Source organism: Streptomyces sp. NPDC048288, from assembly GCF_043201555.1.
GTDB lineage: Bacteria > Actinomycetota > Actinomycetes > Streptomycetales > Streptomycetaceae > Streptomyces.
In genome coordinates this window covers 502,589-558,347 of the sequence record NZ_JBICZD010000005.1, presented here as the reverse complement: position 1 = coordinate 558,347, position 55,759 = coordinate 502,589, and the positions used below count along the sequence as shown (strand labels likewise).

Below are 55,759 nucleotides of genomic sequence, written 5' to 3'. Positions count from 1 at the left end.
CCCTGGCCCGGTCCACCCCCTCCCGCTCCTCCTCGGGCGGCAGGCTGCTGAAGTAGGCCATCGAGTCGTCGCCCTCGCCCCAGGTGAAGGCGGCGCGGTCGGGGGCCTTCGTCGCGTGCGCGTCGAGGAAGCCACGCACCTCGGCGGCGAAGTCCTGCATGTCTTGGTCCATGGGGGGGCTCCGGTCAGGTGGAGAGGATCGTCACCGCCGACACGCCCGGCGCGCCGTACAGGTGGGTGTAGCCGACTCGGGGGGTGCCGGGGATCTGCCGGGATCCGGCGGTGCCGCGCAGCTGGAGGACGACCTCGTGGATCTGGCGCAGGCCGGACGCGCCGATGGGTTCGCCGTTGCCGAGCAGGCCGCCGTCGGTGTTGACCGGGAGCCGGCCGCCGATCTCGGTGGCGCCCTCGGCGATCAGGCGTTCCTGCTCGCCGTCCTTGCAGAGCCCGTTCTCGGCCATGTGGATGATCTCCGACCCGGCGTCGGTGTCCTGGAGCTGGGCGACGTCGACGTCCTCCGGGCCGATGCCCGCGCGTTCGTACGCCTCCCGGGAGGCGTCCACGGTCGGGCTCCGGACGACGTCCCCGAGCGGGAAGGAGGGGCTCTGCACCTCGAAGGCGCCGAGCCGGCGGCTGCGCAGGGCGGTGGCGCGGATCCGTACCGGCGTCGAGGTGTACTTGTGGGCCTGGTCGGCGCGGCACAGGACGACGGCCGCCGCACCCTCGTCCGGGCCGCAGTACATGTACTGCCGGAGCGGGTGGTTGAGCACCGGCGAGGCGAGGATCTCCTCCTCCGACAGGGGGGTGCGGCGCCACGCCTTGTCGTTGGCGGCGGCGTTGCGGAAGTTCTTCGCGGCCACCCGGGCGAGCGTGCGCTCGCCGATGCCGTGGTCGTGCAGGTAGCGGTTGATCTTCATGCCGAAGAAGTGGGTGGTGAGGAAGAGCCCGGTCTGCCCGTACCAGGCGGGGATGCCGGCCACGGACGGGTCGGCGGCGAACGCGCCGCGCGGGTGCTTGTCCATGCCGACGGCGATGGTCAGGTCGTGTTCGCCGGTCTCGATGGCCCGGGCGGCCAGTGCCACCGCCGTACCGGCCGTGGCGCAGCCGTTGAACACCCCGCGCAGCGGCAGGCCGGTCAGGCCGAGGCGGGCCACGATCGCGTCGGGGTTGGCCACCTCGTAGCTGCCGATGTAGCCGCCCTGGATCTGCGGCCAGGTCACGCCCGCGTCGGCGAGCGCGAGGCGGACCGCGTCGGCGCCCATGTCCATGGCGGGCTTCCCGGGGAACCTGCCGAACGGGTGGAGTCCCACCCCGATGACGACGGCCTCGGTCACGATGTCTCCTCCTCGTCCGGGGCGAACGCGAACGTGACGACCTCGGTGCCGTCCTCGCGCACGGTGTACGGCACGAGGGTCAGCCGCATGGCCTGCCCGATCCTGAGCCGTGCCGGGTCGGGCTCGGTGAGGCGGGCCTCGACGAGCAGTTCGCCGGGCAGCTCGACGTATCCGACGGTGTACGGCTCGAACTCCTCGGGCCCGTCGTAGGGCGGGGAGGGCGGCCGGAAGTTCTGGGTGGTGTACGTCCACAGGGTGCCGTGGTCGGCGAGGAGCCGTTCCTTCGTGTCGGTGCCGGCGCAGCGCACGCAGTCCGGGGCGGCGGGGAAGCTCACCAGTCCGCAGGAGGAGCACTCGGATCCGATCAGGCGCGGGGAGTCGCCCGCCGTGAACAGGCCTTCGGTGACCGGGATCTGTCCGGCCGTCATGTCGGGCATCTCAGGCGCCCTTCCGGTTGCCGAGCGCGTCCGCGTTGGGGGCCGCCTTGGCCACCAGGTTGGGGACGGCGGAGGTCAGCTCGTCCTGGGTCCAGCGGGATTCGGCGCTCGCGGTGGGACCGCCCACCCAGCCCTCCAGGACCGTGACACGGTTGCCGACGACGCCGAAGACGCGGCCGGTGACCTCGCGGGAGGCGGCGGAGCCGAGCCACACCACCAGCGGGGAGATGGCCTCGGGGGTGAGGTCCTGGCTCGTCGCGGCCTCCCGCATCATGTCGATGTCCTCGGTCAGCCGGGTGAGCGCGGTCGGCGCGATGGCGTTCACCGTCACGCCGTAGCGGGCGAGTTCGGCCGCCGCGATGACGGTCAGGCTCGCGATGCCCGCTTTGGCCGAGCCGTAGTTGGACTGGCCGGGGTTGCCGAAGACACCGGAGGGTGACGTCGTGTTGATCACGCGGGCGTCGTTGCTCCGGCCGGCCTTGGCCCGCTCGCGCCAGTGGGCCGCGGCGTGGTGCAGGGTGGCGAAGCTGCCCTTGAGATGGACGGCGATCACGCTGTCCCAGTCCCGTTCGGTCATCGACACGATCATCCGGTCGCGGAGGATGCCGGCGTTGTTGACCAGCACGTCCAGGCCGCCGTAGGTGTCCACGGCCTGCCGGACGAGGCGGCCCGCCCCCTCCCAGGACGCGATGTCGTCCGTGTTGGCGACCGCCTCGCCGCCGGCGGCGACGATCTCGTCCACCACGGCCTGCGCGGGCCCCGCCGAGGCGCCCGCCCCGTCCCGGCCCCCGCCGAGGTCGTTGACCACGACCCTGGCTCCCTGCGCGGCGAAGGCCAGGGCGTGCGCCCGGCCGATGCCGTTCCCGGCGCCGGTGACGACCACCACCCGGCCGTCGACCACTGCTTCGGACATCCTCAACTCCTCGGTGACGAAGACGAATCGGCCTCGGCGAGCAGCACCCGCGGGTCCTCGCTGCCACATGCGCAGCGACCGCTTGCCACACGACCCCTGATGCCGAGCGGGGTCTCGGGCAGCGGCGAGGTGCGCAACTCCCCCGCGGCCACGTGCAGTTCCCCGTCCCGTTCGCCTACGTGCCACTCGGCGGCGTTGACGTGCGCGCCGGCGCGCTCGGGGCACTCCAGGGCGAGGGCCGGTCCGACGGCGGCCAGCACACACGCGGGCACCCCCGCACCACGCAGCACCGGTACGGCGGCGGGCCGGGCCAGCACGACCCGCGTCGGGCGGAACATCTCTCCGATGTCGGCGGTGCCGGACAGCCCTTCCAGCGTCTCCGCGGACAGGCCGACCACCGCGTCGGGGTGGAGTTCGCGGTGGAAGACCGTGGTGCGGCGGTGGTCCCAGCCCATGGCCTCGGCGATGCCGTAGGTCACCCGCAGGGTGCACAGGGCGCCGATCACCGCCTGGCCCCAGAAGCCCTCGAAGCCCGACGCGGTCAGCAGGGCCCGTTGCCCGGGCGCCAGGCCGTGCCCGCGCAGCCGTTCGGTGGCCCAGGCCGTGTCACGGGCGAGTTCCGCCCAGGTGAGGCCGGTCTCCCGCATCCCGGCGGGGGTGGGGAAGCGGACGAGGTAGGCGAGTTCGGGCCGTTCCAGTTCCCGGGCGTGGGCGAGGGTGTCGGCGCGGGCCATCAGCTCTTCACCACCCGGGGGAACTTGGCGACGCTGGTCATGGTCTGCAGCAACTCCTCTTCGGTGCGCAGGTCGAGCACCGGTTTGACCCCGGTCCGCTCCCGCACGGCCTCGATCAGCCGTCCGGCCAGCGCGTCGGGATCGCCGGTGAGGTGGGGGTCGTAGCCGACCCGGAGCCGCAGTTCGTCGACCTCGCGGCCCTGCCGGACGATCTGGAACACCCCGGCGACCGTCTCCGGCTGGTCCTCCACCGCCTGCCAGATGTCCCGCAGTACGACGGCCCGGCCGCGCACCACGGTCTCGTCGCCGCGGCGGCCTGCCACCCACATCCGGGCGTGGGTGCGTCCGCAGCCGCAGGTGTCGCGGGCGAGGCGGACCAGGTCCTCACTGCGGTAGCGGATGAGGGGTGCGGCGCGGTTGTCGAGGTCGGTGGCGACGAGTTCTCCGAGGTCGCCCTCGGCGGCGTCGTGCCAGCCGTCCTCCGTGACCTCGACGCACTCGGGGAAGACGGTGTCCTCCCACAGGTGGAAGCCGTCGTGCTCGCGGCACTCCCAGGCCGTGCCGGTGTCGGCGGCGCTGGTGTACTCGTAGACGTCGATGCCCCAGTCGTCGCGGATCCGGGCGCGCATCCTGCGGCTGAGCGGCTGGCCGGCGCAGGAGGCGCCCTTGAGGGACGAGAACGCCTCCCGCAGGTCCGTGCTCTCGGCCAGCCGTTCCAACTCCACCATCTGCGGATACATCATCTGGAGGTAGGCGGGCCGGTAGGTGCGCAGGGCGTCGACGACCTCCTGCATCCTGCCCATCCAGGTGTCCACCTCGATGACCACGGCGCCCAGCGCCTGGTAGCCGGCGTCCATGAGGTTGCGGAAGGTGCCGGGCGGGCTGAGCACCCGGTCCCCCGGCCGGAGGCCCAGCTCCCACAGGTCCCGCACCTGCGCGGTGACCAGGGGCGGGGCGCCCTGCCAGATCTCGGCGAAGAACTCCGGGTCGCCGGTGGTGCCCGAGCTGGAGGAGACGGAGGTCAGTTCCTCGACGGGGACGCAGAGCAGCCCCCCGAAGGGGTCGCCGGTGCGGGCCCGGTGGGCGCGGACCATGTCCTTGGTGATGAACGGCACCCGGTCCCGGAAGTCCTCCAGGCAGCGGATGTCGCGGGGGTGCACCCCGTGTCCGTCCCACAGCTCGCGGTAGAAGGCGGAGCGGCCGTAGGCGTACTCGACGAGCTCCAGGACCTGTTCCTCCTGCCGCGCCTCCAGGCGGTCGCGCGGCATGGTCTCCACCAGCGGCTCGAAGTACCTGTCAGCGGTGTCCCGATCACCGGCCATGGCGCCTCCTCGCGGCTCAGCTGCCCAGATCTTCCAGCTATCAGCGCAATCAGTCAACCAATTCGACTGATTAAGCGATCGGGCATGATCTCGACCCCGTTCACGTCTTCCCTCCACACGCTCCCCCACCTAAAATAGCTAACTGATTGCATCCATTCAGTCGAAGGAGCGCCATGACCAAGCTCTGGGTCAACTCAGGGGACTCCCATGTGATGGAACCCGCCGACCTGTGGACCGAGGCGCTGCCGCCCCGGTTGGCCGCCCGGGCGCCGCGCAGTGAGCGCGGCGAGAAGTACGAGGTGCTCTACATCGACGACCAGCGCGTCGACCGCCAGCTCGGCGACTTCATGGACGCCATGCGACCGCCGGGCGCCTGGGACCTCAAGGTCCGGCTCAAGGACCTCGACCAGGAGGGCGTGTGGGGCCAGCTGGCCTTCCCCTCCATGGGGTTCTGGCTCGTCTCCATCACCGACCGCGAGCTCGCCCGGGAGACCGTGCGCGCCTGGAACGACTGGGCCTACGACGAGGTCCTGTGCAGGAACAAGCGCGTCATCACCCCCGCCTGCGTGTCGACCGCGAACATCGAGGACGCGGTCAAGGAGGTCGAGCGGGTCGCCGAACTCGGCTTCCAGGCGGTGTTCCTGCCCTGCTCGACCCGGCCCGGCGAGGAGTACGCGCTCGACCGCTGGGAGCCGCTGTGGACGGCGGTGGAGCGGGCCGGCCTGGTGCTCGGCTTCCACATCGGCACCGGCGCCGAGACCGTCGTCTTCCGCGGTCCGGGCGGCGCGGTCGTCAACTACATGGAGACCACCTATCCGGGCATGCGGGTGATCTCCCACATGGTCGCGGGCGGCGCCCTGGACCGGCATCCCGATCTGCGGATGCTCATCGCGGAGGGCGGCGCGGGCTGGGTGCCGGCCATCGGCGACCGCATGGACGAGGCCTACCGCCAGCACGGCATGTTCGTCCGCCCGAAGCTGAGCCGGCTGCCCAGCGAGATCATCAGGCAGCAGGTCTACGCCTCCTTCCAGCACGACAAGAGCTCGGTGGAGATCGTCGAGTCCACCGGCTACCGGAACGTGATGTGGGGCGACGACTACCCTCACCTGGAGGGCACCTACGGCCACACCCAGTCCACGCTCCACGACCTGTTCGACGGGGTGCCGGACGACATCCGCGACCGGGTCACCCGCGGCACCTTCAACGAGCTGTTCCGCCTGCCGGAGCAGACTCCCCAGGAGGCGGCCGTCTGAGCGGCACCACCCCCGGCACCGCTCCCCCCTACCCCGAGGACCTGGAGCGGCCGGGACTCGTGCGGACGGGCCGGTCGACGTTCGTCCGGCCGGTCCGGCCCGAGGACGCCGACCGGCTGGTCGCCTTCGTCGCCGGGCTGTCCCGGCAGACCCTCGCCTACCGCTCCCTCGGGCCCGTGGTCCGGGTGCGCGACGACGTCATCCGGCGCGGCGCGCACGTGGACTACCTCGACGAACTGGCGCTGGTCGCCCTGGCGGGGGACGACATCGCGGGACTCGTACGCTACGTCCGCGACCCTCGGGAACCGGAGCACGCCGAGGTCACGTTCACCATCCGGGACGACCACCAGAGCGAGGGCTTCGGCCGGCTGCTCCTGGAGCACATCGCGGCGGCGGCCCGGGCCCGTGGCATCCGGGTCCTGGAGGCCGACGTCCTCGCGGACAACACCCGGATGATCAACGTGTTCCTCGGCTCCGGCTTCCGGGTCGAGGCCGGGCCGCCCGGCCAGATCATCCACTTCGAGATCGCCGTCGACCCGCAGGCCCAGGCCCTGGCCCGGGCCGAACGCCGCGAGCAGACCGCGGTACGGCGCTCCCTGCGGCCCCTGCTCGAACCGCGGTCGGTCGCGGTGATCGGCGCCAACCGCGAGCCGCTGACGATCGGCCACGAGATCGTGGCCAACCTGCGGCGCGGCGGCTTCACCGGCGGCGTGTTCCCGGTCAACCCGCACGCCGGACAGGTCGCAGGGGCACGGGCGTACGCGGATGTCCGCGACCTGCCCGAGGCACCGGACCTGGCCCTGGTCGCCGTCCGGGCCGAGGCCGTGCCCGAGGTCGTAAGGGACTGCGCCGAGGCCGGGGTCAAGGCGGTGGTCGTCGTCTCCAGCGGCTTCGGCGAGACCGGTCCCGCAGGCCGGGCCGCGGAGCGTGAACTGGCCCGGTTCGCGCGGGCGTCCGGGATGCGGCTGGTGGGCCCGAACTGCATGGGCGTCGTCAACACGACGCCGGCCGCGCGGCTCGCCGCGACCTTCTCCCCCGCCCTGCCGGCGCCCGGCCGGGTGGCCATGTCCAGCCAGTCGGGGCCGCTCGGGCTCGCCGTGCTCGACCATGCCCGCAGGCTCGGGCTCGGCTTCTCCGGCTTCGTGTCGGTCGGCCACGCCGTGGACGTGTCCACCAACGACCTGCTCAGGTGGTGGGAGGAGGACCCGGCCACCTCCGTGATCCTGCTGCACGTCGAGACGTTCGGAAATCCGCGCCGCTTCGCCCGCATCGCCCGCCGCATCGCGCCCCGCAAGCCGATCATCGCCGTCCACCCGGGCGGCCCGGCAGACTCGGCGGTGAGTTCCTTGTTCGCGCAGTCCGGGGTGATCCGCACCCGCGGTCTGCAGGAACTGTTCGACGTGGCCCTGCTCCTCTCCCACCAGCCCCCGCCGCCCGGCGACCGCGTCGCGGTGATCACCAACGCGGGCGGCCCCGCGGCGCTGACGGTCGGCGCCTGCACGGCGAACGGCCTGCGCGTGCCCCCGCTCGGCGAGCGCACCCGGCAGCGACTGGGCCGCGTTCTCGCGCCCGGCGCCGAGATCGGCAACCCCGTCGACCTCACCCCGACGGCGACCGCCGCCCACTACCGGCAGGCCCTGGACGCGGCCCTCGCCGACGACGGCATCGACGCCGCGATCGTCCTGTTCATGCCGCCGCTCGCGGACCAGCCCGACGAGGTGGCGTCGGCCATCCTCGACGCCGCCGCCGCGGCACCCGAGAAGCCGGTCGTGACCAGCTTCCTGGGCAGCGCGGGCATCACCGGCCCCCTGCGCCGGGACGGGCTGGCCGTACCGTCGTACACCTTCCCGGAGGCGGCTGCCGCCTCGCTCGGGCATGCGGCGGCCTACCAGGCCTGGCGCTCCACCGCCGCGGGCGTCGTCCCCGACCTGCCGGGGATCGACGTGGACCGGGCGCGTTCCCTGCTCACCGGAGCCGGCCAAGGCACCGGCACAGCCGCCGAACTGCTCGCCGCCTACGGCATCCGCGTCCACGACCCCGGCCAGGGTCAGGGCCTGGACGCGTTCCTGTCCGTCGGCTCCGACCCGGTCTTCGGCCCGGTCATCTCCTTCGGCCTCACCGGCGGATACGCCGACCTGATGGCGGACGTCGCCCACCGGGTCACCCCGCTGAGCGACCGCGACGCCCGGGAGATGGTCCGCTCGCTGCGGGCGGCTCCGCTGCTGGAGGGCAGGGCGGGCGCACCCGGCGTGGATCTGGCCGCCCTGGAGGAGACGGTGCTGCGGCTGTCGGCGATGGTCGAGGACCTCCCCGAGATAGCGGCCCTCGACCTGCGTCCCGTACGACTGCTGCCGCCCGGCGCCGGGATCGCGGTGACCCGCGCGACGGTCCGCCTGACGCACGACACCCCTGGAGGTTCCCGGTGAAGGTGGGCATCTACTTCGACCTGCGCAATCCCCCGCCCTGGCGACAGAACTGGTCCCGGCTGTACGGCTTCGCGCTGGAGATGTGCGAGGAGGCGGACCGGCTCGGCCTGGACTCGGTGTGGTTCTCCGAGCACCACGGCTTCGAGGACGGCTACCTGCCCCAGCCCCTCACCATGGCCGCCGCTGCCGCCGCCCGCACCCGGCGGCTGCGCCTGGGCACCGCCGTCGTGGCCGCGCCGCTGCACGCGGCCCCCGAGATCGCCGAACAGGCCGCCCTCGTGGACATCCTGAGCGACGGCCGCCTGGACCTCGGGCTCGGCACCGGCTACCGGGTCCCGGAGTACCGGCTGTACGGCGCGGACCTCGCCAAGCGCTACACCACGACCGATCAACGCGTTCGTGAGATACGGGAGTTGTGGGCCTCGGGCCGGGTCACCCCCGGCCCGGTCCAGGACCCGCTGCCGATCTGGCTCGGCTACCAGGGCCCGCAGGGTGCCCGGCGGGCCGGGCGGCTCGGCACGGGTCTGCTCTCGCTCGACCCGGCGCTCCTCGCGCCGTACCGCGAGGGGCTGGCCGAGAGCGGGTACGACGGCGCGGCGGCCCGGATGCAGGGCTCGTTCACCACCTTCGTCACCGAGGACCCGGAGGCCGACTGGCCCGTGGTGCGCAGACACCTCTCGTACCAGTGGGACAGCTACCGCCGTTACATGGTGGAGGGCACCGACCAGCCCGTGCCCCGCCCCATCGACCCCGACAGGTGGCGGGAGACGGGGCTCGCCGCGACCGGCGTCGGCCAGTTCCTGTACGGCACGCCGGAGACCGTCGCCGAGGCCGTCAGGTCGTACGTGAAGGGCCTGCCGGCCGAGGGGGTCTTTCTGTGGGCGTCCCTGGCCGGGATGCCGGAGGACATGGTGGCCCGCCAGGTCCGGCTGATCGCGGGAACGCTGCGGCCGTTGCTGGCCGATGTCTGACGTTCCTGAGCTGTGACGTTCCGGTGTGTTCCGGCGTTCTGATGTGTTGCGGCGTTCTGATACGAGGAGTTGGGCGATGTCGACAAGATCCGGTGCCACGGAGGCGGCGGCCTCGGAGTTCCAGGAGCCGCCGCGCACGCCGGGCGGTGTCGCCCTGTGCGGTGCCTGTCGCGGCGCCGGCTCCTGCCACCTGGGGGTGGAGCGGGAGCGGCTCGACGAGGACGGGGTGGCCTGGTTCGACCTCAGCTGCCCACCGGACCAGGAGGGCGGCCCGAACGTCGCGCACGGCGGCTGGACGGCGGCCGTGCTGGACGACTGCCTCGGCCATCTTCCGCTGCTGCACCGGGTGTTGAGTGTCACGGCCGAGCTGACCGTGAGCTTCGTCAAGCCGGTTCCGGTGCGGCACCCGCTGCGCGTGCGGGCCTGGGTCGAGCGGCGGGAGGGCTCCCGCTGGTACCTCGCGGGTGAGTTGGTGCTGCTGCCGACGCAAGCCGTACTGGCCCGGGCCTCCGGGATCTGGGTGACCCGGGACCAGGGCCATTTCGCACGGCACGAGCGCTGGCTCGCGGAGCAGGCGGAGGCTCAGTAGCCGCGCAGGCCCATGGAGCGGGCGATGCCGTTGCGCTGGATCTGGCTGGTGCCGCCGGAGATGGTGGCGACGATCGACTCCCGGTAGCGGAAGCTCATCACGCTCTCCGTGGAGAAGCCGTGCCCCGCGCACACCTGCATGCCGAGCCGGGCGGCGGCCACGTAGGTCTCCGACCCCTTCAGCTTGGCCATCGAGCCCTCCCGGGTGCAGGGTCTGCCCTGGGCGAGCAGCCAGGCCGCGCGGTAGGCCAGCAGCCTGGCCGAGTCGATCTCGGTCTGCAGGTCGGCCATGGCGTGGGCGAGGACCTGGAAGTTGCCGATCGGACGTCCGAAGGCGTGCCGGGTGCGGGCGTACTCCAGCATCTCGTCCAAGGTGGCCTGGGCGGCGCCGAGATACCCGCCGCTGATGATCACCTTCTCCAGTTCGATGTTGGAGAGCATCACCTTCCAGCCCTCGTCACGGGGGCCGACGAGGTTCTCCTTGGGCACCCGGACGTCGTTGAGGAACACCTCGTTGGTGCCCAGGATGTGCCGGGCCAGGGTCGGCGTCCGGCACACCTCGACGCCCTCCGTGGTCGGGTCGACGAGGAGGAGGCTGATCCCGCCGTGCTTGGGTTCCCGGGGCCCGGTGCGGACATAGGCCGCGATGGTGGTGTGGGGCAGCCCGGCCCCGGTGCACCAGGCCTTCTGGCCGCGCACCAGGAAGTGGTCGCCGTGGTCCTCGGCGCTGGTGCGCAGCGCCGCCGCGTCGGACCCGCTGTCCGGCTCGCTGAGGCCGACGGCCAGCCGGTGGCGCCCGGTCATCACCTGCTCGCGGATGAAGCGGCGCTGCTCCTCGTCCCCCCAGCGGAACACGGTGATGCCGGGGATGAGCACCCCGATGTAGCACATGGCCACGTCGAAACTGGCCCGCCCGAGTTCCTCGGCTATGAGGATGAGCTCCAGCGGCCCACCGCCGTCACCCCCCTCCTCCTCGCCGAACGGCAGCGAGAACCAGCCGAGGTCGGCCATGCCCCGGAACAGCTCGGGCGGTACGACGCCTTGCTCGTCCCACTCCTTGGCCTTCTCCGCGGGGCACACGTCGGCGACGAACTGCCGTGCCGTCGCGCGCAACAGATCCTGCTCGTCGGTCAGTCCGAAGTCCACGGCCACCCCTGAGAACGATCAGCGAATTCATCTATCTAATTTCACTATGTTAGTTGATTCGCGTCGGCCCACATAGAGGTCATGTCCAGGAGTGACGAGGGACGCCTGTGTCAGATGCGGTCGCGCAGCCGCCTCTCGCGGCCGTAGAGGCCGACGACGAGGAGGATCAGCCCGCCGGTGATCATGTCCTGGGACGCCGAGGAGAGCTGGTTGGCGCTGAGCAGCAGGGCGACCACCGACAGCACCAGCGCGCCGAGCACCGTACGCCAGTAGTCGCCGCGACCGCCGAACATGGTGCCGCCGACGATGACCGCCGCCAGGGACTGGAAGAGGTAGGGGTCGCCGATGGTGACGTTGCCCGAGCCCGAGTAGCCCGCGAGCAGGATGCCCACGCAGGTGGCCAGCACCGCGCTGGCAACGTAGGCGTAGATCCAGGTGCGGTTGACCCGTACCAGGGCGAGCCGGGCGGCGGGCTGGTTGACGCCGGTCAGGTAGAGGTTCCGTCCGGCGCGGGTGCGGGTGAGCACCAGGCCGATGACGATCGCCACCACCGCCCAGATGACGACCACCGGCGGGATGCCGATGCCGAAGGTGGTGCCGTTGGCGGCCGTCAGCTTGCCCAGCCATGCCGGGGCGACCCCGGTGGCGGAGCCGTTGATCCACTTGAGCACCAGACCGGACAGCAGCGCGCTGACGCCCAGCGTCACGATGAGCGGCTCGACCTTGAAGCGGTACGACAGCACTCCGTTGAGGAGACCGCCCAGCACGCCGACGGCCAGCGCGACCGCCACCGCGGCCCCGGTGGACCAGTGGTCGGTGCCGCACAGTTCGGCGATGATGACGTTGCCGGCCGAGATGAACGCGGCGATCGAGAAGTCGATGCCGCCCACCAGGACGACGATGGTCTGTCCGGCGCCGGCCAGGCCCAGCAGCGAGGCGTTGACGAGGATGGCGTAGAGCACGCGCTGCGAGCCGAAGCCTTCGATGGTGCTCAGGCCGTAGACGTACAGCGCCGCCAGGGCGAGCAGTTGGAACAGGGGGAACCGGCGCTGCCACTCGGTGAGGGTGTGCAGCAGGGGCATCCCGCCCGCTCCCGTCGCCGGGTCCGCGACCGCGGTGTCTGTGGTCATGCGACGGCCCTCCTGCGGGCGTTGGTCAACACGGCGCCCACGACCACGGCGAACAGCAGCATCGCGCCGTAGATCGCGGTGGACCACAGAGTGGACACCTTCACCACGTTGAGCAGGTTGTTGATCAGGTAGATGCTCGCCGCGCCGAGCAGCGAGCCGAACAGGGAGCCCCGGCCGCCGGCCAGCGAGGTGCCGCCGAGGGCCACCGCGGCGATGGCGAGCAGGGTGTACTGCGCCGACATGCTGGCCGCGCCCTCGCTGATGAGGGACATCAGGGCGATTCCGGCGATGCCCGCGTAGAGGCCGCCGAGGGAGTACGCGGCGATGCGGACCTTCGGCACGTTCACTCCGGCGGAGAAGGCGGTGGCGTCGTCGCCGCCGACCGCGTACAGCGCCTTGACGAACGGCGTCCGGGACAGGCCCCACCAGATCAGCAGCGGGGCGCCGATGGTCAGCAGGGCGCCGGGGACCGGGCCGAAGGAACCGGCCAGGTCCTTGGTCCACGAGGTGCTGCCGGAGGGCACGGTGTCGCCCTGCACCTGGGTGGCCAGGCCGCCGATGACGATGTTGGCGCAGAGCGTGGCCACCACCGGCTGGAAGCGCAGTACGGCCACCAGGACGCCGTTGACCGCGCCGATGGCCGCGCCGATCGCCAGGCAGACGGGGATCACGACGAAGGGCGAGGTCAGGCCGTTGGGCAGCAGGTTCGCCACGATGACGATGTCGATCAGGGTCAGCAGCGGGCCGATCGAGATGTCGATGCCGCCGCCGCCCGAGAGGATCGCCGGGGTGCTGGCCATCGCCGCCACGGCCAGCGGTGCGAAGGACGCGAGCACCGCCGCCCAGTTGTCGTAGGCCAGGAACGCCGGCTGCAGGGCGGTGTTGACCACGAGCAGGAGCAGCGCGAGGAGTCCGGCGAACGCGTACGGGCGCTTGCCGAGCTGGCCCCGCAGGAAGTCGAGGGCATTCATGCGTCACCATCCGGGGAGGCGGAGCCGGCGACCGATGAGGTGACCGTGCGGCCGAAGAACGCGGCGACCAGGGACTGACGGGTCAGGGACGGGCGGTCGAGGGTCGTGGAGTGCGAGCCCTCGCGGAAGACGAGAACGCGGTCCATGAGCTCGATGTGCTCGTCGACCTCCGTCGAGAGCATGACGACCGCGACACCGCGCGCCGTCAGCTCGTCCAGGAGCGCGTAGATGTCGCGCTTGGCGCCGATGTCCACGCCCCGGGTGGGGTCGTTGAGCAGGAGGACGTCCGGGCGGCGGGCGAGCCAGCGGGCGATGACGATCTTCTGCTGGTTGCCGCCGGACAGCGTGGTGATGGGGTCGGACTCGCGGCCCATCCGGACCTTGAGGCCGGACCGGTACTCCGCGAAGCGGCCCAGCGCGGAGGCCCGTGACAGCAGCCCGAAGCGGGTGTCCCTGTCCTGGGTGGCGGCCGAGAAGTTCTCCCGGATGGAGAGCGTCCCGAACAGGGCCTCGCCGCGCCGGTCGCGCGGTACGTAGCCGATGCCGGCCGCAGCCGCCCGCTGCTCGGAGCGGATCCGGGTCTCGTCGCCCACCTCCACGCGCGCGACGGACCCGTCACCCGAAGGACCGTGCCACAGCGCCTTGATGAAGGCGTCCTGACCGTGGCCCTCAAGCCCGGCCAGGCCGACCATCTCGCCGGCCCGCAGCTCGAAGTCGACCGGTTCGGCGTCCGGCCGGAGCCTGACCCCGCGTACCCGCAGCAGTACCGGCGCGTCGGCGGCGGGGCCGCTGCGGTGGGCGAGCGTGCCGCCCTCGGGGATGTCGGTGAGGTGTTCGGCGCCGGTCATCAGGCGCACCAGCTCGGCCGTGGTGGCTTCGTCGGCGTCGAGGGTGGCCACCGACTCGCCCGAGCGCAGCACGGACACCCGGTCGGAGATCGCGTCGACCTCGTCCATGCGGTGGGAGACGAACAGCACGGCCATGCCGGCCGCCTTGCGCCGGGCGATGGCCTCGAAGAGCCGGTCGCGGGTGGCCACGTCGAGCGCGCTGGTGGCCTCGTCCAGGATCAGCACCCTGGGCTCGCGGACCAGCGCGCGGGCGATGCCGCAGGCCTGCCGGTCGCTCAGCGAGAGCTGTTCGACCGGGGTGTCCAGGTCGGGCGCCGCGCCGAGCAGTTCGCCCAGGACGGCGCCGGCCCTGGCCCGCTTGTCCGCCTCGGAGATCCGCCGCCGGAAGACGCCGTCGGCGCCGAGCCAGACGTTCTCCAGCACGGAGCGCGGGCCGACCACCAGAACCTCCTGGTAGACGGCCATCACCCCGGCGGCGATCGCGGCCGCCGGGCCGCCGAGGCGGACCGCACGGCCGCCGACCTGGTAGCCGCCGGAGTCCGGGGCGTGCACCCCGGTGAGAATCTTGACCAGGGTGCTCTTCCCGGACCCGTTCTCGCCCATCAGGGCATGGACCTCGCCGGCCAGAAGCCGGAGCGAACAGGACCGCAAGGCCCTGGTCGCTCCGAACGACTTGGCGAGACCGGTGACTTCGAGGGCCACCTGGCTCTGCTCGCTCAACGTACTTGCTCCCTACGAGCCGAAGAAGCCGTCGATGTAGCTCGTCTCCGCGAATGTCTGGCCGACATCGCCCACCGTGATGGTGGAGGCGTCGCCGGTCTTGAAACTCGACTTCGAGAACTTCGACAGGTTGTCGCTCGTGACGAGCGGCGGGTTGATGACGATGTCCGAGGCCTTGACCCCGTCACCGTCGAGCATGTGCTTGGCCACCTGGACGACGGCCTTGGCCAGGCCGTCGGCCGGGTTGTACAGGCCGACGCCCTTGTAGCTGCTCTCGTTGGCCGCCCAGTACGCCACGCCGCCCTTGGTGAGGCCGTTGTCGGCGACCGGCGCCACGGTGACGTTGGACTTCTGGAAGGCCGAGATGATGCCGGTGGTCATCGGGCCGCCCTCCAGGACGCCGCCGATGGTCTTGGTCGGGTTCGCCGCCAGGTACTGCTGGACCTTGGTCTGCGCCGTGGTGGGCGAGAAGTCGGTGTAGATCGAGTCGTCCAGCGTGATCCCGGAGCACTTCGCCAGCGCGGCCTTGGCGCCCTTGAAGGTGTCGGTGTCGATCGGCACGCCCTTGATGCCGTGCACGCCGAGGATCGTGCCCTTCCCGCCCATCGACTTCGCCAGGGCGGCGGCCTGCGCCTCGCCCGCCGCGAAGGCGTTGGGCACGACGTTGACGGTGTTGGCGTCGGCCACGTTGTTCAGCACCGAGATCGACGGGATGCCGGCCTTGGCGGCCTTGTCCACGACCGACTCGAAACCGGCGGCCAGCGGCTGGTAGATGATCAGGTCGACCTTGTCGGTGATCAGCTGGTTGAACTGCGAGATCTGGTTGGTGACCTCGTTGGTGGACACCAGGTCGATGACCTTGTAGCCCTGTGCCTTGAGGTACTTCTGCAGCGCGGTGTTGATCAGCGTCTGGTAGGGGTTCACCAGCTGGGACTCGGAGATGCCGACGGTGATCGTGCCGGACTTCTTGCCCTCCCAGTTCGCCCACGCGCTCTTCTGCACGGTGCCGGAGTAGCCGCTGTACGCCGCTTCGTACTCCGAGCCCAGGGCCTTGATCAGACCGGCCGAGTCGTTGAACTTCGCCGCCGGGACGGTTCCGCAGGACGAGGACGAGGAGTCGGAACCGGCACTCGTGCTGTCGGAACTCTTCTTGCTGCAGCCCGCCGCGGTGACGGTGAGCAGGACCGCGGCACAGAGAGCGCCCGAGATCCGGACTGTGCGGTTGCGGTGCGTCGTGGCGGTGGCCGCGGTCGCTGGTCTTGCGGTCATCGTGGGGACTCTCCTTTGAGCCTGTGCGAGTCGGCGCCGGGGTCACGGAGCGAAACGGCCCGACTAAATTGCACGGCAGCGTAAGAAGTGCCCGAAACGACGTACAAGGTCCGCAGTCATCGAGCCTGGGGATGGGAGGTATACCGGCCCGGTGCACACCCCCCGTCCGGCGCGGGCCGAACCCGTCGTCCCGCACCACGGAGAACACCGGTTTCGTTGCGATCGCGAACGCCGGCGTCGACGTCTGTGAGGCTCCTTCGCTACTCCTGGGATCGGCCGCGGAGCGTCGCGAGGGCCAGCAGTGCCGAGAACAGTGCGGCCGACCCGCAGACGACGAAGCCGACCGAGTATCCGTGGCCGAGGGCTTCCAGGGCGAGCGGGTGCAGTTCGGCCAGTTTCGGTGACGCCGCCGAGGCACCGTTCACCGCGAGTGGGCCGCCCTCTTCCAGTACGGCCGTGCCCGCGCCCTTCAGCGCCTGCGGCAGCGCGGAGTCGTGCAGGGAGTCGGAGAAGCCGCTGGCCGCCCGGCTCAGGGCCACCGCGCCGATGACGGCCGGGCCGAGGGTGAAGCCGAAGTCCCGCAGCAGGTTGGTGGTGGCGCTCGCCATGCCGGCCAGGTGCACCGGCACGGTGTTGACGGCCGTCGCCGTGATCGACGTGACGGTGATCGCGAAGCCGAGGCCGACCAGACCGAGCGGCAGGATCAGCGAGGTGAAGGCGGTGTCGGTGATCGGCAGCGTGGCCGCCCGGTAGTCGCCCGCCGCGATCAGCAGCAGCCCCGTGCCCAGCAGCAGTCCCGGCGCGACGGTTCTCAGCAGCCGTTCCGTCAGCGGCAGCATCACCAGGGTGATGCCGTTGAGCAGGACGAAGGCCATGGCCGTCCGCATCGGGGCCTGGTCCTGCACCGGGCCGAGCCGGATGCTCACCGAGTAGGCGGTGCCCAGGAAGGCGAACATCCCCACCACGGCCACGACCGAGGCCACCGCGAAGGCGCGGTTGCGGAACAGGTCGAGGCGCAGGAGCGGGGACTTGGCGCGCTTCTCGGCGAGGACGAAGGCGGCGAGGAACGCTGCCGCCAGGACGAAGGCGGTGACGATCGTGGGCGAGCCCCAACCGTCCGTGGGGCCTTGGATGATGGCGTAGAGCAGGGAGAACAGGCCCAGACCGATGGTCAGTTGGCCCGCGAGGTCAAGTGACCGCCCTTCAGGAGCACTGGAGTCGACGGCGAAGAGGGAGCTGACGACGGCGCTGGCCGCGGCCACGGCGAAGACCACGACGAAGGACCACCGCCACGAGCCGTAGGTGGCGGTGACACCCCCGAGCAGCGGGGCGAGGAACCCGCCGGTGGAGAGCAGGGCGGCCCACAGGGCGATGACCCGGGCCCGTTGCGCGGGCGAAGTGGTGCCGGCGGCCAGGATGGCCAGCGAGGTCGGGAACAGGCACGCGGCACCCAGACCCGCCAGGGCCTGTCCGGCCCAGAGCTGGTGGACGCCGGAGGCGGTGGCGCTGACCAGTTCGCCCACGGCCAGCAGCGCGGCGCCGCCGATCAGCAGCCGTTTGCGGCCGAAGAGGTCGCCGAGCAGGCCGAAGGTCAGCTCCAGCACGGCGACCGGCAGCAGGAAGGCGTCGGAGATCCAGGTGAGCTGCGAGCCGACCGGGTGCAGGTCGGACTGGAACAGGCCGTTGAGAGTGGCCGGTATGGCCAGACCGATCTGGGCGAGGCAGACGGCGAGGAGACCGGCGACCAGCGTGCCGGTGGTCAGACCGCGGCCGACGGCCGCCGTTCTTGCGGAAGGTTCGGTCGTCATGGACACAGCGCCTCCTGAGGTGTGCGAGCCGGGGATGTGAGGTGAGGTGAGGTGAAGGTGGATCGGAATCAGCGGGTACCGGTGAGCCGGCCCGGCCGGTAATCCGTGAAGGCGGCGCCGCCGAGGTCCAGTCGCTCCGCGCTGTGCTGGAGTTCGGCGCTGGTGGCGGAGTTGTCCCAGTGACCGGTGTCCAGCCGGTGTTCCACGGCGTGCAGCCCGGCGACGACTTCGGCGGTGGTGAAGTTGCAGTGGCTCTGGCGTGCCACATAGGCCTGTCGCAGCCGCGCGGAGTCTCCGGCCCCGCGCACCCGGCCGGCGAAGGCCGACTCCTGCTCGACGGGCACGAGTTGGTCGGCGATGGTGTGGATGTCGAGCAGCGGCACGGCCAGTCCCTGTCCGGCCGTGGAGGTCCGCTTCAGATGAGCCACCGCGGCCGGGTCGGCCGAGATGTCCGCACCGCGGGTGAGCCGGTTCAGGTCCGTGCGCAGGTCGAGCCCGGCGTCGCGGTAGAGCGCCCTGACCTGCTTGGCATGGCTGGACTTGTGCAGCAGGCCGGCGTAGTCGACGCCCTTGTTCCAGGACGTGTTGCCGCCGGCGGACTGCTCCACCGACCAGCGCGCCGGGACGATGAAGCCGAGCAGGCCCTGGGCCAGCCATGCGTACTGCTGCTGCTCCTGGCCCGCGAAGTCGTCGGGAGCGGGCGGCTGTTGGCCCGGAGCCCAGTCGGTCAGGTTGAGGAAGGCGGCGGCCAGGGCGATGCGGGCGCGTCCGGTGGGGGTCTGCTGTGCCGTCTCCACGGCCTGGGTGAGCCGGTCGGCCAGCGCGCCGGCGTCGGCCTGGCCCTCCAGGTTCACGAGCCTGTCGGCGTCGGCCGGGTCGAAGAACGTGGCCAGGGTGTACTCGGCGTCCAGCTGGTAGTTGTCCAGGTCCACGCCGCCCGCGACCAGGCCGCACAGGCCGAGTGAGCCGTCGACGCGTCCCGCGCCGTCGCGGGCGATCCGGGCGTTGACGAGGCCGCCCATGGACTGGCCCACCGAGATGACCCGGCTCGGCACGCCGACCTGCCGGCGGAAGGCGGTGAGCGCGGCGAACTGGTCCCGCTCGGCCGAGTCGAGCGCCCACATCGAGCCGTCCGGGTCGTAGGAGGAACCGACGAGGGCGTAGCCGGCGTCCAGCAGGGCCTGGCGCGCCGCGGCCGACGGGGCGTCGGCCGCGGTGGTCGGTCCGAAGCCGTGGCTGAAGAGCAGCAGGGTGCCATTCCACTGTGCGGGTTCGTCCGCGATCCAGGTGGCGCCGTCGGACAGCGTGCCGGAGTAGTGGTCGGGCGTCGCGGCCCGGGCGACGGTGGCCGGTCCGATCAGGGTGGCCGCGAGGGCGGTCGCACAGGCGGCGGCAAAGGTCGAGAAACGGGGTCGGGGCATGACGGCGGCTCCGCGAATCGAGGGGGGATCGGGGGGATCGGGGGGGGACCGAGTGGGAGGCGCGAGCGGAAGAGCGCTGCGAATGTAGGGCTCTTTTTTCATCGCCGTCAATGGAATGCCCAATATTGAGTCGGGCGGTGCCGCGTTCCGGACGCACAGGTTCGCGCGCGGGCGGCCGTTCCCGGCGTCCGGCCAGGCCGCGGAAGACGGTCTCTGCCGCGGGCCGGGGCCACCCAAAGTCCGTTCTGCGGTGAGCCGAAGCCCGCCCGGATCAGCCGGACGCGGTCCCTGCCGTCCATGAGCACCTGGACGGCGTGCGCCGTCAGCCCGAAGTAGGTCTTCCAGCCCTGACGTCGGCGGTCCGGCAGACCCCGTCCGACCATCCGGTTCTAGTCGGGGAGCCGCTCCAGCGTCGCCGAGATGCCCGCCCGGTCGGCCACGTCGATCAGGGCCTGGGCGAGCATGGAGCGGGGTTCGCGGGCCGGGAGGACCAGGCCGATGCGCTCGGTGCGGACGGGCCGGACCAGGGGTACGGCGCGCATGCCTGGGGGGACTCCGAAGACATGCAGCCAGGCGTGCGGTACGACGCTGGCCCAGTGTCCGGCTCTGACCTGTGCGAACAGGGACGCGATGGAGTCGGTCTCGACTCGCGGTGTCACGGTCACTCCCGCGGTTTCGAACACCGCGTCGAGCACTTGGCGGCCCTGCATCATGGGGTGCAGCAGGCACAGGGGGTACTGGGCGGCCTCCTCCCAGGAGATCTCGGCGGGGCCGGAGCCGGGGGCGGGGCGCTGGGTCAGCAGGACATAGCGTTCCTGGTAGAGCGGCAGGAACGTGAAGTCGTCCGCGGCGACGGAGCTGTGGTAGGTGACGGCGGCGTCGAGTTCGTACGTGCGCAGCCGGTTCACGATGTCCGCGGCCTGCAGGTCGGCGAAGACCTGGACGGTCGTGAGCGGGTTGGCCGCGCAGAACGGCTGGGTCAGCAGCGCGACGGCCGTGGACGCGGTCGGAACGGTGCCGATGCGGAGCCGGCCGGTGAGCCCGGCGCGCAGTGCCTGGATCTCGCTCTGCATCGCGTCGCGGTCGGCGAGGATGCGCTGAGCCCACAGGACGACCCGCTCGCCCTCGGGTGTGAGGCCGTCGAATCGGCGCCCTCGCTGGACGAGCGGGATGCCGAGTTCGTCCTCCAGCTTGCGGATGCCCTCGGACAGGGTCGGCTGGGAGACGTAGCAGGCCCGGGCCGCCTTCGCGAAGTGGCGGGCGCGGGCGAGGGCGACGAGGTATTCGAGTTGGCGCAGCAGCACGCCTCAATGATCCCTTGCGGCCCGCCGTGCGGTGCCGGTCACGCGGCCGTGATCGGCGGCGCCTGTCAGCCGATCGGAACTTCCGCTTTGACCTGCCCGGAAGCGCTGCCGAAGAGTGGGCGGGAACAGTGGGCGGGGTGTGCCTGGCCCGCGCGGGTCCAGGGGCGTGGTGTGCGATGCGGGATGTCGGCGAACCGGATGAGGCCGAGCTGTCGGTGACGGCTCCCAAGACGTGGGCGACCGGTGCGCCCGCCGTCGTACACGCCTTGCAGTACGCGCTCGGGCAGACCTCGCCGAAGCGCACCGCGCTGACCTTGCTGAACATCAACCAGACCAAGGGCTTCGACTGCCCGGGCTGTGCCTGGCCGGAGCCCGGGCCGGACCATCGCCACCGCAACGAGTACTGCGAGAACGGTGCCAAGCACATCGGTGACGAGGCCACCTCCCGCCGGGTGACCGCGGACTTCTTCCGGCAGTACTCGGTGGACGAGCTGAGCCGGAAGTCGGACTACTGGCTCAACCAGCAGGGCCGGCTGACCGAACCGATGGTGCTGCGCGAGGGCGCGACTCACTACGAGCCGATCGGCTGGGACGGCGCCCTGGACCTGCTCGCCGACGAACTGCGCGCCCTGGACCACCCGGACGAGGCGCTCTTCTACACCTCCGGCCGGCTGGCGAACGAACCGGCCTTCCTGCTCCAGCTGTTCGCGCGGGCCTTCGGCACCAACAACCTGCCGGACTGCTCCAACATGTGCCACGAGTCCAGTGGTTCGGCGCTGAACGAGACCCTGGGCATCGGCAAGGGCAGCGTCAGCCTGGACGACCTGTACGACTCCGATCTCGTCTTCGTCGTCGGGCAGAACCCCGGCACCAACCACCCGCGCATGCTGTCCGCGCTGGAGGAGACCAAGCGGCGCGGCGGGCGTGTCGTCGCCGTCAATCCGCTGCCCGAGGCGGGACTGCTCCGCTTCAAGCACCCGCAGAAGGCACGCGGGATCATCGGCCGCGGCACGGACATCGCCGACCAGTTCCTGCAGATACGGCCCGGGGGCGACCTCGCCCTGTTCCAGGCGCTGAACCTGCTGCTCCTGGAGGCCGAGGAGAAGGAACCGGGCACCGTCCTGGACCGGGACTTCATCGAGGCGCACACCACCGGCTACGACGCCTTCGCCGAGCGCATCCGGGAGACGTCCTGGGACGCCGTCCTGGAGGCGACCGGCCTGAGCCGGGACGAGATCGAGCAGGTGCACGAGCGGGTGCTGGCCAGCCGTAGTGTCATCGTCTGCTGGGCGATGGGGCTGACCCAGCACAAGCACGGCGTGCCGACCATTCGCGAGGTCGTGAACTTCCTTCTGCTGCGCGGCAACATCGGCCGCCGGGGCGCGGGCGTGTGTCCGGTCCGGGGGCACAGCAACGTGCAGGGCGACCGGACCATGGGCATCTGGGAGCGCATGCCCCAGCCCTTCCTCGACCGGCTGGGACGGGAGTTCCGTTTCACCGCGCCGACCCAGCACGGCCTGGACTCCGTCGACTCCATCCGGGCCATGCTCGACGGCCGTGCCCAGCTGTTCGTCGGAGTCGCGGGCAACTTCGTGCGGGCGTCGCCCGACAGCGAGGCCACCGAGCGGGCGTTGCGCAACTGCCGTCTGACGGCGCACATATCGACGAAGCTCAACCGCTCCCACGCGGTGTGCGGACGCACCGCCCTGATCCTGCCGACGCTGGGGCGCAGCGACCGTGACGTCCAGGCCGGCGGTGAGCAGTTCATGACCGTCGAGGACTCGATGAGCGAGGTCCACGCGACCCGCGGCCGGCTCGCCCCGGCCTCCCCGCACCTGCTCAGCGAGGTGTCGATCATCAGCCGGCTGGCCCGCCGGGTCCTGGGCTCCGGACCGGACATCCCCTGGGCGGACTTCGAGGCCGACTACGACCTCGTCCGCGACCGTATCGCCCGAGTCGTCGACGGCTTCGGGGACTTCAACGAGCGGGTCCGGCGGCCGGGCGGCTTCCGGCTGCCCAACCCGGTCAACGAGAAGGTGTTCCGCACCCCCGCCGGGAAGGCCGTCTTCACCGTCAACGACTTCACGATGCTGCAGGCACCGCCGGGTCACCTGGTGCTGCAGACGCTGCGCTCGCACGACCAGTGGAACACCATCCCGTACGCGATGGACGACCGTTACCGGGGCATCAAGGGCGGCCGGCGTGTCGTCCTCGTCAACCGCGCCGACCTCACGGATCAGGGCCTCGACGACGGCAGTCTCGTCGACCTCGTCAGTGTCTGGACCGACGGCTCCGAGCGCCGCGCCGACGCCTTCCGCGTGGTCGCCTACCCGACGCCCCGGGGCTCCGCGGCCGCCTACTACCCGGAGACCAACGTCCTGGTGCCCCTCGACAGCGTCGCGGACATCAGCAACACGCCCACGTCGAAGAGCGTGATCGTCCGCCTGGAACGAGCCACCGCCCCGACACCGGCCTAGCTCCTGCCCCGCCGACGTCCACCGACGTCCCCTTGCCACGTCGGCACCAATCCCACCCTCTCGGCACTCACGTCCCGCAAGGAGAACAGCGATCTTGCCGAACGCATCGCCGACCTGAACGCCCGTCGGGCACCGACGGTGGCTCCGGGCAGGCCGAGAAGACACGGGGAGTTCGGCGCCTCGCACATGTTCGTCACCGGGCCGGACGTCATCGAGGCGGTGAGCGGCGAGCGCACCAGCGCCGAGGAGCTGGGCGGCGCCCGGGCCGGCAACACCCCCAACGGCAACGCCCACTGCCTCGCCGCCGACGAGGAGGACGCCCTGGAGACCGCACACCACAGGTCGTCCCAGCGCCCGAACTCCTGCGTGACGAGATCCTCGGCGCGTGAGGCGCCGCGACCGCCGCCGGGACGGCCGTAGTGATCGGTGCGGCACTTCACCTTGCTGACTCCGGGGTGCGGGGCCGCCCGAACAGCGTCAGGACGTCTGGGCCTCCGTCGTGGCGGATGTCTGGGCTCGGTAGGCGGCGAGAAGCCGACGGAGAGCGTCGATGCCTTCCTTGGTGCGCGCCGGTCCGTCGGAGGTGACCTGATGGAACACCAGGCCTTCGAGGGCCGCGAAGACGATCTCCGTCATTTCCTCGGGCACGTCGAAGCAGGCCAGCGCCTCGCGGACGGCGTCGCGGTAGGCGTCGTAGAGCATGTCGACGTGGCGGCGCAGTTCCGGGCGCCGGTTCGATTCGAGCTTGAGCTCGTACTGGAAGGCCTGCAGATCGGGGTCGGCCGCGATGAAGTCGGCCAGGGTCGCTGCGAAGTCCTCCAGTCTGCCGCTGGCGGGAACCAGCGAGGAGGTGTCGATGCTGCGCGTGACGCACCACCGCAGGGCCTCTTCGAGCAGGGTGTCACGTGAACCGAAGTGGTGGGCGACCAGCCCGTGCGTGACGCCGGCTTCGGCGGCGACGGACCGGTAGGTCAGTTTGCGCAGGCCGCCCCGGGCCACCACGCTGACGGCCGCGGCCAGCAGCGCGTCGCGTCCTTCGCCGTAGCCGGGCCTGATGTCCCGGCCCGTCTCACCGTCCTGTTCCGACGCGGCGGTCACGTACCCCTCCTGTGCCTGTGTGATCCTCCGACCCCAATCTATCCTATTGACAAGTTATCCAGATGGATAGATTCTCGCTGTGCCGCACGCTCTCTATCCACTGGAGTCCCCATGGCCGTCCCCGAAGGATTGAGCACCACCCCGTTCGCTCCCCGCTACGCCGACCGTGTCGAGGAGTGGATCGACGTCTACGGCAACGCGGTTCCGCTGGCCATCGGCGACCCGGCCGAGGAGTACGAGGCCGTCCGCACCGCCGTCGGCGCCTCGGAGTACTCGATGCTCTACAAGTGGCATGTCGAGGGCGAGCAGGCCGTCGCCACCGTCGACGCCGTCTTCTCACGGAGTGTCAGCGGGCTCGGCGCCGGGCGTATCGCGTACGGGGTCGTGGTCGACGCGGACGGCATGATGCTCGACGACGTGACCGTGGCCGTCCTCGCGCCCGGCCATGTGGTCGTCACCGGCGGCAACCCGACCACCCAGCAGGCGCTGGCCGCGCACGCCCCCGCCGGCACGACGGTCACCGAGCGCCGCGACGAGTACGCCGTCCTCACCCTGCAGGGCCCGCGCAGCCGCGCCGTTCTGCGGCGCCTCACCCACGCCGATGTCTCCAACGAGGCCTTCCCCTACTACACCTTCCTCCAGGACACCCTCGTCGCGGGCATCCCGGCGCAGGTCAGCCGGCTCGGCTTCACGGCCGAACTCGGCTACGAGATCCAGGTCGGGCGGGAGCGCGCGCTGGAGCTCTGGGACGCGGTCCTCGAAGCCGGGGCGGACCTCGGCATCCGGGCCTTCGGCGCGCTCGCCCTGCTGACCTGCCGCACCGAGGCCGGGATGATCATGGGGGAGCTGGAGTACGACCACACGGTCACGCCGTTCGAGTGCCGGATGGGCTGGGCGCTGGACTTCGACAAGGGACCCTTCCAGGGCCGGGACGCGCTGCTGGCCAAGAAGGACAGGGTGACCGGACGTGTCGTCAGTGTCGTCGTGGACGCCGCGCCGGAGGCCGCCGAGGGGGCCCGGCTGGAGCTGGACGGCCGGGACGTCGGCCACGTGACGATGGCGGTGCCTTCCCCGGTTCTCGACGGCGCCACCCTCGGGCTGGCCCGCGTGCACCGCGACGCCGTGAAGTCCGGCACCGCGCTGACCGCCGTCGCCGCCGACGGCTCCCAGGCCGACGCCACGGTCCGGCCCACGCCCGTGTACGACCCCGAGCGCGCCCGCGTACGGGCCTGAACCAGGAGGCCAGAGCCATGCAGCGCTACATCGTGACCGTGAGCTGCCCCGACCAGCCGGGCATCGTGCACGCGCTCTCCGCGGGGATCAACGAGAGCAAGGGAAACATCCTGGAGAGCGCCCAGTTCTCCGATCCCGGCACCGGGACCTTCACCGTACGCGTGCTCCTGGAGACCCCGCGGGCCGATGCCGAAGGCCTGCGGGACGGGCTTGCCCTGCGGCTGGCCCGCTTCGACCCCGTACTGTCCCTGCGGCCCGAGGAGCAGCGCCGGCGGGCGCTGCTGATGGTGTCGAGGTTCGACCACTGCCTCGTCGACCTGCTCTACCGCTGGGACCTGGGCGAACTTCCCGTCGACATCCCGCTCGTCGTGTCCAACCACCCCGACCTGGCCCCCGTCGCGGAGCGGTACGGGATCCCGTTCGTCCACCTCCCCGTCACCCGTGACACCAAGCCGGAGGCGGAGGCCGAGCTGCTGCGGCTGGTGACGGAGCACCGGGTCGACTTCGTGGTGCTGGCCCGGTACATGCAGGTCCTCTCCGACGACCTGTGCCGCAGGCTGTCCGGCCGGGTCATCAACATCCACCACTCCTTCCTGCCCGGCTTCAAGGGCGCCAAGCCCTACCACCAGGCTCACGAACGGGGCGTCAAACTCATCGGCGCCACCGCCCACTTCGTCACCGCCGACCTGGACGAGGGTCCGATCATCGAGCAGGACGTCGTCCGCGTCGGACACCGCCACACCGCGCCGGAGCTCGTCTCGATCGGCCGGGACGTCGAGCGGATCGTCCTGGCCCGGGCGGTTCGGCTGCACGCGGAGGACCGCGTCGTCCTCACCGGCTCCCGCACCGTCGTCTTCTCCTGACGACCGCACCGGGAAGCCCCTACCGAGAGGCCCGTACGACATGACCACCGCGACACTGCTCGACGGCAAGGCCGCGGCAGCCGACATCAAACGTGAACTCGCCGAACGTGTGGCGGCGTTGAAGCTCCGAGGCATCGCCCCCGGCCTGGGCACCGTTCTGGTCGGCGACGATCCCGCCAGCCGTTCCTACGTCGGCGGAAAGCACCGTGACTGCGCCCAGGTCGGCATCGCCTCGATCCGGGTGGAGTTGCCCGCCACCGCCACCCAGGCCGACGTCGAGGCCGCCGTGCTCCGGCTCAACGGCGATCCCGCCTGCACCGGGTTCATCGTCCAACTGCCGCTGCCCGCCCACATCGACACCCACGCCGTACTGGAACTCATCGACCCGGCCAAGGACGCCGACGGGCTCCACCCGGCCAACCTGGGCCGCCTGGTCCTGGGCATTCCGGGGGCGCTGCCCTGTACCCCGCGCGGCATCATCGACCTGCTGCGGCGCCACCGGGTGCCCATCACCGGACGGCAGTTCTGCGTCATCGGCTGCGGTATCACCGTGGGCCGCCCGCTCGGTCTGATGCTGACCCGCAGCACCGAGCACGCGACCGTGACCCTGTGCCACGAGGCAACCCAGGACACCGCGGCCCATGCCCGGGTCGCCGACGTGGTCGTGGCGGCGGCCGGCGTGGCCCATCTGGTCCAGCCGGACTGGATCAAGCCGGGCGCCACGGTCCTGTCCGTGGGCATCACCCGGACCGTGGAGGGCATCCTCGGCGACGTCCACCCGGACGTCGACCAGGTCGCCGGCTCACTCGCCCCGCCGGTCGGCGGGGTGGGGCCGATGACCCGCGCCATGCTGCTGACCAACATCGTCGAGGCCGCTGAACGCGGTTCGTCCTGACGCACGGCTTCGGGCCGGGCCGAACAGGCCCGGCCCGAAGCCGTGTTCCACGCTGTCGCCTCCCGGGCCGACGCGCGACGGCGGCTCTGCTAGGCACGGCCGGCGTAGTGCGCGTAGCACTCCGCCGGGTCCCCTTCGTAACTCCACGGCCAGGGCGCCACCAGCCCGTCGACGGCGGAGAAGACAGGGCCCGCTTCACGCGCGCGGCCCGCCCTGCTCAAGGTGTAGGCGAGCAGCCCCAGATCGGCCACCGCGGCCGCGTGGCGCAGCCGACCAGGGGGCATCCAATGGGCCAGGGCCTGGTCCAGCCATCGCGCGGTGTGCGGTTGCGCCCAGTACTGGCCGATGCCCAGCGTCCGCGTTCCGCCGGCGTCCAGGTCCCGGTGGTACTGCCGGACCGCGGCGGCCAACGGCAGGCATGCCGTCGGCGCGCCCGGCGGCATGACCGCGACGACGTCGTCGAGGAAGTCCCGCAGCGCGGCCTGGCTTCCCTGCTCCTCCGGGGAGAGGTAGCCCAGGATCTGCAGATGCGCCTCTCTGTGCCATGGGTCGCGGGCGTGGATCTCCTTCCAGACGGGGGTGAGTTCAGAGGTCGGCCGTCCCAGGATCCGTACCGCCGCCAGCGCTCCCACCCAGGGGGTCGGATCGCCCGGGCGGATCTCGGCGGCGCGGCGGCAGGTCGCCAGGGCGCCCCACGGATCGGTGGCCAGCTCCGACCAGGCGGCCAGGACCAGCGCGTCGGGATCGCGCGGCCGGTGCTCACGCCAGGCGCGGGCCAGCGCGGGCACCGCGTGCGCGAGAACGCCGACCCGGTGGGAACGGCGGTCCCAGTCGTCTCCCGTGTCCCTCAGCAGCCGCTCCACCTGGGCGACCGCGAGATCCTGCGGACCGATACCGCGCGTGGCGGCGATACCTCTCAGCACCCGGCCCAGCGGAACGTCGTCCAGTTCGGGGGCGAGGCGTGGTTCGTGTTGTCTGCGACTGAAGAGTGCCATAGCTCCGAATATGTTATTTGATTCCAAACGATATGATGGGTGCGGAGCAGTCATCACGTTCACGGGCCCCGAGGCCGGTTCGTGAACCCAGGAAGGAGCCCGCCGTGCGCGCACTCGTCATCCAGCACGACCACGCGACCGACCCCGGCCCTGTCGGGGCCCGGCTCGTGGAGCGCGGATACGACCTGACGGCCATGACGGTGGTGCCCGAGGAGCGCCACCTCACGCCCGACGTGACCTTCGACTTCCCCTCCCCCGACGGCTGGGACCTGGTCGTGTCGCTCGGCGCCCCCTGGTCGGTGTACGACGAGTCGGCGATCGGCACCTGGATCGGCGGCGAACTGGCCCTGCTCCGCAAGGCCCACCACTCGGGCGTCCCGATACTCGGCGTCTGCTTCGGCGCACAGGCCCTGACCTCCGCGCTCGGCGGTTCGGTCGCGGCATCGCCGCGCCCCGAGATCGGCTGGGTCGAGGTCGACACCGACGATCCCGCGATCGTCGGCCCCGGCCCGTGGTTCCAGTGGCACTACGACCGCTGCCTGCCGCCGCCCGGGGCCGAGGAACTGGCCCGGAACTCGGTGTGCACCCAGGCGTTCCGGCTCGGACGCAGCCTGGGCGTGCAGTTCCACCCCGAGATCACGGCCGAGACGGTCCGCCTGTGGCTGGCGCTCGACGGCACGGAGCAGTGCCTGCGCCAGGGCGTGGACCCCGGTGAACTGGTCACCCGGACCCAGGAGTTGGAGGGAACGGCCCGGACGAACGCCCGCCGCCTGGTCGACGGGTTCCTCGACCGGGTGGCGCTCGCGGCGGACTGACGGGCGCGCAAGGCTGACACAGGGAAGTCCTCCGTGGACCGGTGGCAGTCGGGTGTGGCCGACCGGTCCCCGGGGGAGCGGGAACCGGTCGGCCACGCCGGGGGGGGAACGGAACTCTCAGCCCCGGGCCGTTGCCCTGTCGCGCGTCACGCGGGCGGCGACGACGCCGAGGATCAGCACCGCCGGGACCGTGGCCTGGAGCCAGATGGCCGTGGTCCGGTCGCCGCCGATGAGCGTGGTGAAGTTCTCGACGATCAGCCAGATGGCACCCGCGATGCCGAGCGCCCCCAGGACAGGGGCGATCAGCGTGTTCCACGGGCGGGTGTCGGCACCCGAGCGGCGGAAGAAGACGATCACGGACACCGAGGTCAGGAAGTACAGCAGCATGATGCCGAGCACCGCCACACCGCTGAACCAGGAGAAGAGGGTCAGCACCGGGTCCTTGCCCAGGATCGCGAACGGCATCACCAGCAGCACGGAGATCGCGGTCTGTACGATGCCGGCCGCCCAGGGCGAGTGCCGCCGGTTGATCGCGGTCAGGCCGTGCGGCAGCAGCCCTTCGCGGCCGAGGGAGAAGAGATAGCGGTTGGCGGAGTTGTGGAAGGCCAGGATGCCGGCGAAGAGGGAGGTGGCCAGCAGGATCGGCAGCACGTCGTTCGCCCAGCCACCGAAGAGGTCGGCGATCGGCGCGAAGACGAACGAGGTGGCGTCGCCGCTCTGCAGCGCCTTGCCCGCGTCGGCGGTGGCCCGGGACGCACCGTGCGCGGAGATCAGCATCCAGGACACGAAGGCGAAGAAGCCGGTGACCACGGCGACCGACACATAGGTGGCCCGGGGCACGGTCTTGCGGGGCTCGCGAGCCTCCTCGCCGTAGATCGCGGTGGCCTCGAAACCGAACATCGACGCCACGGCGAACATCAGCGCCACCCCCGGAGCGCCCTTGAGCGCGGCGGACGGTGAGAAGCTGTCCGTGAAGCCGAGCCCGGCGGGCCCGCCGCCCTTGACGAGGGTCACGACGGCGAAGGCGATCAGGATGCTGAACTCCGCCAGCACGAAGACCGCGAGGATCCTGGCACCCATTTCGATGCCGGATGCGCCGAGCACCTGGACGATCACCATGGTGACCAGGGTCCAGACCCACCAGGCGATATGAACGTCGCCGTAGTGCTCGACCAGGCCGCTCACCGTGGCGCCGTAGAGCCCGTACATGGCGGCCTGGACCGCGCAGTAGGCGAAGAGGGCGACACCGGCGCTGCCCGAACCGGCCGGGCGGCCGAGCCCCTTGCCGATGTAGGTGTAGAAGGCTCCGGCGTCCACGACATGCCGGCCCATCGCGACGAATCCCACGGAGAAGAGCAGGACGACGAGGCCGGCCGCGAGATAGGCGGCGGGGACCCCGGCACCGTTGCCGATGCCGACGGCGATGGGCACGGCCCCGGCGATACCGGTCAGCGGCGCCTGGGCGGAGAGAACGAAGAAGAGGATGCCCAGGACACCGAGAGAGTCGGGCTTGAGCCTGCCTGCCATGGATGCGTCTTGAGCGGCTTGCGTGGAGACCGCGGTCTGACTGTCCACTCGAATCACCTACCGGGGACGGAGAGGGGCGAAATTTCGTTTTAGGCCAAACGAGTTGCCTCATGCTGGGCGGAAACTATCCGTTTGGCAAGGGGTTTGGCCCACATCGGTTCGGCGATCGCCGATTCCCCTCCGCCGCCGGCGATCGCCGCCCGGCTACCCGTGCACCGTGATGGCCTGCAGCGGGCAGACCTCGGCCGCCTCGTACAGCTCCTCGGCGTTCGCCGCGTCCACGTCGGCCGTGTACACGTCGGTCGCGTGCGCCCGCAGGGACAGGCGTCCGTCGTCGTCCAGCGCGAACAGGTCGGGGGCGGCGTAGACGCACTGGCCGTGGTCCTGGCACCTGTTGAGGTCGACTTCGACCTTCATGGCAGCTCCTGTCTCTCGCGGGGGTGGGGGAAGTCAGCGGAAGCGGACGGGGAGGTGGGTGATGGTGCGCAGGAACTCGGTGTGCGCATAGGCGGGTTCGCCGGCGAGTTCGACACCGGCGAACCGTTCGGTGATCGAGCTGAAGACGACGTCGGCCTCGGCGCGGGCCAGGACCTGGCCGGCGCAACCGTGCATGCCGGAGCCGAAGGCGAGGTGCTGGCTGGCGGCGACCGGGCGGGTGTGGTCGAAGGTGTCGGGGTCGGCGAAGACCTCGGGATCACGGTTGGCGGAGGCGATGAGCAGGGCGAGGGCCTCTCCCGCGGGTACGGTCGTGTCGCCGACGACCGTGTCCTGGGTGGCCAGGCGGACCACCATCGACTCCGGGGTGTCGATGCGCAGGATCTCGTTGATGATGCCGGGCCGCGCCTCGGGCTCGTCGCGGTAGGCGGCGAACAGCTCGGGCTTCTGGGTCATCATCCAGATGCCGTGGTTGATGAGGTGCTTGACGTCGAGGTGGCCGACGGCGAAGAACAGGAAGATCGTGTGGACGACCTCCTCCTCGGTCATCCGCCCCTCGCTCTGCGCGGCGACGAAGGCGTCGATCAGACCCTCGCCCGGGTGGGCACGCTTGACGGCCACGAGTCGGCGGGCATGTTCGGCGAACCAGGCGAGGGCCTCCGCCGTGGCCGTCGCCTCCTCCTCGTTGCCGCCGGGGCCGAGGCTGAGCCCGATCTCGTAGGTCTTGCGCTGAATGGCGAGCATGTCGGTCGGCTCGATACCGAAGATGTGACAGACGGTGTCGAAGGTGCACTTCAGAGCGAGCCCGTCGGCCACGTCCAGGACGCCGTCGCCCTTCTCGACCTCGTCGAGTACGGCCGCCACGGAGGTCCGCATCACCTCCGCCCACCCCTCGACCGCCTTGGGCGTGAACCAGCGGTTGGTGATCCGGCGCAGCCGGGTGTGGTCGGGGGCGTCCTTGCCGAGCATCGTGTCGTGGATCGGGTCGGCGGGCCCGAAGTCGAGCTGCTGCACGCTCAGGGTGGGGTTGCGGATCAGCCGGGCGACATCCTCGTAGCGGGAGATGACGTAGAGGCCGGTCGAGTGCCGGTGGACGGGATGCTGCTTCCGCAGCCGCGCGTAGTACGGGTACGGGTTCGCGCGGAAGCCGGGGTCGCGGAAGGGCAGCAGATCCTCGGTCGCGGACGTGGGTTCGGCGGCGGTGACGGTCATGTCGTGGCACTCCTCGTATGGGATGCGAGGGAGAAGAGGCGAGAAGGGGCGAGAAGGGGCCGCCTCGGAACGGGCGGACGGCAGCCCCACCCCGTGAGAATTATCCACTCGGATAGTTTCGTCAATACTTCGCGCCGCCGCGATCGGCTCTTTACTTGTTCGGAATCAAACGAGCCCCCGCCGCTGAGCGACGAGGACCCGTTCTGACCTGCTATTTCGTACAGCCCAAGGCGAGTGGGACTACGCCCCCTCTTCCCTCTTCCGAGTCAGCAGGGACCGCAGCTCCTTCAGTGCGGCCTCGGTGACCTCCGGCTCGCCGAGGACCAGCTGGTGCAGCACCAGCCCTTCGAGCGCCGCGAAGACCAGCCGGTTCAGGGCAGGGGTGGCTCCCTCGGGCAGGATGCGGGACAACTCCCGCTCCGTGGCCTCGAAGTACTCGTTGTACAGCGCACGGATCTGCGGAAGCAGCTCGGGCCTGCGGCGCGATTCGAGCATGAGCTCGTACTGGAACAGTTGCATGTCCGGCTCACGGGTGACCATGTCCGACAGCCCCGCCGCGAAGTCCGCAACATTGCCCGCACCCGGTTCCAGCGCGCTCGTGCTCGCGCTGGTGCGCACCGCATGGGTGAGGGCGGCCTCGATCAACGCGTCGCGCGAGCCGAAGTGGTGCACCACCAGACCGTGCGTGACGCCCGCCTCCTGCGCGACGGCACGGTAGGTGAGCTTGCGCAGGCCGCCCCGGGCCACCACCCGGACGGCCGCGTCGAGCAACGCCTCACGACCGGTCCCGTAGTCCACCCGCTTACGCGGCCCGGCGGCAGGCACCCTGGAGGAATCGCTCATGGGCGCGACCCTACCCGCACTTCGAACGAGACAAAGCAGCCCGTATGGCCACACCGACCCCACCCCCGACATCGGACGGCGTCCCGGCCGGATCGGTACCGCCCGAACTCGTCGGCCGGTTACGGCGCCAACTCGCCTTGGCGGCCGATGAGATGGAGAACGAGGTCCGACGACAAGTACCCGAGTACGGACACTGCCGGAAGGCGCCCTGGAAGGCCGGCTGCGCACCGGTGCGACGGAGGCCCTGACCTTGGACACGGCTGGCGCTCGTCCTCGCACTGCAGGCCGACCCCACCGACTGAAGCTCCTTCGCGCACCTCCCGATTGTCCGCGCCGCATCCCCAAGGACTCCAGCCGTAGATCGTGATCTTGCACGTGAGCACGTGAGCGCGTCAGCGGGTCGGAGCGGCGTCTTCGAGCGAAGTCAGGCCGGATTCGACGAGCTTGGCCGCGCGGCGGACGTCGGCGGTCACCGCCTCCTGGATCTGTGGCGGCGTGTGGGCGCCGTTCAGATGTCTCCCGAGGCTCTGGAACTGGATCGACCACAGTCCGAGCAGGGCGGTTGCCGCGATCTGCGGTTCCGGGTCGTCCGGACTTCCGTGGGTGCGCCGGGCCAGCACCTCGGCCGCGACGGTGACAAGCCGGTCGGTCATGTCCCGGTGGTAGGCCCTCAGCGAGGGCGCGGACCTGGTCAGCGCGCCGAAGCGCCTGATCATGGCGGTGGCGTGGGCGGGGTCGTCCTGCGCGGCGATCCAGGAGGTCATGGCGCTCAACTCGCCGGAGAGGATCCGCAGTACGGCCTCGACCGGAGTGTGGTCCGGGTCGGCCAGGCCGGCCCGCAGGGCGGCCATCGTGGTCTCGCCCCGGTCCAGGATGAGCGATTCCTTGGTGGGGAAGTAGTTGAAGACCGTCTTCTCCGAGACTCCGCAGGCCTGGGCGATCTCTGCTACGCGGACAGCGTCGAAGCCGCGCTCCAGGAACATGTCGGTCGCGGTGTCGGAGAGGCGTTGCCGCAACTGGCGCTTCTTCTGCTCCCGCAAGCCTTCCGCCCCGGACTCCGCAGCCTCCGGGCGCCATGCCGTCCAGTCCACCGTGCTCATGACGCCAGAGTAGTGCAGCAGCAGAATATTTACCGCTACTATAATTTTTCAGTGACTGTACTTTCTGCTTCTTCGTGACCGCTACAGGAGCACCATGAGCGCCATCCACATCGTCCGCGACTACGCTCACTCCCCCGCCAAGGTCTGGCACGCCGTCACCGACCCCGGGCTCATACCGCTGTGGACCGCGACCGGAGCCGGGGCACACCCGGAGGGTTTCACCACCACCGTCGGCGCCCGGTTCCAGTTCATCGCCAAGCCCAAGCCCGGCTGGAGCGGCATCGTCGACTGCGTCGTCCTCGAAGTGGACGAGCCCCGGCTGCTGCGCTACTCGTGGACCGACCCCGGCGGTGGCGAGACCACCGAGGTCGCCTACCGCATCGAACCCCATGGCGGGGGAACGCGATTCACCTACGACCACACAGGCTTCACGGGTGTGGGCGGGTTTCTGATGACCCAGATCCTGGGTCACGTCCGGAGGAAGATGCTGAGCGTCGGCCTGCCCGCCGTGCTCGACGACCTGGACAAGACCTGACCGGAACAGCCACCGGCCGTCCCTCAACCCGCCGCCCTGAGCAGCGACTCGACGAGCCCGCGCGCCTGCCGTGCGGGCCCGTCGGCGCCGAGTGACTGCACGGAGGCGTAAACCCCCTCCATGACAAGGAAGATCTGGTCCGCGAGGACGTCCGACGGGGCGAGTCCGCCGATCCGCTCGCGGACCCACGCCTTGGTCTCGACGGCCAGCGTGTGCGCTTTCACCGACACGTCCGGCAGTTCGGCCATCGCCATCAGGAAGGGGCAGCCCCGGCAGTATGCGGGTTGCACCTGCTCGATGAGCGCGTCGAACAGGGACAGGATCCGGTCGGCGGGCGAGCCTTCAGCCGTCGCGTCGAGGAACCACTGCCTGTAGAGCCCGCCGGCGCGTTCGACGTACGCAGCGACGAGATCGTCCTTCGACGCGAACAGGCGGTAGAGGGTCGTCGGCGCGACACCGGCCGCCGCGGCGACGGTGTCGACTCCGGTGCCCTTGATGCTGTGCCAGTAGAAGAGGTCGTGCGTCACCGTCAGGATGTGTTCCCGCGTCTCCTGGGCAGTGCGTCTCGTGACTCCTCCCCCGGCTGAAGCCGGGGGCTTCTCGTTACGCCGGGTTGGCGTCGCGACGGACCAGCCCGGCCCGTAGAACGTTGACGGCTCCTACTGTGTCGGCGTGCGCGTGGTGGCCGCACGAGACGCAGTGGAACTTCTCCTGTGTGGGCCGGTTCTCCTTCGCGGTGTGCCCGCATTCGGGGCAGGTGCGGGAGGTGTTGCGGGGGTTCACGGCGATCACTTCCCGTCCGGCGCTTTCAGCCTTGGCGTGCAGGATCGTCAGGAACACCCCCCATCCGGCATCGTTGATCGACTTGTTGAGCCCGGCCTTCGCGGCGGCCCCGTTGGTCAGGAAGGTGCCCGGCCGGTCGGGGTCGGGTTTCGGTGCGGGGGCCTTGCTCATGTTGTCGATCCTGAGGTCTTCGTGCGCGATGAAGTCATGTGCACGCACCAGGCCGAGCGCGGTCTTGTGTGCGTGATCGAGCCGCTGGCGCCGCGCCTTACCGTGCAACTGGGCGACCTTCTCCACCGCGCGCCGGTGGTTGGCGGTTCGGTCCTTCGCCTTGCATCGCGGGAACCGGGACAGGGCCTGCTGGGCCGACTCCAGTTTCGCGGCCGCACGGTGGCCGTGGCGCGGACCGGGCACGAAGCCGCCGTTCGAGTCGGCGAGGAAGTTCGTGATGCCCAGATCGATGCCGACGACAGAGCCGGTCGCGGGCAGCGGTTCAGGCTGGCCCTGCTCGGCGGTCAGCACGACGAACCACTTTCGGCCCTCGCGCTTCACCGACACGGTCTTGACATGGCCGACCACCGGGCGGTGCTGATTGACCCTGACGTGGCCGACGCCCTGGAAGCGGACCCGGGTGACGGCATCGCGCGGGGTGGAGTTCCACCGGCAGCCGTCCCCGTCCTTGGGAAAGTCCACCGTGTCGAACCAGTTCACCCCGCGAAAACGTGGGTAGCCCGGGGCCTCTCCGGACTTGACCCGGCGGAAGAACGCGGCGAACGCCTTGTCGAGACGGCGCAAGGTGGCCTGCTGTGAACTGAACGACCATCGGCCCTGACGCTCCGGGTCGAACGCCCGGATCTCCCTGAGCTGCGCGGACTGCATCCCGTACTTGATGCTGGTCTTCGAGACGTGCCGCCAGGCGCCGCGACGTTCCTGCAACGCCCCGTTGTAGAGGGAGCAGTGATCGCGCAGCATCTCGGCCAGAGCCTGCTCCTGGCGGACGGTAGGCCGGATGAGGAACTTGTACGCACGGATCATCCAACCCATCCCTCCGGCCAAATCCACTCGATCCTACTAGACTTGGCGCATATCACCGCGCTGGGAACCAGATCCCGACATCAGAAGGGGTAACCCACGTCATCTACACCCTCCACACCCGCTTGGTGTTCGTCACCACATACCGGCGTGAGATCTTCAACGACGACATGCTGACGCGCTGCGAAGCGCTCATGCGGGACGCGTGCGAGAGCTTCGGCGCGCAGCTGCTGGAATTCAACGGCGAAGGCGACCACGTCCACCTGCTCGTGCACTACCCCCCGAAAATCGCCCTGTCCAAACTCGTCAACTCCCTCAAGGGCGTCAGCTCCCGGTACCTGCGGGCGGAGTACACCGGCCGCATCAACCGGATCGGGACAGGATCCGTGTTCTGGTTCCCGTCCTACTTCGCCGCATCCTGCGGCAGCGCACCATTGAGCATCGTCAAGGAGTACATCGAGAACCAGAAACGACCGGTCTGACCGTCACCCCGAATACGCAGAGATCTCCGGCGCTGCGCGCCTCCGGGCCGAGAATCGTATTCCCGCCCGGCCTGAAGGCCGGGATTCCCTACGGAGAACAAGGGATGGACCCGTAGCCTACTTGTTAGGGAACCATCCCTAACAAAAGGGGAGTTCGCATGATCGTCGTGACGGGCGCGACCGGGAACGTCGGGCGTGAGGTGGCTCGCCTACTGGTCGACGGGGGTGCGCGGGTAAGGGCCCTGACCAGGGATCCGGCTACGGCGACGGTGCCGCCCGGTGCCGAGGCCGTGGCCGGGGACCTGACCGACCCGTCGTCCCTGGCGCCGGTACTGGCCGGTGCGGAGGCGTTATTCCTGCTGAGCGGCTACGCACCAGAGGTCTTCGCCGAGGCACAGAAGGCCGGCGTGCGTCGCGTCGTCCTGATGTCCGGCGGCTCGGCCGAGACCGGGGACCGGACCAACGCCGTCGCCCGCTACATGATCGACACCGAGGACGCGCTGCGGGCGTCCGGGCTCGCGTGGACCATGGTCCGCCCGCGTATGTTCATGACGAACGCGTTCCAGTGGCTGCCGATGATCAAGGCCGGTGTGGTGCGGGCACCGTGGCCGGATGTTCCCGCCGCCGTCGTCGACCCGGCCGACATCGCCGCCGTCGCCGCGAAAGCGCTGGTCACGGCGGAACACGAGGGCCGCGTGTACCCGGTGACCGGCCCGGAGGCGCTGCGTCCGGGAGACCGGGTCCGTGTCCTCGGCGAGGTGCTCGGCCGCGAGATCCGCTACGAGGCCCAGCCCGACGACGAGGCCCGCGCGGAGATGCTCGCCCAGATGCCCGAGCAGTACGTCGACGCGTTCTTCAGCTTCTACTCCGGCGGAAAGCTGGACGAGGCAACCGTGTTCCCGTCCGTCGAGGAAGTCACCGGTCGGCCACCCCGCACCTTCGCGGACTGGGCCCGGGCCAACGCGGCGCGATTCCGGTGAGCCGGCTTGCCGTCGCGTTCCGCCGGCCCGGCCGTTGGCGCGGTGGTGGGTGGGTCAGTCGGTGACCTGGACGACTGTGGTGGCTCCGGCGCGCACGGTGGGTGTCGCGTAGGTGTAAGTGACGCCGTTGACGGTCTTGGTGCGGGCGTGCTGGGGGACGCCGTTGACGGTGAGCTTCTTGTGGGCGCCGGGGAAGCGGGCCTCCCAGGTGTAGGCGCCGTACCGGGAGTTGTTGGTCAGGGTGGTCTTCGTCGCGCCGTCGTGGCGCACGGTGACCGTGCCGGCCTCGGTGCCGGTGCCGGTGCCGGTGCCGATGGGCACGTCCGCCACCTGGAGCCACTTCATCCCCGAGGGCAGCCGGGACTGGGTGGTCACCTGGCGGTCCGCGGCGTTCGGGGTGATGCCCATCAGGCCCTCGACGGTCTGGCTGACCAGCGTGAAGGACACCTCGGGGTAGTCGCCGTCGGGGCCCTGGCGGGAGTTGACGTGCTGCTGTTCGCGCTCGCCGTAGATCTTCTTCATCCACCACCAGGCGGTGTCGGCGCGGTTGTTGCGGAAGAACATGTCGGGCAGGTACGTCGTGGACTCGATGTTGGGCGAGCCGTCCGGGCCCAGCTCCTGTGCCTGGATGTAGTCGAGGTAGGCGTCGTTGCGCGGGCCCGGGTCGATGATCTGCTTCATCGGCATGAAGACGCTGTTCTCCTTGCCCCAGCCGGTGACCGGGGTGCCGGAGAGGGTGTAGGCACGGACCATGGCGGATCCGCTGCCGGTGCCGCTCCAGGTGTCGTTGAAGTAGGCCTTCAGGTCGGCGGCCTTGCGGTCGTACTTCTTCGCCAGCGCGGTGTCGCCCTTGCCGCGCGCGAGCACGGCCATCGCCAGGTAGGCCTGGTATTCGGAGGCGATGCCGTCGCCGGCCTCGGCGAGCCCGTCGCCGTCCTGTTCGTTGTAGCTGGCCGCGCCGGAGAAGATGCCCTTGCCGGTGCCCTCGGCGACCTTGACCTTCCCGTTGGGCACGGCGCTGTTGTGCAGGTCGATGAAGTCCTCGGTGGCGTGCCGGTAGAAGTCCCAGAGCACCGGGTCGTCGACGTATCCGCGGTCCCCCGTCCACAGGTAGGCCTGGGCCGCCTTCTCGACGAGTTCGAAGGTGGCCGGGACCTCGCGCACGAAGTCGTCCGGGCCGTGGTAGTCGATGCTGAGATACGTCTGGGCGTCGAAGTTGAGGGACCACACGGGGAAGTACTGGTGCTCGGCGGTCGCCGACGCCGCGTACGAGCGGAGCATCGTCTCGTTCTCGGTGTCCAGGCCGATGAGGTGGGCGCCGGCGAGCTGGTGGGTCATGTCACGGGAGTAGTAGGCGCTGCGGTTGGCGTATCCGGCCCAGTAGGTGGGCCCGTACGGCGCGGTGCCGGTGCCGCTGGTGTGGTTCTCGTCGGCGTTGACCGGGCCCACCGTGCCGGGCAGCTGCACCCAGCTGTTCGCCTTCCGCTTGGCCCAGTCGAACATCGCCACGGCCTCCGGGTCGGACGAGGTGACCTCCGGGTCCGCGGGCGCGGCCGGGGAGATCATCAGGTCGTCCGCGTTGACCCAGGCGGTGCCGGAGCCGAAGACGATCTCCAGCCGGTCGCCTGCCTTCAGTTCGACGCGGCTGATGGTGTAGCGGGCGTAGGCGCGGCGCTCCGGCAGCTCGACCGTGCCGACGGTCTCGCCGTTGCGCCGGATCGTGTACGTACCGCCGGTCCCGGCGCTGCCGATCCACGCGGAGAAGTCGTAACTGCCGTCGCGGGGAGCGATCAGAGTCTGTCTGCCCCACTTCCCCGCACCGGCGTCGAGATAGAGGAAACGGCTGCCGCTGTGGACGTTCCCTTCACCGACCCCGGCACCGGAGCTGAAGGTCCAGCCCACCCCGCCGTTCTCGAAACCCGGGTCCGACAGCGCGAGTTGGGGGGCAGTGGTACCGGTGCCGGACGCAGCGGCCGCGCCTTGACCGGGCGCCGCCACGGCCGACAGCGCGGGGGCCGTCGACATCAGGAGGGCAACGGCGGTGAGCAGCGCGAGTCTTGAGGGCTTCATCGGAACTCCCGGTCTTCGACGACGTCGGGTGGGCAGCCGAGTGGCGGCAAGCTAGCAGGGGCCGATGAGGCGGTTCAATGGTCATGCAGAAGATACGTGCAAGTAGCGCACCTTGCCTTCCGACCAAGCGAGTTGACCCTACTGAAAGTTTTCCATCGAACCCTGCAAGTTCACATCTCCCCGGCGGCCGACGGCTGTTGTTCCCGTCGGCCACCGGGTGCGCCCTCGAGCCGGCCCCTCAGCCCCCTCAGCCCCCTCAGCCCCCTCAGCCCGGAACGCTACGCAGATATCGGGTGAGGGTTCGGCCGGGAATCGATCCGGAGGGAACACGGCCGACGGGAACCCCGCCCATGGCCTCGTAGAAGGGCTCGGCGTTCGGGTCCGCGTCGATGGTGAAGCGGGTGAATCCCAAGGCCTGGGCGGTCTCGACGGCATGGGTGAACAACAGGCGGCCGATGCCCCTCCCGATCGCGCGCGGGTCGACGAACATCATGCCCAACACGCCCTGCGGCGGGTCGCCCTCCAAGGTCGTGAAGCCCACGATGCCGCCGGCTCGCTCCGCCACGGTCGTTCGGCGGATGCCGAGTTCCGCGTCGGTGAGCGTCAACTCCGCACGGCACGAGGCGAGAAACTCGACGTCGTATCCCCAGTGAGCCTTGGAACGCAGCGCAAGCTCGGACAGGAACCCTGCTTCCCCGGATCGCGCGGACCGGATCGAGATGGTCACTCGGCACCTCCACAGCCCCTCGTCGTCATCCCATGATCCAGGCGAGCGTCTTACGGGAACAGACGGCCCCACCGGACAGGCCCCGCGAGGACGCGTGCGGCGACCGCGAGCGTCCCGAGACGCGGACCGGCAGGGCACGTCGGTGACGGGTTCGGTCAGTGGGGTGTGGTGCGCAGGTCGATGCCGCGGAGGTGGGCGTCGGCGGTCACGAGCCGGGTCGCCATGCGTGACAGCAGCTGCCGGTCGGTTTCGGGAAGCGGTTCGGCACACTTCTCGATGCGCTCGGCGAACTGGACCGCGACCTGCTCGGCGAGTTGCCGGCCCGCATCGGTGATCGACACCTGGAACGAGCGTCGGTCGGTCTCGCTGGCCGTACGGGTGACGAGCCCGCGGCGCTGGGCACGGTCCACCAGGCCGCTGATCGAGGACTTGTCGAGGCAGAGGTGCCGGCCGAGCTGGTTCATGGTCGGCTTCCGGTCCCGCAGGATCCCGAGCAGCCGCGTCTGGACGACCGACAGGTCGTGCTGCCCCGCGACCTCCGTCAGGGCGCTGTGCACCAGGAACGACAGCTGGGCCAGGGCATCGACCAGCCCGAGGTCCTCGACCGCGGGCGACAGTCCGGGCGGCGGCATGGCAGGGGATGACGTCATGTCCCGACCCTACTTGCAAAGGTACGTGGCACCTACTATTTTGATTTGCGTCACGAACTAAATCCTTCGCGACGCACACTAAATCCTTCGTTCCACGCACCAAGACCGAGGAGAACGGCTATGGAGATCCGTGCCGCCGTCGTCAGCTCGTTCGACAAGCCGCCCCGTTACGAGCCGTTCGACCTGCCCGCCCCGTCCGACGAGGACCAGGCGCTGGTCGACGTCCTGGCGGTGGGCCTGCACCCGAGGGTGCGTACCGGCGCATCGGGCAGCCACTACACGAGCACCGGGAAGCTGCCGATGGTGCCCGGTGTCGACGGGGTCGGCCGGGGCGAGGACGGGCGGCTGGTGTACTTCGTCGCCGACGACGACATGGTCGGCCCGATGGCCACCCGGACCGTCATCGACCGCCGCCGCAGCGTCCCGCTGCCCGACGACGCGGACGTCGTGAAGATCGCCGCGGCCATGAACCCGGCGATGTCGTCCTGGGTGGCGCTGCGCCGCCGCGTCCCGATCAAGGCCGGGCAGTCGGTGCTGATCCTCGGCGCGACCGGCAACGCCGGCCAGATGGGCGTCCAGGTCGCCAAGCGCCTCGGGGCCGGCCGCGTCGTCGGCGCCGGCCGCGACCGGGCCCGGCTGGCCGCCCTGCCGGGCATCGGCGCGGACGCGACCGTCGCGCTCACCGACGACGCCGACGCCACCTCCGCGGCGCTGGCCGACGCCGCCGCCGAGGTCGACCTGGTCCTCGACTACCTGTGGGGCAGGCCCGCCGGGGACGCGATCATGGCACTGCTGCGGGCCCGTGCCGACCGCGGGCGCGCCCTGAACTGGATCCAGATCGGTGCCATGGCCGGTCCCACCATCGAACTCCCGTCGGTCGCCCTGCGCTCGGCGAACCTCCGGCTACAGGGCAACGGCCAGGGCGCGGTGTCGACCAGGACCTACCTGGAGGAACTCCCCGCGCTGGTCGAGGAGATCGAGAGCGGCGGCCTCGCCGTCACCGCCCGTCCGGCACCTCTCGCCGACGTCGAAACCGCCTGGACCGCACCCGAGATCCCGGGCGTGCGCACCGTCCTGGTGCCCTGAGCCCGGCAACGCACCCCAGCGGGTACCGCCCCCGACGGATACGCCACCGCAGGACGCCGACAGATATGTCATGTTCACGCCTTGACGGGCTTGGTATAGACCTTTAGCTTTCACGGTGTCAGGTCATCCTGACGTGCGTCCAGTCGGCCTCCGCCACACGTACGTGTCCCTTCCGGAAAGGCTCCCCCACCCCCCATGGCTGCTCGCTCCTCGCTCCTCACCACCGCGTTACGCGGCACTCCTCTCACGGCTCTGCTGGCCTTACTGCTCAGCCCCTCGACCGCCGCACCGGCGACAGCTGCGACCACGGCAGCAGCGGCCGCGACCGGCCCGGTCACCGGCCTCGCCGGCAAGTGCCTCGACGTCGCCGGTGCCAACTCCGCCGACGGCACCCCGGTGCAGCTCTACGACTGCAACGGCACCGCCGCCCAGCAGTGGACCCCGGGCGCCGACAACACCCTGCGCGCCCTGGGCAAATGCCTCGACGTCACCGCCGACTCCACCGCCGACGGCGCCAAGGTCCAGCTGTGGTCCTGCACGGGCGGCGCCAACCAGCGATGGACCGTCACCGCCGCCCACGACATCGTCAACCCGGCGGCGAACAAGTGCCTCGACGTCACCGACCGCTCCTCCGCCAACGGCGCCCGGATCCAGATCTGGAGCTGCACCGGCTCCGACAACCAGAAGTGGAACGCTCCCGCTCCCGCGGACCAGAGCGGCGAACAGTGCTGGGCCACGCACTACGGCCCCCAGCCACCCGGCGCCCTGACCGCCAGTGGCGAGGTCTTCGACAACAACGCCGACACGGTCGCCACCTCCCTCTCCCGTCAGCCTCAACTGCCCTTCGGCACGCTGGTCCAGGTCACCGACGTCGCCAACGGCCGGTCCCTGACCGTGCGGGTCAACGACCGCGGGACGTTCGTCCAGACCCCGCAGGAACCCAAGTGCCTCGACCTGACCGACGGCGCGTTCAACAGGCTCGGCGGCGTTCTCGACCCCGACGCCGGACACATCGTCGTGACCCAGAAGGTCCTCGGCTGAGCCAGCGCCGCAACAGGCCCGGTCACGCTCTCCCACCCCCCTCGGCTCGCGTCAGGAGCAGCTCCCCCATGCGTCCTTCTCTCCTCATGTCCCGGCTCCGCGGGCGCTCCGCCCTCGGCCGCCTCGCCCTCGGCGTCGTCCTCGCCGCCGTCCTGTCCGCCCTGTTCGCCGTCGCCCCGGCCCAGGCGGCGACCGGCCAGATCACCGGGCTGGCCGGCAAGTGCGTCGACGCGGCCGGCGCGAGCAGCGCCAACGGCACGGCCGTACAGCTCTACGACTGCAACGGCACCGGCGCCCAGAGCTGGTCCAACAACGGCGACGGCACCCTGCGCGTCCTCGGCAAGTGCCTCGACGTGGTCGACCGCAGCACGGCCGACGGAGCCCCCGTCCAGCTCTGGGACTGTTCCGGCGGCGCGAACCAGCAGTGGGTCGTCACCGCCGCCCACGACATCGTCAACCCCGCCGCCGACAAGTGCCTCGACGTGACGGGCAACAACAGCGCCAACGGAACCCGCCTGCAGATATGGACGTGCACCGGCGGTGCCAACCAGAAGTGGAACGCCCCGGCCGGCAGCGGTGGCGGCACTCCGTCCGGGTTCGTCGTCAGCGAGGCCCAGTTCAACCAGATGTTCCCGAACCGGAACGGCTTCTACACCTACCAGGGCCTGACCGCCGCGCTCAGCGCGTACCCCGGCTTCGCCAATACCGGCAGCGACACCGTCAAGAAGCAGGAGGCCGCCGCCTTCCTCGCCAACGTCAGCCACGAGACCGGCGGCCTCGTGTACATCGTCGAGCAGAACACCGCCAACTACCCGACGTACTGCGACTGGAGCCAGTCCTACGGCTGCCCGGCCGGCCAGGCCGCGTACTACGGCCGGGGCCCGATCCAGCTCAGCTGGAACTTCAACTACAAGGCCGCCGGCGACGCGCTCGGCATCGACCTCCTCGACAACCCCTGGCTGGTCCAGAACGACTCGGCCGTCGCCTGGAAGACCGGCCTGTGGTACTGGAACACCCAGACCGGCCCCGGCACGATGACACCCCACAACGCCATGGTCAACCAGACCGGCTTCGGGCAGACCGTCCGCTCCATCAACGGCTCCCTGGAATGCGACGGCCGCAACCCGGCCCAGGTCCAGAGCCGCGTCGACGCCTACCAGCGCTTCACCTCGATCCTCGGCGTGTCCCCGGGCAGCAACCTGTACTGCTGATCCCTTCCGAGCCGCCCCGCACGGTCGGACAGCCGGACATCAGGCTCTCGACGAGGACGACCGCGTCCTTCGCTGCCGGGACAATGCGTCTCCCATGCCGGTCCCGACCTGTTCGCCCCGCGCGACCTCGCAACTCCCTTGACAGCGCTGATCACCTCCGGCGTTCCGGGGGTCGACGGCTCACGCGTCGCGGAGTCGAAGGGCGAGCAGGCCGGCGAGGAGTGCGGCGGCGGCCCAGGCGGCGAGGACGCCGAGACCGGCCCAGGGGCCGATGGGCAGGTCGGGCCGGCTGGTGGTGGCCTGGACGGCGAGGCCTGCGGTCATGGGGCCGATCTGCTGGAGGCGCCGGTGCCAGCCGGGGTCGGTGACGACGGCGGCGAGGATCGGGAAGAGGTAGAGCAGGCCGAGGACGGTCCCGATCGCGGCGGCGGAGTCCCGGACGGCGGTGGCGACGCCCAGGCCCAGCAGGGCGATGAGAACGAGGTAGAGCACCGACCCGACGACGGCCCGCAGTATCGGGCCGTCGGCCAGGGAGAGTGTCGGCAGGCCGTGATCCGGGCCGACGCCGTTGCCGGGCAGGATGTGCCGCCCGGCGAGGAAGGACGCGAGTACCGCGGCGGTTCCGGCGGCCAGCACCAGAGCGGTGAGCACGGCCGCCTTGGCCGCCAGGACGAGCGGCCGCCGGGGAATCGCGGCAAGGCTCACCCGGATCGTGCCGGTGCTGTACTCGCCGGCGACGGCGACCACCGCCAGGACGGCGACGGTTGTCTGGCCCAGCTGGATGCCGCCGAGGCCGATCCTGGCGGGGTCGAGGTCGCAGTCGGCGGCGCGGCAGGTGCTGGCCGCCGCCGTGGCCGCGCTCGCGACGGTCGTCAGGGCGACAGTGCCCAGCAGCAGCCAGATCGTGCCGGACAGGGTGCGGGCCTTGGTCCATTCGGCGTGCAGCGCCTCGCGCGGGCTCATGCGTCCCTCCGGCGCAGCCGGTGGACGGCGAGGCCGAGGGCGAGCACGGCGTAACCGCACAGGACGGCGAAGCCGGCCCAGGGCGCGAGCGGGAAGTAGCCGTTGGACGGTGTGTAGGGGCCGTCGACCTGCGGGTACTGCGGGGCGGCCTGCTGGACGGCGAAGGCGGCGGCCGGGGTGACGCGCAGCAGCCACTGCGCGGCTGTCGTCGGTACCGCGGACGTGACCGCCAGGAAGTAGGGGAGGACGACCGCCACGACGACGGTGGTGACGACCGCGGCGCTGCGCCGCAGCAGGGCGCCGAGCGCGAGGGCGAGGACGGCGGTGAGGGCGAGGACTCCCGCGGTCCCGGCGATCACCTGCGCGGCCGTGAGTGCCGTGAGCGGGGGGATCCGCGCTCCGTTGGCGCGCAGGATCCGGCTGCAGACCGGGACGGCGAGTCCGGCGGCGAGGAGCCCGGCGGCGAAGGCGACCGCACCGGTCACGAGGGTCTTCGCGGCCAGGACCCGGCCCCGGCGCGGGTGTGCGGCCAGGGTGGTGCGGATGAGCGGGCGGCGGTACTCGCTGGTGATGAAGAGGGTGGCCACGACGATCACCGGGATCAGACCGGCGAACCCGCCGATGAGGGCGCGCTGGATCTGTGTCCCGGGGTCCGGCCGGGGCGCGATGTCGCCGGAGCCGGTCACCGTGAACGTACCGCCGGACCGGGTGAATCCGGCCGATCGGTGGTGGCGGTCCCAGTCGGTGTCCGAGGCCCCGCCGACGGTGTCGCCGCGCCAGAAGCCCGATTCCCGCCCCCGCAGGCCGACTTGGTCGAAGACCCCGCTGGCCTGGGTGAAGTGGCGGGCCGATCCGCTGCCGAGCCCCTGCTCGATCTGGACGTCGAAGGGCGAGGTGACGAACAGCCCGGCCTGGAGCGTCGCGGGCAAGGCGGGCAGTGTTACCGTGCCGACCGTGGTCCACCGGGAGCCGTCGTCCGACTCGGCGCCGGTGAGCGTGGCGCCGGAGCGGGTCAGCCGCAGCCAGCGCGGCGAGGACGCGGAGACGAGGGCGTGGGGGCTGCCGGCCGTGTCGTGGGTGTAGTCGTACTGCATCCGCACCCCGTGGCCGCCGGTGACCATGACGGCGGCGTACCGCGAGCCGGGGGTGGTGCCGTCCTTGATGATGATCCCGGCCTTGGACCAGGGTTCGACGCCGGGCACGATGGCGTCGGAGTCGGACCGCGGGTAGGTGATGATGCCGGTCAGCGAGGTCACGCGGGCGACGATGCTGCCGTCGCCGGTCAGGGACTTGTGCACGAGGGTGAACTTGTCGAGGACCTGTTCGCCGTCCGGTCCCACCGTCTCGGCGGGACTGGTGCAGGTCCGGCCCGGGGCGGCGCCGCAGACCGACTTCGAGGCCGCCGCGGCGAGCACCCCGAACACCAGGGTGACCAGTACGGCGGCGACCATGCCGAGGCGCCAGGCGGGCACGGTACGGAACTTGGTCCACTCCGCCCGGAGCAGCCCCGAGAAGCCGTCCCGCTCCGCCGCGTCCGCGGCCGTACCGGTGTCGATGGTGGTGGTCATCGGGTCCTCCGGTCGGAGGCGGAGGTGAACTCGGCGGCTCCGCGGGTGAGGTCGAAGTAGGCCTCTTCGAGGGTGGCCCGCTCCGTGGTGACCTCGGCGAACGGGACCGCGTGGGCGTGCAGGAGCGACACGACGGTCTCGGCGGCCGGTCCGGACGCGGTCAGGACGTCGTGGCCGAGGACGGTCACCGCGGCACCGGCCCGTTCCAGTACGGCGGCCGCCGCGTCCGGCGCCGAACTGCGCAGCCGCACCCGCCCGTCGGACGCGGCGGCGATCAGCTCACCCAGGCCGGTGTCCGCGAGGACCCGGCCGCGTCCGACGATCACCACATGGGTGGCCACGTCCTGGAGTTCACTCATGAGATGGCTGGAGACCAGTACGGCACGGCCCTGCCCGGCGAGTTCGGCCAGCAGCCCGCGGATCCACGCGATGCCCTCGGGATCGAGGCCGTTGAACGGCTCGTCGAGGAGGATCACGGCGGGGTCGCCGAGCAACGCGGCGGCGATGCCCAGCCGTTGCCGCATGCCCAGCGAGTAGCCGCCGGCCCGGCGGCGTCCCACCGTGGACAGCCCGACCTGGTCGAGGACCTGGTCGACCCGGCGGGCGGTCAGATGCTGGGAGTGGGCCAGCCACAGCAGGTGGTTCCGGCCGCTGCGGCCGGGGTGCAGCGCCGAGGCGTCCAGCAGTGAGCCGACGTGGCGCAGCGGGTGCCGCAGCCGGCGGTAGGGCCGCCCGCCGACCAGGGCGCTGCCCGCGTCGGGGGCGTCCAGGCCGAGGATGACCCGCAGTGTGGTGGACTTCCCCGAGCCGTTGGGGCCGAGGAACCCGGTGACCTGCCCGGCCGCCACGGTGAAGGACATGCCGTGCAGGGCCACCGACCGGCCGTAGCGCTTGTGCAGTTCGTGGACTTCGATGGGTGGTGGAGTCATGACCGACGTTCTAGGCAGCGGGCCGTAACACCGACGGAACCGCCGCTGTCATGTCGTTGTTAGGTCGGACCGGTCATTCTGGAGACCGCACGGGGGAGGCACCCAGGGGGCGGGCACCGGTGTGGGGGGAGGGCAGGAATGAAGGGCACATCACGTCTGGGACTGCGGGGCCACGGCATCCGGCTGCGGTTCACCGTCCTGTACATGGCCCTGTTCCTGCTCTCCGGTGCCGCCCTGCTGGGCATCACCATCGCGGTGTTCGTGCGCAACACCAAGGCCACGGTGCCGTTCGACGGTCGGCGGTCGCCGGCCGCGGAGCGGCACATCGCGGCCCTGCAGGCCCAGGTGCACCAGTTGCAGGACCAGCAGCTGCGGCAGCTGCTCATGGGGGCGGTGGTCGCGCTGGTCGTGATGGCCGTGGTGTCGCCGCTGCTCGGCCGTACCGTCGCGGGCCGGATGCTGCGGCCGTTGCGTACGATCACCGCGGCAACCCGCCGGATCACCGCCGACGACCTGCACCGGCGGTTGGCCGTCGCGGCTCCGCACGACGAGGTCAAGGACCTCGCCGACACCATCGACGGACTGCTGGAGCGCCTGGAGGCCGCGTTCGACGCGCAGCGGCTGTTCGCCGCCAACGCCTCCCACGAACTCCGTACCCCGCTGGCCACCATGCGGGCCGCGCTGGACGTGGCCATGGCCAAGCCCGGTCCCGTCCCCGCCTCGACCACCGCCCTGTCCGACCGGCTGCGCACCGAGCTCGACCGGATCGACCGCCTGCTCGACGGACTGCTCACCCTGGCCCGCACTGAGCACGGCACACCGCAGGACCTCGCCGAGGTTCCGCTGGCCCGTCTGGTGTCCGACGCCCTCGACGTCCGCGCCGCCGATGTCGCCGTGATCGAGCTGACCGTCGACAGCCGGCTCGACGACCGGGTGTGGATCCGCGGCAGCCGGGCGCTGCTGGCCCGCATGGTCGACAACCTGATCGACAACGCCGTCGCCCACAACCACCCGGGCGGCTGGATCAGGGTCGGGGTGGCGGGCGACGGGGCCGATGCCCGGCTGCTCGTCGAGACCGGGGGAAGCGTGCTCGACCGCGAGCAGGTCAGCCGGCTGGCACGGCCGTTCCACCGGCTCGGTGTCGACCGTACCGGCGGCGCGCACGGCTCCGGTCTCGGTCTGTCGATCGTCTCCGCCGTCGCCGCCACCCATGGCGGAAGCCTCGACCTGCACGCCCGGCCCGAGGGAGGGCTGCGCGTCACCGTCACGCTGCCCCGCTCGGCCGTACCCGCCGGGTCTCCACGATGAGGGTGCTCGTGGTCGAGGACGCCCGGGCGCTGGCCGCGATCGTCGCCGAGGGCCTGCGCGACCAGGGCATGGCGGTGGACCTCGCGTACGACGGCCTGGACGCCGCGGCGAAACTCGACCTCAACGCCTACGACGTCGTCGTCCTCGACCGCGATCTGCCGGGGATCCACGGCGACGCGCTCTGCCGGCTGATCACCGAGCGCCATCAGCGGGCCATGGTGCTCATGCTCACCGCGGCCGACACCCCCGCCGACCGCGTCGCGGGCCTGTCCGTGGGCGCCGACGACTACCTCACCAAACCCTTCCACTTCCCCGAACTCGTCCTGCGCATCCACGCCCTGGCCCGCCGCCAGCCCGCCGCCCGGGCCCGCACACTGCGCGCGGCAGGCATCGAACTCGACCCGATCCGCCGCACCGCCACCCGCGACGGCGAACTCCTCGAACTGTCGGTCAAGGAGTTCGCCCTCCTCGAAGCGCTGCTCCGCGCCAGCCCCGCCCACCTCAGCACCGAGGACCTGCTCGAACAGGTCTGGGACGAACACGCCGACCCGTTCACCAACACCGTCACCGTCACCGTCGGACGGCTGCGCCGCAAGCTCGGCCAACCCCCCGTCATCAGCACCACACCCGGCGTCGGTTACCGCATCACGCCACGCTGACGCGGTACCGCGGGACGCCCTACAACCAAGGCACGATCCGGCGAGTCTCATCTCATAACGGGTGGAGGCGCAGATGGACGAGCGCGACGCTGGGTGGGAAATGCCGACGGCCGTCGTGGCCGTCGTGGCCGTCGCGGCCGTCGTGGTATGGCTGGCGTTCGGGCCGATCGGGCCGTTGTGGCTCTACGTCCTCGGCTGTGCGGTGGTGCTGGCCGCGGCGAAGGGCGGGGCCGACCGCGTGGCCGCGCTGCTGCGGATCGGTCCGGAATCGTGGCTGCTGGCCCCTCGGTGGACCGAGGCCCGCATGACCGGCGCGGGCTTCCTGATATTCGCCACCGTTGCCGGAATCGCGGGGTGGCAGGCCGACCAGGAGTACCAGCTGCTGTCGGACCTCCGGCACCACGGCCGACGCACCGACGCGACCGTGGTCAAGATCAGCGACCGGTCGGAAGAGGACTTGGTGAACGCCGTGACCGCGCGCTACGACACGGGGTCCGGAGCGGTGGAAGCCTACATCGATGTCCCGTCCACGTCGGCGACCGATCCAGCACCGGGAAGCCTCATACCCGTCGTGTTCGACCCGTCGCACCCCACCGAGGTCCGCCACGTCGCCTACCTCGACGGGCACGACGCCGACGGAATCCGCGACGGATCGATCGGGACCGGCCTCCTCGCGGCGGGCTTCCTGGTGGGCACCGTCACCGTGGTGGTGCGCACGAAACGGCAGGCGCGGGCGGTTGAACCGGGCAGCTGACACTACGGCCGGCGGGGGCTCGATGACCAGGTACGTTCACCATCAGCTGATGGGCGCCGCGATGGCGGTGTGCGCCTGCGTCATCAGCGCGCCGGTGGTCTTCGGGGTACGCGGGATACCCGCCGTGGACGACGACGCGCTGTGGCTGGTCCCCCTCGGCGTGTTCGGCAGCATCGTGTTCTTCGGAATCCTCGGGGCTACTCGGCTCAAAGTGGTCGGTGAGGTCCGACTCTTCGAAGCAGCGGTTCCGCTGGAAGACCCCGGAATGATCCGGCCCGTCGACCGCTCCTTCCGCCACAACCTGGTCAGCACGTCCTTCCTCTGCTCGCTACTGCTGCCGGCGCTGGTCATGGGACTGGCCCTGAGCCCCTGGCTGACCCTCGTCCACCTGCCGCTGGCCCTGGACTGGCTGATCCGGGCCGGCATCGCGGCGCGCTGGGAGAAGAGGCACGGCGTGCTGCTGTGGCGGGGGTATGTGCCGGACAGGCCGTGGGAGCTCTCGTACTCCAGCTCTGAGGCTGCTGTTCAGCGGTGATGGTTCAGTCGCGCTGTACGACGATCAGGGCCATGTCGTCGTTGAGCCGGCCGTCGGCGTAGGCCCGGACGTCCGCGGCGAGCCGTTCGACGAGCGGGCCGGGCGCCTGGTCCGCCCAGACCGTGGCGCGCTCGGCGAGCGGATAGAAGTCGCCGGCCGCGTTCCGGGCCTCGCTGACGCCGTCGGTGTACAGGACCAGCCGGTCGCCGTGCTCGAACGGGAAGGTGGCCGGCAGGTAGCAGCCGTCGGCGCTGTCCGGGTGGGCGGGCCCGACACCCAGGCCGAGCGGCGGCGACGGTTCGGGGACCGTCAGCAGCCGTGCGGTGCCGGTGCGGCCTGCCAGCAGGAGGGGCGGCGGGTGTCCGCAGCTGATCAGGTGCAGCGCGGAGGCGCCGTCCGGGATGTCGATGACGGCGGCGGTCACGAAGCGCTCGGCGGCGTCCTCCTCCGGTTCCGAGAACTCGGCGAGTCCCCACCGGACGGCGTCCTCGATGTAGGCGACGAGTTCCGGCAGCGGGATCCGGCGGTGTGCGGCGGCGCGGAAGGCGCCCAGCACGATCGCCGTGTCGCTGATCGAGGGAAGCCCCTTGCCGCGGACGTCCCCGATGAGGATCCGGGTGGAGCCGGGGATCCGCGCGGCGGCGTACAGGTCGCCGCCGATGGTGGCGTCGGCCTCTGCGCTGCGGTAGTGCGAGGCGAGGGTGACGGGGCCGGCCCGCTTCGGCAACGGCCGCAGTACGACGCGCTGTGCCGCGTCGGACACCGAGCGCACCCGGGCCAGCTCCCGTTCGCGCCGGTCCCGCAGGCCGGTGAAGAGGACGAAGAACGCGCAGACGGCGAGGAGTGCGGAGAGCTCGACGAGGACGCTCTCGGTGGTCAGCGTCCGCCGCTCCACGCCCGCGACGACCAGGGCGAGGACCGCCAGCGTCCCGATCAGCGCGGTGGTGCGCGGCCCGGTACCGACCGCGGTGACCGCCACGGCGACGACGAGAAGGTGGGCGAGGTGGATGTCCGGCGGCAGGAACCCGTCGGCCACCGGGATCGCGATGATCAGCAGGACGGGTCCGGCCAGCCACACCGGTCCCGGCGCGGAATGCCGCCACGCCCGCAAGGTGTCGACCACAGGCGTCGTGATGATCGCAACGTTCACGTCCTGCTCCGTACTCGTCGTTCTCTCCCACCATTAGCACACGGCAACGCGTCTGCCATTCCCGGGCGCGGCCTCCTGTGAGCGTGCGGCTGCGCTCGGTGGCGTCAGCGGGGTGGGACGCGCGCCCCTCGGATCGGGGTGGTTCCCGATCCGAGGGGCGCGCGCCGGGTCACTTCAGATGCCGGGTGAAGAACTGCGCCGCGGCGTCCCCGGCGAACTGCGGGACGCCGGCGTGGCCGCCCATGTTGGCGTGCAGGGACTTCTCCTTGGAGCCGAAGGCGTCGAAGAGGTCCAGGGACGCCTGCCGGTGGTTCCCCTCGTCGTCCCACTGCAGCAGGACGTGCAGCGGAATGGTGACCTGCCGGGCCTCCTCGAACATGGCGCGAGGCACGAAGCTGCCGGCGAAGAGACCGGCGGCCGCGATGCGCGGCTCGACGACGGCGAGGCGGACGCCGATGGAGATCACTCCCCCCGAGAACCCGACCGGGCCGCCGATCTCCGGCAGCGACAGGAGGGCGTCGAGGGCGGTCCGCCATTCCGGGACCGCCTTGTCGACGAGCGGGAGGACGAGGGCGTCGATGATCTCGTCGCTGACCGGCTCGCCGGCCTGCACGGCCCGGCGCATGTCGGCGCGGGGCTGCTCGACGGCGGCCCAGCGGGGCCGGTCACCGCTCCCGGGGAGCTCGATGGTGGCCGCGGCGAAGCCGTCCGCCGCGGCGCGCCTGGCCCGCGCCACCAGTCGGGGGTACATCTTGCGCACCCCGAGCGGGGGGTGGCCGAGCAGGATCAGCGGGACCGGCGCGGACGCGGCCGCCGATGCGGGTGTCCACAGGATGCCGGGGATCTCGCCGAGGGTGAACTCACGTTCGCGGACACCGTCGTCGAGGTGCCGTTCGGAAGTGAGGTGAAGGGCCGAGGGAAGGTCCATGGTGGTGCCTTTCGGGAGTGCTCGTGAAATGGCGCTCCCGGACGATCTATCGCCCGACCGTGACCCCGGAGGGAAGCACCCATGTCGATTCGTTCACGGGTACCACCTCCTCGTTCTCTCGCACGGCCTCCGGAAAGGTAGCAACGTCAGCCGCGGTCCGCCAACGGGTTTTCGCGGAGGCTCAACGATCCGTGGGGACGGGGCTGTCCTGGGCCGGGTCCAGGCCGGTCATCAGCTCCGCGAAGGCCTGGGCGGCCGTCGGGGAGGTGAAGAGGCGGTCGAGGCGGGCGCGGGCCAGGTTGCGCAGGAACGGGCCCGAGTCCGTGTCGTCGCCGGCGTCGTGGACCGTGCGGGTCAGCCAGTGGGAGAACTCCTGGTCGTTCCAGACGCGGCGCAGGCAGCGCTGGGAGTAGGTGCGCAGTCCGGTGTCGTCGTGGTCGCGGACGTGGTCCCGGACGGCGCGGGCGAAGAGGTCGGCGTCGTACAGGGCGAGGTTCATTCCCTTGCCGCCCATCGGGGACACGATGTGGGCGGCGTCCCCGACCAGGAACAGGCGGCCGTACTGCATGGGGTCGTGGACCAGGCTGCGCAGCCGGAAGGTCTCGCGCTCGGTGATCGGGCCGGCGGGCAGGCCGGGGTCGGCGAGCCTGGTGCGCAGCGCGTCCCAGACGCGATGGTCGGGCCAGGCGTCGGGGTGGTCGTCGGGCGGGCACTGGAGGTAGTAGCGGCTGCTGTGCGGTCCGCGGGGGAAGTGCGCGGCGAAGCCCTGCGGGCTGACGGCGAGCAGGGGGTGGGTGGGGGGCGGGGCGTCGGCGAGGACGGTGAGCCAGCCGATGCCGTGGTCGAGGGCGTGGGCGGTGAGGACGTCGTCGGGGACGGCGGTGCGGGTGACGCCGTGATCACCGTCGCAGCCGGCGACGAAGGCGCAGGTGATCGCGTGCGGGGTGCCGTCGGCGGAGCGGTAGCGGACGGTCGGGTGGTCGCCGGTGAGGTCGTGCAGGGAGACGTCGGCCACCTCGTAGCGGATATCGCCGCCGTCGGCGAGGTGGGCGGCGGTGAGCTTCTGGACCAGGACCTGCTGGGGACAGAGCCGGGCCCCGGGGCCTTCGGAACCGTCGCTGTCGTCGACGAGCCGGCTCTCGCCGTCCACCCGGAACTCCAGGATGCCGTCGTGCGGCGGACCGGCCAGCACCAGGTCGGCCAGCCCCCAGGACGCGAACATCCGCACGGCGCGGCTCTCCACGATGCCGGCCCGCTGCCGCTGCGCCACGTACTCCTGGCTGCGGCTCTCCAGGACCACGCAGCCGACGCCGGATCTGCGCAGCAGATTGGCGACGGTCAGTCCGGCCGGTCCGGCGCCGATCACCACGACCGTCGTGGACTCCGGTGTCTCATCCAACTCGCGCTCCCCCACGGCCACTTGGCGCCTCCGCACGTCAGCCTAGCCGGATCCGGCGGACGGCGAGGCGGCGTGCGCCGGATCGGGGCGGCGCCTTCGGGCCCGCGCCGGCCACGGCTTGCCGGACGGCCGACACCGTCCCGATCCCGGCAGTTCAGTGGCTGTTACACGGATCACTGTGCCGTCGGCCGGTGGTGGGTGAGATGATCACAGGGTGGGGACGGGAAGCACTCGTTCGGCGCCGGACGCGCCGACCCGCCACGCCGCGATCCGGCGTTCCTGACCATCGAGTCGCCCTTCCGCGTCCCCGGAAGAAGGGGAAGAAGAGTGTCCGTGTTCCAGCGCATCCTGGTGGCCGTCGATCCCAGCCCCGCCCGCCACTCCGCCGTGCGGCTGACCGGCGAGCTGGCGCAGCTGACGAACGCCGAGGTCCGCGTCATACACGTCATCGCCTCCGCCGCCTCCATCGCCGCGGTCGTCCCCCTGGAGGAGGACACCGAGGCCCAGGCCGTTCTCGACGAGGCGCTGACGGCGCTGCGCGCGCAGGGGGTCAAGGCCGAGGGGACCCTCGTCCGGGGGCTCACCACGCAGGTCGCGGCCGCCATCTCCGAGACGGCGGAGGAGTTCGCCGCCGATCTCATCGTCCTCAGCCCCCATCACCGGGGCGCCGTGGAGGCGCTGTTCGACCCGCGTGTCAGCGACGCCGTCGCGCACCACACCAACACGGCGATCCTGCTCGCGCCGGAAGGCAACCAGGAGGCCTGACCGGCGAAGCCGCCACCACCCGGGGGGGGGCGGGGGGCCGGGGGGCGGGCGGGGGGGGGCGGCGGGGGGGGGGGGGGGGGCGGGGGGGGGGGGCGCGGGGGGGGTAGGTGGCGCGG

Annotated in this window: 51 protein-coding genes and 3 pseudogenes (1 of these 54 only partly in view); 22 read left to right on the top strand and 32 right to left on the bottom strand. The window is 71.1% G+C overall.

Annotated features, from left to right (window positions below; translation table 11 throughout):
- The 6 genes in view from ACGFZS_RS21285 to ACGFZS_RS21260 are tightly spaced (at most 13 nt apart) and all read right to left on the bottom strand, a layout consistent with a single transcriptional unit that may run on beyond the window.
- Positions 1-172: the 5' end (the start) of an acyl-CoA dehydrogenase family protein gene (locus ACGFZS_RS21285; protein WP_393796425.1), read on the bottom strand. Its footprint begins 1,049 nt before the window's first position; the window shows 172 of its 1,221 coding nt (coding positions 1-172); it begins with the start codon at positions 170-172; its stop codon lies off the left edge, out of view.
- Between the two features lie 13 nt (positions 173-185).
- Positions 186-1,334 (bottom strand): thiolase family protein, encoded by a 1,149-nt coding sequence (locus ACGFZS_RS21280; protein WP_393796424.1) that lies wholly within the window; start codon positions 1,332-1,334, stop codon positions 186-188.
- Positions 1,331-1,771, bottom strand: a complete 441-nt coding sequence (locus ACGFZS_RS21275) for a Zn-ribbon domain-containing OB-fold protein (protein WP_393796423.1) — start codon at positions 1,769-1,771, stop codon at positions 1,331-1,333. Before ACGFZS_RS21275 ends, ACGFZS_RS21280 begins: the two co-directional genes overlap by 4 nt.
- A 1-nt stretch (position 1,772) precedes the next feature.
- Positions 1,773-2,684: an SDR family oxidoreductase gene (locus ACGFZS_RS21270; protein WP_355726174.1), complete on the bottom strand. Its 912-nt coding sequence runs from the start codon at positions 2,682-2,684 to the stop codon at positions 1,773-1,775.
- 2 nt (positions 2,685-2,686) lie between these two features.
- Positions 2,687-3,418 (bottom strand): hypothetical protein, encoded by a 732-nt coding sequence (locus ACGFZS_RS21265; protein WP_393796422.1) that lies wholly within the window; start codon positions 3,416-3,418, stop codon positions 2,687-2,689.
- Positions 3,418-4,740 (bottom strand): phenylacetate--CoA ligase family protein, encoded by a 1,323-nt coding sequence (locus ACGFZS_RS21260; protein WP_362593609.1) that lies wholly within the window; start codon positions 4,738-4,740, stop codon positions 3,418-3,420. The genes ACGFZS_RS21265 and ACGFZS_RS21260 overlap by 1 nt, the downstream gene beginning before the upstream one ends.
- 173 nt (positions 4,741-4,913) lie before the next feature.
- Between ACGFZS_RS21260 and ACGFZS_RS21255 the strand changes: the two genes are divergently transcribed.
- From ACGFZS_RS21255 to ACGFZS_RS21240, 4 genes are all read left to right on the top strand, one after another.
- Positions 4,914-5,993 carry an amidohydrolase family protein gene (locus tag ACGFZS_RS21255; protein WP_362655283.1) on the top strand — a complete coding sequence of 360 codons (1,080 nt, stop codon included), beginning with the start codon at positions 4,914-4,916 and terminating at the stop codon, positions 5,991-5,993.
- A 59-nt stretch (positions 5,994-6,052) separates the two neighbouring features.
- The gene (locus ACGFZS_RS21250) at positions 6,053-8,419 is read left to right on the top strand and encodes a GNAT family N-acetyltransferase (RefSeq protein ID WP_393796421.1); all 2,367 of its coding nucleotides are present in this window, start codon (positions 6,053-6,055) and stop codon (positions 8,417-8,419) included.
- Entirely contained in the window at positions 8,416-9,390 is a 975-nt protein-coding gene (locus tag ACGFZS_RS21245; protein ID WP_393796420.1) for an LLM class flavin-dependent oxidoreductase, read from the top strand. The genes ACGFZS_RS21250 and ACGFZS_RS21245 overlap by 4 nt, the downstream gene beginning before the upstream one ends.
- A 76-nt stretch (positions 9,391-9,466) precedes the next feature.
- Positions 9,467-9,979 carry a PaaI family thioesterase gene (locus tag ACGFZS_RS21240; protein WP_393796419.1) on the top strand — a complete coding sequence of 171 codons (513 nt, stop codon included), beginning with the start codon at positions 9,467-9,469 and terminating at the stop codon, positions 9,977-9,979.
- Here the strand turns inward: ACGFZS_RS21240 and ACGFZS_RS21235 are convergent.
- The 8 genes from ACGFZS_RS21235 to ACGFZS_RS21200 form a co-directional block, all read right to left on the bottom strand.
- A complete protein-coding gene (locus ACGFZS_RS21235) occupies positions 9,973-11,124 on the bottom strand; it encodes an acyl-CoA dehydrogenase family protein (protein ID WP_393796418.1) in 1,152 nt (383 codons plus the stop codon). The genes ACGFZS_RS21240 and ACGFZS_RS21235 overlap by 7 nt on opposite strands.
- Before the next feature lie 110 nt (positions 11,125-11,234).
- Positions 11,235-12,254 (bottom strand): ABC transporter permease, encoded by a 1,020-nt coding sequence (locus ACGFZS_RS21230; RefSeq protein ID WP_393796417.1) that lies wholly within the window; start codon positions 12,252-12,254, stop codon positions 11,235-11,237.
- Entirely contained in the window at positions 12,251-13,225 is a 975-nt protein-coding gene (locus tag ACGFZS_RS21225) for an ABC transporter permease (protein WP_393796416.1), read from the bottom strand. Before ACGFZS_RS21225 ends, ACGFZS_RS21230 begins: the two co-directional genes overlap by 4 nt.
- Entirely contained in the window at positions 13,222-14,793 is a 1,572-nt protein-coding gene (locus ACGFZS_RS21220; protein ID WP_393796415.1) for a sugar ABC transporter ATP-binding protein, read from the bottom strand. Before ACGFZS_RS21220 ends, ACGFZS_RS21225 begins: the two co-directional genes overlap by 4 nt.
- 12 nt (positions 14,794-14,805) lie before the next feature.
- On the bottom strand, positions 14,806-16,062 hold the full coding sequence (locus tag ACGFZS_RS21215; RefSeq protein WP_393545046.1) for a substrate-binding domain-containing protein: 1,257 nt from the start codon (positions 16,060-16,062) through the stop codon (positions 14,806-14,808).
- Between the two features lie 260 nt (positions 16,063-16,322).
- Positions 16,323-17,870 (bottom strand): MFS transporter, encoded by a 1,548-nt coding sequence (locus tag ACGFZS_RS21210; protein WP_393796414.1) that lies wholly within the window; start codon positions 17,868-17,870, stop codon positions 16,323-16,325.
- 68 nt (positions 17,871-17,938) lie between these two features.
- The gene (locus ACGFZS_RS21205; protein ID WP_393796413.1) at positions 17,939-19,291 is read right to left on the bottom strand and encodes an alpha/beta hydrolase; all 1,353 of its coding nucleotides are present in this window, start codon (positions 19,289-19,291) and stop codon (positions 17,939-17,941) included.
- A gap of 389 nt (positions 19,292-19,680) precedes the next feature.
- Complete coding sequence (locus ACGFZS_RS21200) at positions 19,681-20,595, bottom strand: LysR family transcriptional regulator (protein ID WP_393796412.1); 915 nt, start codon at positions 20,593-20,595, stop codon at positions 19,681-19,683.
- Positions 20,596-20,771: 176 nt separating this feature from the next.
- Here ACGFZS_RS21200 and ACGFZS_RS21195 point away from each other — a divergent pair, with 176 nt between their 5' ends.
- Positions 20,772-23,072 carry an FdhF/YdeP family oxidoreductase gene (locus ACGFZS_RS21195; protein WP_393796411.1) on the top strand — a complete coding sequence of 767 codons (2,301 nt, stop codon included), beginning with the start codon at positions 20,772-20,774 and terminating at the stop codon, positions 23,070-23,072.
- Between the two features lie 174 nt (positions 23,073-23,246).
- Positions 23,247-23,489, top strand: a pseudogene (locus tag ACGFZS_RS21190) (carboxyl transferase domain-containing protein); the annotation flags it as partial.
- 60 nt (positions 23,490-23,549) lie between these two features.
- Here ACGFZS_RS21190 and ACGFZS_RS21185 read toward each other — a convergent pair.
- A complete protein-coding gene (locus ACGFZS_RS21185; RefSeq protein WP_393796410.1) occupies positions 23,550-24,170 on the bottom strand; it encodes a TetR/AcrR family transcriptional regulator in 621 nt (206 codons plus the stop codon).
- Positions 24,171-24,281: 111 nt separating this feature from the next.
- On the opposite strand from ACGFZS_RS21185, the gene ACGFZS_RS21180 reads away from it, so the two are divergent.
- From ACGFZS_RS21180 to ACGFZS_RS21170, 3 genes are read left to right on the top strand one after another with little or no spacing between them, the layout of a single operon-like run.
- Positions 24,282-25,403: an aminomethyltransferase family protein gene (locus ACGFZS_RS21180; protein ID WP_393796409.1), complete on the top strand. Its 1,122-nt coding sequence runs from the start codon at positions 24,282-24,284 to the stop codon at positions 25,401-25,403.
- A 17-nt stretch (positions 25,404-25,420) separates the two neighbouring features.
- Positions 25,421-26,266, top strand: a complete 846-nt coding sequence (purU, locus tag ACGFZS_RS21175; RefSeq protein WP_393796408.1) for a formyltetrahydrofolate deformylase — start codon at positions 25,421-25,423, stop codon at positions 26,264-26,266.
- Positions 26,267-26,306: 40 nt separating this feature from the next.
- A complete protein-coding gene (locus tag ACGFZS_RS21170) occupies positions 26,307-27,161 on the top strand; it encodes a bifunctional methylenetetrahydrofolate dehydrogenase/methenyltetrahydrofolate cyclohydrolase (RefSeq protein ID WP_393796407.1) in 855 nt (284 codons plus the stop codon).
- 89 nt (positions 27,162-27,250) lie between these two features.
- On the opposite strand, the gene ACGFZS_RS21165 is transcribed toward ACGFZS_RS21170, so the two are convergent.
- Positions 27,251-28,156, bottom strand: a complete 906-nt coding sequence (locus ACGFZS_RS21165) for a hypothetical protein (RefSeq protein ID WP_393796406.1) — start codon at positions 28,154-28,156, stop codon at positions 27,251-27,253.
- Between the two features lie 104 nt (positions 28,157-28,260).
- Here ACGFZS_RS21165 and ACGFZS_RS21160 point away from each other — a divergent pair, with 104 nt between their 5' ends.
- Positions 28,261-28,971, top strand: coding sequence for a type 1 glutamine amidotransferase (locus ACGFZS_RS21160; RefSeq protein WP_393796405.1), 711 nt, complete (start codon positions 28,261-28,263; stop codon positions 28,969-28,971).
- Positions 28,972-29,088: 117 nt separating this feature from the next.
- On the opposite strand, the gene ACGFZS_RS21155 is transcribed toward ACGFZS_RS21160, so the two are convergent.
- From ACGFZS_RS21155 to ACGFZS_RS21135, 5 genes are all read right to left on the bottom strand, one after another.
- Entirely contained in the window at positions 29,089-30,546 is a 1,458-nt protein-coding gene (locus ACGFZS_RS21155; RefSeq protein ID WP_393796404.1) for an APC family permease, read from the bottom strand.
- Between the two features lie 156 nt (positions 30,547-30,702).
- A complete protein-coding gene (locus tag ACGFZS_RS21150; RefSeq protein WP_393796403.1) occupies positions 30,703-30,915 on the bottom strand; it encodes a ferredoxin in 213 nt (70 codons plus the stop codon).
- Between the two features lie 33 nt (positions 30,916-30,948).
- Positions 30,949-32,145 carry a cytochrome P450 gene (locus ACGFZS_RS21145; protein ID WP_393796402.1) on the bottom strand — a complete coding sequence of 399 codons (1,197 nt, stop codon included), beginning with the start codon at positions 32,143-32,145 and terminating at the stop codon, positions 30,949-30,951.
- A 240-nt stretch (positions 32,146-32,385) separates the two neighbouring features.
- Positions 32,386-32,988 carry a TetR/AcrR family transcriptional regulator gene (locus tag ACGFZS_RS21140; RefSeq protein ID WP_393796401.1) on the bottom strand — a complete coding sequence of 201 codons (603 nt, stop codon included), beginning with the start codon at positions 32,986-32,988 and terminating at the stop codon, positions 32,386-32,388.
- Between the two features lie 392 nt (positions 32,989-33,380).
- On the bottom strand, positions 33,381-34,088 hold the full coding sequence (locus tag ACGFZS_RS21135) for a TetR family transcriptional regulator (RefSeq protein ID WP_393796400.1): 708 nt from the start codon (positions 34,086-34,088) through the stop codon (positions 33,381-33,383).
- A gap of 94 nt (positions 34,089-34,182) precedes the next feature.
- On the opposite strand from ACGFZS_RS21135, the gene ACGFZS_RS21130 reads away from it, so the two are divergent.
- Positions 34,183-34,623, top strand: a complete 441-nt coding sequence (locus tag ACGFZS_RS21130; RefSeq protein WP_393796399.1) for an SRPBCC domain-containing protein — start codon at positions 34,183-34,185, stop codon at positions 34,621-34,623.
- Positions 34,624-34,646: 23 nt separating this feature from the next.
- Here the strand turns inward: ACGFZS_RS21130 and ACGFZS_RS21125 are convergent, their stop codons facing one another.
- On the bottom strand, positions 34,647-35,150 hold the full coding sequence (locus tag ACGFZS_RS21125) for a TetR/AcrR family transcriptional regulator (RefSeq protein WP_393796398.1): 504 nt from the start codon (positions 35,148-35,150) through the stop codon (positions 34,647-34,649).
- 76 nt (positions 35,151-35,226) lie between these two features.
- On the bottom strand, positions 35,227-36,441 hold the full coding sequence (locus ACGFZS_RS21120) for an RNA-guided endonuclease InsQ/TnpB family protein (RefSeq protein WP_393796581.1): 1,215 nt from the start codon (positions 36,439-36,441) through the stop codon (positions 35,227-35,229).
- A 49-nt stretch (positions 36,442-36,490) separates the two neighbouring features.
- Between ACGFZS_RS21120 and tnpA the strand changes: the two are divergent.
- Both tnpA and ACGFZS_RS21110 read left to right on the top strand, forming a co-directional pair.
- Positions 36,491-36,920, top strand: a pseudogene (gene tnpA, locus ACGFZS_RS21115) (IS200/IS605 family transposase).
- 158 nt (positions 36,921-37,078) lie between these two features.
- Complete coding sequence (locus tag ACGFZS_RS21110; RefSeq protein ID WP_393796397.1) at positions 37,079-37,900, top strand: NAD(P)H-binding protein; 822 nt, start codon at positions 37,079-37,081, stop codon at positions 37,898-37,900.
- A gap of 54 nt (positions 37,901-37,954) precedes the next feature.
- On the opposite strand, the gene ACGFZS_RS21105 is transcribed toward ACGFZS_RS21110, so the two are convergent.
- The 3 genes from ACGFZS_RS21105 to ACGFZS_RS21095 all read right to left on the bottom strand — a co-directional run bounded on the left by ACGFZS_RS21105 (position 37,955) and on the right by ACGFZS_RS21095 (position 41,347).
- Positions 37,955-39,970: a hypothetical protein gene (locus tag ACGFZS_RS21105; RefSeq protein WP_393796396.1), complete on the bottom strand. Its 2,016-nt coding sequence runs from the start codon at positions 39,968-39,970 to the stop codon at positions 37,955-37,957.
- Positions 39,971-40,235: 265 nt separating this feature from the next.
- A complete protein-coding gene (locus ACGFZS_RS21100; RefSeq protein ID WP_393796395.1) occupies positions 40,236-40,697 on the bottom strand; it encodes a GNAT family N-acetyltransferase in 462 nt (153 codons plus the stop codon).
- 155 nt (positions 40,698-40,852) lie between these two features.
- Positions 40,853-41,347, bottom strand: coding sequence for a MarR family winged helix-turn-helix transcriptional regulator (locus tag ACGFZS_RS21095; protein ID WP_393796394.1), 495 nt, complete (start codon positions 41,345-41,347; stop codon positions 40,853-40,855).
- Between the two features lie 120 nt (positions 41,348-41,467).
- On the opposite strand from ACGFZS_RS21095, the gene ACGFZS_RS21090 reads away from it, so the two are divergent.
- The 4 genes and pseudogenes from ACGFZS_RS21090 (at position 41,468) to ACGFZS_RS21075 (ending at position 44,685) form a co-directional block, all read left to right on the top strand.
- Positions 41,468-42,433 carry a zinc-binding dehydrogenase gene (locus tag ACGFZS_RS21090; RefSeq protein WP_393796393.1) on the top strand — a complete coding sequence of 322 codons (966 nt, stop codon included), beginning with the start codon at positions 41,468-41,470 and terminating at the stop codon, positions 42,431-42,433.
- A gap of 195 nt (positions 42,434-42,628) precedes the next feature.
- Positions 42,629-43,135 (top strand): annotated as a pseudogene (locus tag ACGFZS_RS21085) (lectin); the annotation flags it as partial.
- 63 nt (positions 43,136-43,198) lie between these two features.
- Positions 43,199-43,474 (top strand): septal ring lytic transglycosylase RlpA family protein, encoded by a 276-nt coding sequence (locus ACGFZS_RS21080; protein ID WP_393796580.1) that lies wholly within the window; start codon positions 43,199-43,201, stop codon positions 43,472-43,474.
- Positions 43,475-43,560: 86 nt separating this feature from the next.
- Positions 43,561-44,685, top strand: a complete 1,125-nt coding sequence (locus tag ACGFZS_RS21075; RefSeq protein WP_393796579.1) for a glycoside hydrolase family 19 protein — start codon at positions 43,561-43,563, stop codon at positions 44,683-44,685.
- 180 nt (positions 44,686-44,865) lie between these two features.
- Here the strand turns inward: ACGFZS_RS21075 and ACGFZS_RS21070 are convergent, their stop codons facing one another.
- Genes ACGFZS_RS21070 through ACGFZS_RS21060 form a run of 3 tightly spaced genes read right to left on the bottom strand, consistent with a single transcriptional unit; the run spans position 44,866 to position 48,145 of the window.
- Positions 44,866-45,648: an ABC transporter permease gene (locus tag ACGFZS_RS21070; protein WP_393796392.1), complete on the bottom strand. Its 783-nt coding sequence runs from the start codon at positions 45,646-45,648 to the stop codon at positions 44,866-44,868.
- The gene (locus tag ACGFZS_RS21065; protein ID WP_393796391.1) at positions 45,645-47,216 is read right to left on the bottom strand and encodes an ABC transporter permease subunit; all 1,572 of its coding nucleotides are present in this window, start codon (positions 47,214-47,216) and stop codon (positions 45,645-45,647) included. Before ACGFZS_RS21065 ends, ACGFZS_RS21070 begins: the two co-directional genes overlap by 4 nt.
- Positions 47,213-48,145, bottom strand: coding sequence for an ABC transporter ATP-binding protein (locus tag ACGFZS_RS21060; protein ID WP_393796390.1), 933 nt, complete (start codon positions 48,143-48,145; stop codon positions 47,213-47,215). The genes ACGFZS_RS21065 and ACGFZS_RS21060 overlap by 4 nt, the downstream gene beginning before the upstream one ends.
- Positions 48,146-48,283: 138 nt before the next feature.
- On the opposite strand from ACGFZS_RS21060, the gene ACGFZS_RS21055 reads away from it, so the two are divergent.
- The 4 genes from ACGFZS_RS21055 (at position 48,284) to ACGFZS_RS21040 (ending at position 51,401) form a co-directional block, all read left to right on the top strand.
- Positions 48,284-49,453: a sensor histidine kinase gene (locus tag ACGFZS_RS21055; RefSeq protein ID WP_393796389.1), complete on the top strand. Its 1,170-nt coding sequence runs from the start codon at positions 48,284-48,286 to the stop codon at positions 49,451-49,453.
- Entirely contained in the window at positions 49,450-50,112 is a 663-nt protein-coding gene (locus ACGFZS_RS21050) for a response regulator transcription factor (protein WP_393796388.1), read from the top strand. The genes ACGFZS_RS21055 and ACGFZS_RS21050 overlap by 4 nt, the downstream gene beginning before the upstream one ends.
- Positions 50,113-50,185: 73 nt before the next feature.
- A complete protein-coding gene (locus ACGFZS_RS21045; protein ID WP_393796387.1) occupies positions 50,186-50,866 on the top strand; it encodes a hypothetical protein in 681 nt (226 codons plus the stop codon).
- 22 nt (positions 50,867-50,888) lie between these two features.
- Complete coding sequence (locus ACGFZS_RS21040; protein WP_393796386.1) at positions 50,889-51,401, top strand: hypothetical protein; 513 nt, start codon at positions 50,889-50,891, stop codon at positions 51,399-51,401.
- Between the two features lie 4 nt (positions 51,402-51,405).
- Here ACGFZS_RS21040 and ACGFZS_RS21035 read toward each other — a convergent pair whose 3' ends face one another.
- The 3 genes from ACGFZS_RS21035 to ACGFZS_RS21025 all read right to left on the bottom strand — a co-directional run bounded on the left by ACGFZS_RS21035 (position 51,406) and on the right by ACGFZS_RS21025 (position 54,878).
- Positions 51,406-52,551 carry a PP2C family protein-serine/threonine phosphatase gene (locus tag ACGFZS_RS21035; RefSeq protein WP_393796385.1) on the bottom strand — a complete coding sequence of 382 codons (1,146 nt, stop codon included), beginning with the start codon at positions 52,549-52,551 and terminating at the stop codon, positions 51,406-51,408.
- Positions 52,552-52,720: 169 nt separating this feature from the next.
- Positions 52,721-53,479 (bottom strand): alpha/beta hydrolase, encoded by a 759-nt coding sequence (locus tag ACGFZS_RS21030; protein ID WP_393796384.1) that lies wholly within the window; start codon positions 53,477-53,479, stop codon positions 52,721-52,723.
- Positions 53,480-53,660: 181 nt separating this feature from the next.
- Complete coding sequence (locus ACGFZS_RS21025; protein ID WP_393796383.1) at positions 53,661-54,878, bottom strand: 4-hydroxybenzoate 3-monooxygenase; 1,218 nt, start codon at positions 54,876-54,878, stop codon at positions 53,661-53,663.
- A gap of 333 nt (positions 54,879-55,211) precedes the next feature.
- Here ACGFZS_RS21025 and ACGFZS_RS21020 point away from each other — a divergent pair, with 333 nt between their 5' ends.
- Positions 55,212-55,643: a universal stress protein gene (locus ACGFZS_RS21020; protein WP_393796382.1), complete on the top strand. Its 432-nt coding sequence runs from the start codon at positions 55,212-55,214 to the stop codon at positions 55,641-55,643.
- The last annotated feature ends 116 nt before the right edge of the window (positions 55,644-55,759 follow it).

Bases quoted from the DNA above. Each gene is read 5' to 3' on its own strand.
- ACGFZS_RS21265 (WP_393796422.1), bottom strand. From the start codon at position 3,418: ATGGCCCGCGCCGACACCCTCGCCCACGCCCGGGAACTGGAACGGCCC.
- ACGFZS_RS21180 (WP_393796409.1), top strand. From the start codon at position 24,282: ATGGCCGTCCCCGAAGGATTGAGCACCACCCCGTTCGCTCCCCGCTAC.
- purU (WP_393796408.1), top strand. From the start codon at position 25,421: ATGCAGCGCTACATCGTGACCGTGAGCTGCCCCGACCAGCCGGGCATC.
- ACGFZS_RS21055 (WP_393796389.1), top strand. From the start codon at position 48,284: ATGAAGGGCACATCACGTCTGGGACTGCGGGGCCACGGCATCCGGCTG.
- ACGFZS_RS21195 (WP_393796411.1), top strand. From the start codon at position 20,772: ATGCGGGATGTCGGCGAACCGGATGAGGCCGAGCTGTCGGTGACGGCT.
- ACGFZS_RS21205 (WP_393796413.1), bottom strand. From the start codon at position 19,291: ATGCCCCGACCCCGTTTCTCGACCTTTGCCGCCGCCTGTGCGACCGCC.
- ACGFZS_RS21145 (WP_393796402.1), bottom strand. From the start codon at position 32,145: ATGACCGTCACCGCCGCCGAACCCACGTCCGCGACCGAGGATCTGCTG.
- ACGFZS_RS21120 (WP_393796581.1), bottom strand. From the start codon at position 36,441: ATGATCCGTGCGTACAAGTTCCTCATCCGGCCTACCGTCCGCCAGGAG.
- ACGFZS_RS21110 (WP_393796397.1), top strand. From the start codon at position 37,079: ATGATCGTCGTGACGGGCGCGACCGGGAACGTCGGGCGTGAGGTGGCT.
- ACGFZS_RS21040 (WP_393796386.1), top strand. From the start codon at position 50,889: ATGACCAGGTACGTTCACCATCAGCTGATGGGCGCCGCGATGGCGGTG.
- ACGFZS_RS21095 (WP_393796394.1), bottom strand. From the start codon at position 41,347: ATGACGTCATCCCCTGCCATGCCGCCGCCCGGACTGTCGCCCGCGGTC.
- ACGFZS_RS21135 (WP_393796400.1), bottom strand. From the start codon at position 34,088: ATGAGCACGGTGGACTGGACGGCATGGCGCCCGGAGGCTGCGGAGTCC.
- ACGFZS_RS21075 (WP_393796579.1), top strand. From the start codon at position 43,561: ATGTCCCGGCTCCGCGGGCGCTCCGCCCTCGGCCGCCTCGCCCTCGGC.
- ACGFZS_RS21105 (WP_393796396.1), bottom strand. From the start codon at position 39,970: ATGAAGCCCTCAAGACTCGCGCTGCTCACCGCCGTTGCCCTCCTGATG.
- ACGFZS_RS21150 (WP_393796403.1), bottom strand. From the start codon at position 30,915: ATGAAGGTCGAAGTCGACCTCAACAGGTGCCAGGACCACGGCCAGTGC.
- ACGFZS_RS21045 (WP_393796387.1), top strand. From the start codon at position 50,186: ATGGACGAGCGCGACGCTGGGTGGGAAATGCCGACGGCCGTCGTGGCC.
- ACGFZS_RS21030 (WP_393796384.1), bottom strand. From the start codon at position 53,479: ATGGACCTTCCCTCGGCCCTTCACCTCACTTCCGAACGGCACCTCGAC.
- ACGFZS_RS21165 (WP_393796406.1), bottom strand. From the start codon at position 28,156: ATGGCACTCTTCAGTCGCAGACAACACGAACCACGCCTCGCCCCCGAA.
- ACGFZS_RS21260 (WP_362593609.1), bottom strand. From the start codon at position 4,740: ATGGCCGGTGATCGGGACACCGCTGACAGGTACTTCGAGCCGCTGGTG.
- ACGFZS_RS21140 (WP_393796401.1), bottom strand. From the start codon at position 32,988: ATGAGCGATTCCTCCAGGGTGCCTGCCGCCGGGCCGCGTAAGCGGGTG.
- ACGFZS_RS21090 (WP_393796393.1), top strand. From the start codon at position 41,468: ATGGAGATCCGTGCCGCCGTCGTCAGCTCGTTCGACAAGCCGCCCCGT.
- ACGFZS_RS21225 (WP_393796416.1), bottom strand. From the start codon at position 13,225: ATGAATGCCCTCGACTTCCTGCGGGGCCAGCTCGGCAAGCGCCCGTAC.
- ACGFZS_RS21070 (WP_393796392.1), bottom strand. From the start codon at position 45,648: ATGAGCCCGCGCGAGGCGCTGCACGCCGAATGGACCAAGGCCCGCACC.
- ACGFZS_RS21255 (WP_362655283.1), top strand. From the start codon at position 4,914: ATGACCAAGCTCTGGGTCAACTCAGGGGACTCCCATGTGATGGAACCC.
- ACGFZS_RS21215 (WP_393545046.1), bottom strand. From the start codon at position 16,062: ATGACCGCAAGACCAGCGACCGCGGCCACCGCCACGACGCACCGCAAC.
- ACGFZS_RS21275 (WP_393796423.1), bottom strand. From the start codon at position 1,771: ATGCCCGACATGACGGCCGGACAGATCCCGGTCACCGAAGGCCTGTTC.
- ACGFZS_RS21270 (WP_355726174.1), bottom strand. From the start codon at position 2,684: ATGTCCGAAGCAGTGGTCGACGGCCGGGTGGTGGTCGTCACCGGCGCC.
- ACGFZS_RS21060 (WP_393796390.1), bottom strand. From the start codon at position 48,145: ATGACTCCACCACCCATCGAAGTCCACGAACTGCACAAGCGCTACGGC.
- ACGFZS_RS21240 (WP_393796419.1), top strand. From the start codon at position 9,467: ATGTCGACAAGATCCGGTGCCACGGAGGCGGCGGCCTCGGAGTTCCAG.
- ACGFZS_RS21170 (WP_393796407.1), top strand. From the start codon at position 26,307: ATGACCACCGCGACACTGCTCGACGGCAAGGCCGCGGCAGCCGACATC.
- ACGFZS_RS21065 (WP_393796391.1), bottom strand. From the start codon at position 47,216: ATGACCACCACCATCGACACCGGTACGGCCGCGGACGCGGCGGAGCGG.
- ACGFZS_RS21230 (WP_393796417.1), bottom strand. From the start codon at position 12,254: ATGACCACAGACACCGCGGTCGCGGACCCGGCGACGGGAGCGGGCGGG.
- ACGFZS_RS21210 (WP_393796414.1), bottom strand. From the start codon at position 17,870: ATGACGACCGAACCTTCCGCAAGAACGGCGGCCGTCGGCCGCGGTCTG.
- ACGFZS_RS21050 (WP_393796388.1), top strand. From the start codon at position 49,450: ATGAGGGTGCTCGTGGTCGAGGACGCCCGGGCGCTGGCCGCGATCGTC.
- ACGFZS_RS21130 (WP_393796399.1), top strand. From the start codon at position 34,183: ATGAGCGCCATCCACATCGTCCGCGACTACGCTCACTCCCCCGCCAAG.